General features: G+C 56.8%; 56 protein-coding genes (2 of these 56 cut by a window edge). 38 read left to right on the forward strand and 18 right to left on the reverse strand.

Annotation, left to right across the window (positions count from 1 at the left end):
* Window positions 1-960: the 3' portion of a DUF1615 domain-containing protein gene (locus AC2AXP_RS00575; protein ID WP_039991071.1), read on the forward strand. The gene continues 156 nt to the left of window position 1, outside the view; 960 of the gene's 1,116 nt are visible here — the last part of the coding sequence; its start codon lies off the left edge, out of view; it ends in the stop codon at window positions 958-960.
* A gap of 53 nt (window positions 961-1,013) precedes the next feature.
* Here the strand turns inward: AC2AXP_RS00575 and AC2AXP_RS00580 are convergent, their stop codons facing one another.
* Entirely contained in the window at window positions 1,014-2,693 is a 1,680-nt protein-coding gene (locus tag AC2AXP_RS00580) for an alpha-keto acid decarboxylase family protein (RefSeq protein WP_004954829.1), read from the reverse strand.
* On the opposite strand from AC2AXP_RS00580, the gene AC2AXP_RS00585 reads away from it, so the two are divergent.
* The 4 genes from AC2AXP_RS00585 (at window position 2,673) to AC2AXP_RS00600 (ending at window position 5,145) form a co-directional block, all read left to right on the forward strand.
* Window positions 2,673-2,969: a hypothetical protein gene (locus tag AC2AXP_RS00585; protein ID WP_127913642.1), complete on the forward strand. Its 297-nt coding sequence runs from the start codon at window positions 2,673-2,675 to the stop codon at window positions 2,967-2,969. The genes AC2AXP_RS00580 and AC2AXP_RS00585 overlap by 21 nt on opposite strands.
* Before the next feature lie 605 nt (window positions 2,970-3,574).
* Window positions 3,575-4,240, forward strand: coding sequence for a lipid IV(A) palmitoyltransferase PagP (pagP, locus tag AC2AXP_RS00590; RefSeq protein ID WP_004954828.1), 666 nt, complete (start codon window positions 3,575-3,577; stop codon window positions 4,238-4,240).
* 133 nt (window positions 4,241-4,373) lie between these two features.
* Window positions 4,374-4,856 carry a YjjA family protein gene (locus tag AC2AXP_RS00595; protein ID WP_004954825.1) on the forward strand — a complete coding sequence of 161 codons (483 nt, stop codon included), beginning with the start codon at window positions 4,374-4,376 and terminating at the stop codon, window positions 4,854-4,856.
* A 22-nt stretch (window positions 4,857-4,878) separates the two neighbouring features.
* Complete coding sequence (locus tag AC2AXP_RS00600) at window positions 4,879-5,145, forward strand: putative hemolysin (RefSeq protein WP_004954823.1); 267 nt, start codon at window positions 4,879-4,881, stop codon at window positions 5,143-5,145.
* A 13-nt stretch (window positions 5,146-5,158) separates the two neighbouring features.
* Here AC2AXP_RS00600 and AC2AXP_RS00605 read toward each other — a convergent pair whose 3' ends face one another.
* Entirely contained in the window at window positions 5,159-5,770 is a 612-nt protein-coding gene (locus AC2AXP_RS00605; protein ID WP_004954820.1) for a hypothetical protein, read from the reverse strand.
* A gap of 146 nt (window positions 5,771-5,916) precedes the next feature.
* On the opposite strand from AC2AXP_RS00605, the gene AC2AXP_RS00610 reads away from it, so the two are divergent.
* On the forward strand, window positions 5,917-6,057 hold the full coding sequence (locus tag AC2AXP_RS00610) for a hypothetical protein (protein WP_484381368.1): 141 nt from the start codon (window positions 5,917-5,919) through the stop codon (window positions 6,055-6,057).
* On the opposite strand, the gene AC2AXP_RS00615 is transcribed toward AC2AXP_RS00610, so the two are convergent.
* Window positions 6,058-6,966, reverse strand: coding sequence for a LysR family transcriptional regulator (locus AC2AXP_RS00615; protein WP_198773383.1), 909 nt, complete (start codon window positions 6,964-6,966; stop codon window positions 6,058-6,060).
* A gap of 124 nt (window positions 6,967-7,090) precedes the next feature.
* On the opposite strand from AC2AXP_RS00615, the gene AC2AXP_RS00620 reads away from it, so the two are divergent.
* From AC2AXP_RS00620 to AC2AXP_RS00635, 4 genes are all read left to right on the forward strand, one after another.
* On the forward strand, window positions 7,091-7,981 hold the full coding sequence (locus tag AC2AXP_RS00620; RefSeq protein ID WP_004954812.1) for a pirin family protein: 891 nt from the start codon (window positions 7,091-7,093) through the stop codon (window positions 7,979-7,981).
* A gap of 226 nt (window positions 7,982-8,207) precedes the next feature.
* Complete coding sequence (locus AC2AXP_RS00625; protein ID WP_004954808.1) at window positions 8,208-8,543, forward strand: hypothetical protein; 336 nt, start codon at window positions 8,208-8,210, stop codon at window positions 8,541-8,543.
* 77 nt (window positions 8,544-8,620) lie between these two features.
* Window positions 8,621-9,073 carry a thiol-disulfide oxidoreductase DCC family protein gene (locus AC2AXP_RS00630; protein WP_004954807.1) on the forward strand — a complete coding sequence of 151 codons (453 nt, stop codon included), beginning with the start codon at window positions 8,621-8,623 and terminating at the stop codon, window positions 9,071-9,073.
* Between the two features lie 85 nt (window positions 9,074-9,158).
* Window positions 9,159-9,416, forward strand: coding sequence for a hypothetical protein (locus AC2AXP_RS00635; RefSeq protein ID WP_004954805.1), 258 nt, complete (start codon window positions 9,159-9,161; stop codon window positions 9,414-9,416).
* A 242-nt stretch (window positions 9,417-9,658) separates the two neighbouring features.
* Here AC2AXP_RS00635 and AC2AXP_RS00640 read toward each other — a convergent pair whose 3' ends face one another.
* Together AC2AXP_RS00640 and AC2AXP_RS00645 are read right to left on the reverse strand one after the other, a co-directional pair.
* A complete protein-coding gene (locus AC2AXP_RS00640) occupies window positions 9,659-10,390 on the reverse strand; it encodes a DUF2076 domain-containing protein (RefSeq protein WP_484381369.1) in 732 nt (243 codons plus the stop codon).
* Between the two features lie 97 nt (window positions 10,391-10,487).
* Window positions 10,488-11,273: a helix-turn-helix transcriptional regulator gene (locus tag AC2AXP_RS00645; RefSeq protein ID WP_004954796.1), complete on the reverse strand. Its 786-nt coding sequence runs from the start codon at window positions 11,271-11,273 to the stop codon at window positions 10,488-10,490.
* 119 nt (window positions 11,274-11,392) lie between these two features.
* On the opposite strand from AC2AXP_RS00645, the gene AC2AXP_RS00650 reads away from it, so the two are divergent.
* Window positions 11,393-12,163 carry a class I SAM-dependent methyltransferase gene (locus AC2AXP_RS00650; protein ID WP_004954793.1) on the forward strand — a complete coding sequence of 257 codons (771 nt, stop codon included), beginning with the start codon at window positions 11,393-11,395 and terminating at the stop codon, window positions 12,161-12,163.
* A 58-nt stretch (window positions 12,164-12,221) separates the two neighbouring features.
* Here the strand turns inward: AC2AXP_RS00650 and aqpZ are convergent, their stop codons facing one another.
* A complete protein-coding gene (aqpZ, locus tag AC2AXP_RS00655; protein WP_039991068.1) occupies window positions 12,222-12,917 on the reverse strand; it encodes an aquaporin Z in 696 nt (231 codons plus the stop codon).
* Between the two features lie 444 nt (window positions 12,918-13,361).
* On the opposite strand from aqpZ, the gene AC2AXP_RS00660 reads away from it, so the two are divergent.
* A complete protein-coding gene (locus AC2AXP_RS00660) occupies window positions 13,362-14,723 on the forward strand; it encodes an esterase-like activity of phytase family protein (RefSeq protein WP_198773381.1) in 1,362 nt (453 codons plus the stop codon).
* Between the two features lie 62 nt (window positions 14,724-14,785).
* Here the strand turns inward: AC2AXP_RS00660 and AC2AXP_RS00665 are convergent, their stop codons facing one another.
* On the reverse strand, window positions 14,786-15,955 hold the full coding sequence (locus AC2AXP_RS00665) for a low temperature requirement protein A (RefSeq protein ID WP_484381370.1): 1,170 nt from the start codon (window positions 15,953-15,955) through the stop codon (window positions 14,786-14,788).
* Between the two features lie 303 nt (window positions 15,956-16,258).
* On the opposite strand from AC2AXP_RS00665, the gene AC2AXP_RS00670 reads away from it, so the two are divergent.
* On the forward strand, window positions 16,259-16,528 hold the full coding sequence (locus AC2AXP_RS00670) for a YdgH/BhsA/McbA-like domain containing protein (protein WP_004954782.1): 270 nt from the start codon (window positions 16,259-16,261) through the stop codon (window positions 16,526-16,528).
* A gap of 152 nt (window positions 16,529-16,680) precedes the next feature.
* Window positions 16,681-17,238: a class I SAM-dependent methyltransferase gene (locus AC2AXP_RS00675; RefSeq protein ID WP_004954779.1), complete on the forward strand. Its 558-nt coding sequence runs from the start codon at window positions 16,681-16,683 to the stop codon at window positions 17,236-17,238.
* On the opposite strand, the gene AC2AXP_RS00680 is transcribed toward AC2AXP_RS00675, so the two are convergent.
* Entirely contained in the window at window positions 17,235-17,696 is a 462-nt protein-coding gene (locus AC2AXP_RS00680) for a GNAT family N-acetyltransferase (protein ID WP_039991066.1), read from the reverse strand. The two genes, AC2AXP_RS00675 and AC2AXP_RS00680, sit on opposite strands and share 4 nt — an antisense overlap.
* A gap of 216 nt (window positions 17,697-17,912) precedes the next feature.
* Between AC2AXP_RS00680 and AC2AXP_RS00685 the strand changes: the two genes are divergently transcribed.
* From AC2AXP_RS00685 to aroL, 4 genes are all read left to right on the forward strand, one after another.
* On the forward strand, window positions 17,913-19,028 hold the full coding sequence (locus AC2AXP_RS00685) for an ABC transporter substrate-binding protein (RefSeq protein ID WP_039992408.1): 1,116 nt from the start codon (window positions 17,913-17,915) through the stop codon (window positions 19,026-19,028).
* Window positions 19,029-19,062: 34 nt separating this feature from the next.
* Window positions 19,063-21,171 (forward strand): TonB-dependent siderophore receptor, encoded by a 2,109-nt coding sequence (locus tag AC2AXP_RS00690; RefSeq protein WP_004954771.1) that lies wholly within the window; start codon window positions 19,063-19,065, stop codon window positions 21,169-21,171.
* Between the two features lie 86 nt (window positions 21,172-21,257).
* On the forward strand, window positions 21,258-21,773 hold the full coding sequence (locus tag AC2AXP_RS00695; protein ID WP_004954768.1) for a GNAT family N-acetyltransferase: 516 nt from the start codon (window positions 21,258-21,260) through the stop codon (window positions 21,771-21,773).
* 119 nt (window positions 21,774-21,892) lie between these two features.
* Window positions 21,893-22,417 (forward strand): shikimate kinase AroL, encoded by a 525-nt coding sequence (gene aroL, locus AC2AXP_RS00700; RefSeq protein ID WP_004954764.1) that lies wholly within the window; start codon window positions 21,893-21,895, stop codon window positions 22,415-22,417.
* Window positions 22,418-22,431: 14 nt separating this feature from the next.
* On the opposite strand, the gene AC2AXP_RS00705 is transcribed toward aroL, so the two are convergent.
* Window positions 22,432-23,154: an AraC family transcriptional regulator gene (locus AC2AXP_RS00705; protein WP_004954760.1), complete on the reverse strand. Its 723-nt coding sequence runs from the start codon at window positions 23,152-23,154 to the stop codon at window positions 22,432-22,434.
* 102 nt (window positions 23,155-23,256) lie between these two features.
* Between AC2AXP_RS00705 and AC2AXP_RS00710 the strand changes: the two genes are divergently transcribed.
* From AC2AXP_RS00710 to ppnP, 7 genes are all read left to right on the forward strand, one after another.
* The gene (locus AC2AXP_RS00710) at window positions 23,257-23,655 is read left to right on the forward strand and encodes a nuclear transport factor 2 family protein (protein WP_004954757.1); all 399 of its coding nucleotides are present in this window, start codon (window positions 23,257-23,259) and stop codon (window positions 23,653-23,655) included.
* A 59-nt stretch (window positions 23,656-23,714) separates the two neighbouring features.
* Window positions 23,715-23,909 carry a YaiA family protein gene (locus AC2AXP_RS00715; RefSeq protein ID WP_039991064.1) on the forward strand — a complete coding sequence of 65 codons (195 nt, stop codon included), beginning with the start codon at window positions 23,715-23,717 and terminating at the stop codon, window positions 23,907-23,909.
* 284 nt (window positions 23,910-24,193) lie between these two features.
* A complete protein-coding gene (locus AC2AXP_RS00720; RefSeq protein WP_198773376.1) occupies window positions 24,194-24,967 on the forward strand; it encodes an IclR family transcriptional regulator in 774 nt (257 codons plus the stop codon).
* Window positions 24,968-25,183: 216 nt separating this feature from the next.
* Window positions 25,184-26,752, forward strand: a complete 1,569-nt coding sequence (locus AC2AXP_RS00725; protein ID WP_484381371.1) for an OPT/YSL family transporter — start codon at window positions 25,184-25,186, stop codon at window positions 26,750-26,752.
* Between the two features lie 36 nt (window positions 26,753-26,788).
* On the forward strand, window positions 26,789-27,718 hold the full coding sequence (locus tag AC2AXP_RS00730; protein ID WP_004954747.1) for a DUF1177 domain-containing protein: 930 nt from the start codon (window positions 26,789-26,791) through the stop codon (window positions 27,716-27,718).
* Window positions 27,719-27,720: 2 nt separating this feature from the next.
* On the forward strand, window positions 27,721-28,398 hold the full coding sequence (locus AC2AXP_RS00735; protein ID WP_198773374.1) for an AroM family protein: 678 nt from the start codon (window positions 27,721-27,723) through the stop codon (window positions 28,396-28,398).
* 211 nt (window positions 28,399-28,609) lie between these two features.
* Entirely contained in the window at window positions 28,610-28,900 is a 291-nt protein-coding gene (gene ppnP, locus AC2AXP_RS00740; RefSeq protein ID WP_004954742.1) for a pyrimidine/purine nucleoside phosphorylase, read from the forward strand.
* Between the two features lie 64 nt (window positions 28,901-28,964).
* On the opposite strand, the gene rdgC is transcribed toward ppnP, so the two are convergent.
* Window positions 28,965-29,876 (reverse strand): recombination-associated protein RdgC, encoded by a 912-nt coding sequence (gene rdgC, locus AC2AXP_RS00745; RefSeq protein WP_004954739.1) that lies wholly within the window; start codon window positions 29,874-29,876, stop codon window positions 28,965-28,967.
* A 174-nt stretch (window positions 29,877-30,050) separates the two neighbouring features.
* Between rdgC and mak the strand changes: the two genes are divergently transcribed.
* Window positions 30,051-30,959: a fructokinase gene (gene mak / locus AC2AXP_RS00750; RefSeq protein ID WP_198773373.1), complete on the forward strand. Its 909-nt coding sequence runs from the start codon at window positions 30,051-30,053 to the stop codon at window positions 30,957-30,959.
* A 34-nt stretch (window positions 30,960-30,993) separates the two neighbouring features.
* Here the strand turns inward: mak and licT are convergent, their stop codons facing one another.
* The 3 genes from licT to sbcD form a co-directional block, all read right to left on the reverse strand.
* On the reverse strand, window positions 30,994-31,836 hold the full coding sequence (gene licT / locus AC2AXP_RS00755) for a BglG family transcription antiterminator LicT (protein ID WP_273868859.1): 843 nt from the start codon (window positions 31,834-31,836) through the stop codon (window positions 30,994-30,996).
* A 183-nt stretch (window positions 31,837-32,019) separates the two neighbouring features.
* Window positions 32,020-35,277 (reverse strand): exonuclease subunit SbcC, encoded by a 3,258-nt coding sequence (gene sbcC / locus AC2AXP_RS00760; RefSeq protein WP_484381372.1) that lies wholly within the window; start codon window positions 35,275-35,277, stop codon window positions 32,020-32,022.
* Window positions 35,274-36,500: an exonuclease subunit SbcD gene (sbcD, locus tag AC2AXP_RS00765; protein ID WP_004954729.1), complete on the reverse strand. Its 1,227-nt coding sequence runs from the start codon at window positions 36,498-36,500 to the stop codon at window positions 35,274-35,276. The genes sbcC and sbcD overlap by 4 nt, the downstream gene beginning before the upstream one ends.
* Before the next feature lie 211 nt (window positions 36,501-36,711).
* On the opposite strand from sbcD, the gene phoB reads away from it, so the two are divergent.
* From phoB to proY, 6 genes are all read left to right on the forward strand, one after another.
* Window positions 36,712-37,401 carry a phosphate response regulator transcription factor PhoB gene (gene phoB / locus AC2AXP_RS00770; RefSeq protein WP_004954725.1) on the forward strand — a complete coding sequence of 230 codons (690 nt, stop codon included), beginning with the start codon at window positions 36,712-36,714 and terminating at the stop codon, window positions 37,399-37,401.
* A 24-nt stretch (window positions 37,402-37,425) separates the two neighbouring features.
* Complete coding sequence (gene phoR / locus AC2AXP_RS00775) at window positions 37,426-38,742, forward strand: phosphate regulon sensor histidine kinase PhoR (protein ID WP_004954723.1); 1,317 nt, start codon at window positions 37,426-37,428, stop codon at window positions 38,740-38,742.
* A 16-nt stretch (window positions 38,743-38,758) separates the two neighbouring features.
* Window positions 38,759-39,694, forward strand: a complete 936-nt coding sequence (locus tag AC2AXP_RS00780; protein ID WP_004954720.1) for a PstS family phosphate ABC transporter substrate-binding protein — start codon at window positions 38,759-38,761, stop codon at window positions 39,692-39,694.
* 266 nt (window positions 39,695-39,960) lie between these two features.
* The gene (locus tag AC2AXP_RS00785; RefSeq protein ID WP_004954716.1) at window positions 39,961-41,067 is read left to right on the forward strand and encodes a cobalamin-independent methionine synthase II family protein; all 1,107 of its coding nucleotides are present in this window, start codon (window positions 39,961-39,963) and stop codon (window positions 41,065-41,067) included.
* Between the two features lie 448 nt (window positions 41,068-41,515).
* Window positions 41,516-42,835: a branched-chain amino acid transport system II carrier protein gene (brnQ, locus tag AC2AXP_RS00790; protein ID WP_039991061.1), complete on the forward strand. Its 1,320-nt coding sequence runs from the start codon at window positions 41,516-41,518 to the stop codon at window positions 42,833-42,835.
* Between the two features lie 70 nt (window positions 42,836-42,905).
* On the forward strand, window positions 42,906-44,306 hold the full coding sequence (proY, locus tag AC2AXP_RS00795) for a proline-specific permease ProY (RefSeq protein ID WP_039991060.1): 1,401 nt from the start codon (window positions 42,906-42,908) through the stop codon (window positions 44,304-44,306).
* Window positions 44,307-44,338: 32 nt separating this feature from the next.
* Here the strand turns inward: proY and AC2AXP_RS00800 are convergent, their stop codons facing one another.
* Together AC2AXP_RS00800 and AC2AXP_RS00805 are read right to left on the reverse strand one after the other, a co-directional pair.
* Complete coding sequence (locus AC2AXP_RS00800; protein WP_039991059.1) at window positions 44,339-44,608, reverse strand: hypothetical protein; 270 nt, start codon at window positions 44,606-44,608, stop codon at window positions 44,339-44,341.
* Window positions 44,609-44,740: 132 nt separating this feature from the next.
* Complete coding sequence (locus AC2AXP_RS00805; RefSeq protein WP_371902019.1) at window positions 44,741-46,006, reverse strand: mechanosensitive ion channel family protein; 1,266 nt, start codon at window positions 46,004-46,006, stop codon at window positions 44,741-44,743.
* Window positions 46,007-46,255: 249 nt separating this feature from the next.
* Between AC2AXP_RS00805 and malZ the strand changes: the two genes are divergently transcribed.
* The gene (gene malZ, locus AC2AXP_RS00810; protein WP_484381373.1) at window positions 46,256-48,076 is read left to right on the forward strand and encodes a maltodextrin glucosidase; all 1,821 of its coding nucleotides are present in this window, start codon (window positions 46,256-46,258) and stop codon (window positions 48,074-48,076) included.
* Between the two features lie 47 nt (window positions 48,077-48,123).
* Here the strand turns inward: malZ and ggt are convergent, their stop codons facing one another.
* The 3 genes from ggt to AC2AXP_RS00825 form a co-directional block, all read right to left on the reverse strand.
* Entirely contained in the window at window positions 48,124-49,887 is a 1,764-nt protein-coding gene (gene ggt / locus AC2AXP_RS00815) for a gamma-glutamyltransferase (RefSeq protein WP_004954702.1), read from the reverse strand.
* 256 nt (window positions 49,888-50,143) lie between these two features.
* On the reverse strand, window positions 50,144-50,746 hold the full coding sequence (locus AC2AXP_RS00820) for a peroxiredoxin C (protein WP_198773369.1): 603 nt from the start codon (window positions 50,744-50,746) through the stop codon (window positions 50,144-50,146).
* 246 nt (window positions 50,747-50,992) lie between these two features.
* On the reverse strand, window positions 50,993-51,574 hold the full coding sequence (locus AC2AXP_RS00825) for an ACP phosphodiesterase (RefSeq protein WP_004954697.1): 582 nt from the start codon (window positions 51,572-51,574) through the stop codon (window positions 50,993-50,995).
* A 104-nt stretch (window positions 51,575-51,678) separates the two neighbouring features.
* On the opposite strand from AC2AXP_RS00825, the gene queA reads away from it, so the two are divergent.
* From queA to secF, 5 genes are all read left to right on the forward strand, one after another.
* Window positions 51,679-52,749, forward strand: a complete 1,071-nt coding sequence (gene queA, locus AC2AXP_RS00830; RefSeq protein ID WP_484381374.1) for a tRNA preQ1(34) S-adenosylmethionine ribosyltransferase-isomerase QueA — start codon at window positions 51,679-51,681, stop codon at window positions 52,747-52,749.
* A gap of 174 nt (window positions 52,750-52,923) precedes the next feature.
* Window positions 52,924-54,048, forward strand: a complete 1,125-nt coding sequence (gene tgt / locus AC2AXP_RS00835) for a tRNA guanosine(34) transglycosylase Tgt (RefSeq protein WP_039991058.1) — start codon at window positions 52,924-52,926, stop codon at window positions 54,046-54,048.
* A gap of 33 nt (window positions 54,049-54,081) precedes the next feature.
* A complete protein-coding gene (gene yajC / locus AC2AXP_RS00840; protein WP_004949246.1) occupies window positions 54,082-54,414 on the forward strand; it encodes a preprotein translocase subunit YajC in 333 nt (110 codons plus the stop codon).
* Between the two features lie 25 nt (window positions 54,415-54,439).
* A complete protein-coding gene (secD, locus tag AC2AXP_RS00845) occupies window positions 54,440-56,287 on the forward strand; it encodes a protein translocase subunit SecD (protein WP_071586624.1) in 1,848 nt (615 codons plus the stop codon).
* A 10-nt stretch (window positions 56,288-56,297) separates the two neighbouring features.
* Window positions 56,298-56,535: the start of a protein translocase subunit SecF gene (gene secF, locus AC2AXP_RS00850; RefSeq protein WP_004954684.1), read on the forward strand. 731 nt of this gene lie beyond the right edge of the window; 238 of the gene's 969 nt are visible here — the first part of the coding sequence; its start codon is at window positions 56,298-56,300; the stop codon falls past the right edge of the window.

Raw genomic sequence — 56,535 nt, forward strand, 5'->3', positions numbered from 1 at the left:
CCCAGCGCCAAGGATCGCCAGGGTTGGGCAACGGATATCACCGCAGCGTTTGCCGCGCAAGGCCTTGACGCGAGCGACGAGAACATCTGTTCCGTACTGGCGGTTACCGAGCAGGAATCGACCTTCCAGGCCGATCCGCAGGTGCCCGGGCTGCCGAAGATCGCCTGGAAAGAGATCGATCGTCGCGCCGATCAACTGCATATTCCGCATTTCCTGGTGCGCACCGCGCTGATGATCACCTCGCCAAACGGCAAGAGTTACAGCGCACGACTGGACAAGGTGCGCAGTGAAAAGGAGCTGAGCGCCATCTTTGATGACTTTATCGATATGGTGCCGATGGGCCAACGGCTATTTGGCAATCTGAACCCGGTGCATACCGGTGGACCCATGCAGGTGAGCATCGCCTTTGCCGAGGCCAATGCCAAAGGGTATCCGTATCCGATTGAAGGTTCGATTCGTCGTGAAGTGTTCAGCCGGCGTGGCGGCATGTATTTCGGCATCATGCATCTGCTCGGCTATCCGGCCAATTACAGCCGTTCACTGTACCGTTTCGCCGATTTCAACGCCGGTTGGTACGCCAGCCGTAATGCGGCATTCCAGAGCGCGGTCAGCCGCGCGAGCGGCATTCCGCTGGCGCTGGACGGTGACTTGATCAACTACGGCACCGACAAGCCTGGCTCCACTGAACTGGCGGTGCGCGCGTTGGGCAAACGACTGGCTATCAGCAATTCCGCCATTCGGCGGGCGCTGGAGAAGGGCAACAGCCTCGATTTCGAGCATACCGACGTTTACCAACAGGTGTTTGCGCTGGCAGAAAAAACCGAAGGCAAAAAGTTGCCGCGTGAAGTGTTGCCGGGCATTACGCTTGAAAGCCCGAAAATTACCCGCAAGTTGACCACGGCCTGGTTTGCCAAACGGGTTGACGATCGCCGTCAACGTTGCCTGGCTCGCGCCAAATAAAAAACCTCATGGGTGAGGGAGGCGGAAGGGCCGTTTGTCCCTCACCCGACTGATTAGGCGCAGCGGCGCGGGTTGCGCAAGCCGAAGTTGAAGTTATTACAGCGGTTGCAGAACTCTTTCATCACCGGCGGTGTATCCATCATCGGCAATTTCACTTCAATAAACGCCAGCCGGTCCTGGCGAGATGCGTGTTCCAGCGCCAGTTCCAGCTGTTGGCCGGTTTCCACGGCGGCGCAGAATGGGCGAGCCTCGGTGTTGAGCACCGCTGGCAGTGCGGCATAATCCCAGCGGCCGATATCGTTGTACGATGATGCTTCGCCGAGGATATAACGTTCGATGGTGTAACCGTCATTGTTTATCAGGAAGATAATGGGTTTTTGCTCGTAACGCAGCAGCGTTGACACTTCCTGGGCAGTCAACTGGAACGAACCATCACCAATGAACAGTATTTGCCGGCGTTCCGGCGCGGCCATCAGCGTGCCGAGCAGCGCCGGTAAGGTATAACCGATGGAGCCCCAAATCGGCTGATTCACCACTTTCACCCCGTCTGGCATGCGCATACCACCGATGGCCGCTCCCGAGGTACCGTTTTCGACCACCAGCACGTCGTCTTCGGCAATAAATCGGCTCATACGCTGCCAAAAATAGGCCTGATCGAGCGGTGCGTCGCTGGGGGCGGCCAGTTTGTGGCGTGGGTTGGGCAGCGTGGCCATTGGCGTCGCCGCGTCGCCGGCGGCACCGTCCAGCAGTGCCTGCAACAGATCGGCGGCGGCCACTGCCGGATAGGCGACGTTGTCCAGTTTCACCGTGTATGGCTGAATGTCTATCTGTCCTGCGGTTGGGATCTGATGCGAAAAGTAACCGGTGGTCGAATCCACCAGCCGTGCGCCAAAGTTCAGCACGCAGTCAGAGTTCGCCATCAGTGCAAACAGTTCCGGTCTTGACAGATTACCGCTGTAGCCGCCCATCCAGCCGGCGGTGGTTTCGGCGATAATGCATTTTGCGGTTGGCATATTGGTCAGCGGAATGGCGAATTTATGGGCAACTTCAACCACCAGTTGCTGCAACTGATAACGATCGACCATCTGATCGATCAGCATCACCGGCCGCTGTGCCTGTTGCAAGCGTCGTAGCAAGGCGCTGGCAGCCAGCTGCAGGTTGTAGCGATCGCTGGCCGGCAGGCGCGGCGCCACCACGGCGCTTGTTACTTCGATCTCTACTTCGCAAATGTCTGACGGTAGCTGTAAATAGACCGGTTTCTTTTCGGTCCAGGCCACCGCCAGAACCCGTGGAATTTCCACCGCGGCATTTTCCGGCGTAATCAGCGCCTGTGCGACGGTAAACTGTTTAAAGCAATTCATTACATTGTCAAAATTGCCGTCGGCCAGTGAATGGTGCATTAACGCATGGCTTTTCATGGCATGCAGCGGCGGGGTGCCGGCCAGGCATATTACCGGTGAGGATTCAGCATAAGCGCCGGCAATGCCGGACAATGCCGCCAGATCGCCAACGCCATAAGTGGTAATCAACGCACCGGCGCCTTTCATGCGCGCATAGCCGTCAGCGGCGTAAGAGGCATTCAATTCATTGCAGTTGCCAATAAACTGTAGTTGGTTGTCATGCTCAATCAACTCCAGCAACGACAGATTATAATCGCCGGGCACGCCGTAAATATGGTCGATATTCAGTGCGCGCAGTTGTTGCAGAATAAATTGTCCGATGGTGACTTTCATCTCTTGCTCCGAATTTATTGTGTTGGTTTTATCAGGCAGAAATCAGCAATCAGCTTTGCCGGTGTTATTGCGTTAGCGAATGGCGCGAAAAGCGTATTACGCCTGCTGGTATTAACAGTTATGGAAAGCGCTGATTGCTTCAAGATCGGCAGGCCAGTGGCCGAACGGTATTTATGTACGCCGGGCTTTACGTTTAAAAATGCCATGGCACAGGGTAATGGTCGGCTTTGGCAGCCTGAGCGGGTATTTCTCTCGCCAGCAAAAAACCGTGCTTAATGCCATTTCTGGCGATAGACAGCGGGGGAGTAATCCCAATTAGATATTTTCGGTACTTTTACGATTACTAATAATCCTAGGCGTATCACCTGCCATAACGCGGCGGAGTCAGACCCGGCTCAGCCGCAATCGGCAATATGTGCTGGAGAAACCTCTGCGGAAATCAATAATTAACTTATGTAATAGTAATAATACTAGGTGGTGTTACTTTTAATTTACACCATAATAACAAGGTGGCAACCAGCAAGCGCTGTGATGGGGATAACACTGATGCCAGCAGGTCAGGCCAGATAATGCGCTGGCGATCACATCCGCTTTGGCGGCGGGGGTAAAGCTATGTTAACGGCCGGCGTGGCGATTCATTGTTTGACGTCGAAACGGAGTTTTCTGACAGATCGTCAGCGGGGGATGGCGTTAGCATGGCGTTTAAGGATGCCACGGTGCGTGGAGCGCTCTTGCAAGTCCATCGGACATAACAATGCCCAACGGCTAAACTTAATGAATCGACAACAAATATCGCTTAGCGCTGGGATTGGCAAAAGTCTGGGTTGATCTTGCAAGTACGATCGGTAAGAATCCCCGGCCGTAATTTATACAGGAGTTTTATGATGTTTTATAAATGGACACCGTTGGCATGCGGTATGGCGTTGATGTTTTCTGCACTACCTTCGCAGGCCGAGGTTGGTGCAGAAAACGCCACTGCCGTGCAGACGCAGGTGGCAGCAGAAAATGGCGCTGCCGCGCAGACGCAGGCGGAGGCACAAAACGCCACTGCCGTGCAGGCTGAACAGCCCGGCTTATGGCAGCGCTTTACCCATAATGTGGCTGAAACCTGGAACAACTCGCCGAACAAGGATATCTATCTGCCGGCGATCACCTGGCACAACCGCTGGACGTACGACGACGAACACATCGACAAGTACAACGAACGTCCATGGGGAGCAGGTTATGGTATTTCGCGCTTCGATCAGGACGGTGATTGGCACGGCATCTACCTGATGGCGTTCAAGGATTCCTTTAACAAATGGGAACCTATTGGCGGCTACGCCTATGAAAAGATCTGGCGCCCGCTGGACGATAAGGATTTCCGCCTTGGCCTGGGCTTTACAGCCAGCGTCACCGCGCGTGACAACTGGAACTATATCCCGATCCCGGCGCCATTGCCGTTGGCCTCCATTGGTTATAAAAGCCTGACGTTCCAGGCTACCTATATCCCCGGCACCTATAACAATGGCAACGTATTCTTTGCCTGGCTGCGCTGGCAGTTCTGACTCTTTCCCTCGTCCTGACTATTCCTAAAATTGCGTTTTCTGCCCGCCGGATGGAACTTGTTGGCGGGCATGACGTTCGAATCTGTGTCCGGCGGCTTGCCGCCTACCGAAGATAAAACAGGAGCTTAATCATATGAACAGCAAGCATCGTTTACTGCTGGCGTTAGCATTGACCACATCTATGGCCGGTACGGCAAACGCGGCTGGCCTAATGGATTCTATTAGCGATGCAGCCGGCGGTCTAAGCCAATCTGGCGGCGAAAGCGGCGGTATGTCACTGTCCAGCCTGACCGGACTGCTGAACGGCGGCGACAAGGCATTGAGTTCCAGCAGCATGACCAACGCGGCCGGCATTCTGCAGTATTGCGTGAAAAACAACGTGCTGTCGCAAAACGGCGTTGCCGGCGTGCAGACCAAACTGATGGATAAACTGGGCATTAGCAGCAGTGCCGACGCCAACAGCCAGGAGTATCAACAAGGGTTGGGTGGCTTGTTGCAGACCGGCGAAGGTAAAAGCCTGGATCTGAACAGCCTTGGCACCTCGCAGATCACCGAAAAAGTGAAGCAAAAGGCCTGCGATCTGGTACTGGAACAGGGTAAATCCTTCCTTTCCTGAACGGCGTGAGTAAAAGTTGAATATGAAAAAGAGCGTACTGTTTTCTCTGCTTGCCGGTGTGGCAATGCTGCAAGGATGTCAACAAGTGAAAACCCACGACGCACCGCCTCCGCCGCAGACTACTTCGATCGGTATGGCGAATCCGGCGGATGTCTACTGCAGCAAAATTGGCGGTACCCTAAACGCCAAACAGAATGCGCAGGGGCAGTATTCGACCTGTACCTTGCCAAGCGGTGAGGAACTGGAGAGTTGGGCGCTGTTCCGCCGCGATCATCCGGTGAAGAAATAACCCAGCGCCGGCATTAAAACTCGCTGGTGCTGATGGCCTGATACTCCACCTCGCCGTGGCCATGCAGGCTCAGCGGCAGACGCCAGTTATGTTCTACCGCCAGCGGAAACGGCTGCGAGCGAAAGCTGCAGCCGCTTTTTATGTCGCGGATCTTTAAAACGTACTTGCCAGCCGCCGAGACGTTGACGGCAAAACTGGCCGCAGCGGGAATGAACACTTCTGCCAACTGTTGCGGATGTTCCGGGGTTTCCAGCTTCACCACCACGGCAAAGTCATTGCGTTGATTTTCCAGCGTGATGCGCTGTAAACGGCTGCCGGCCGGCCGTTCGGGTTGGTGGAGGTAGCCCGCAGCGGCGGGCCATGGCTGGCCGTCGTTGTCATGCAACGGACCACCGCACTGTTCGCGAGCTTCACGCAGCGGCAAGCCGCGGTTGATGTCGTAATGGGCCGGCGCTGTGCTGGTCAGCTCCTCCTGCTGGTGCTGAGCGTGCAGATAGCGTTTGGTGCCAAATATCCCGACGGCGATCAACATAAAGAAAATAAATAGCGTCAGACGGCTGTTAAAAATGCGGCCAAACAGCCTGCCTGGTAATTGAAACAGCCAGCTTGCGATTCTCAATAGCATATGTTTTCCCTTAGCGCCCAAGCCGTTACGTCTGCGGTAACGTTGCCTCCCACAGTATAGCCAACAACCGTCGGCCAAAATCGTTTAACCCTAATTTTCTTATTTATTATCGTACGTTGGTAACCGATTAGCGCTACTTTAACGGCGTGGCGGGAGAGCAATATGTCAGTCAACGTCGTCCAGGGGGTGTATCACGTTTTATTCAACTGGACGAAGGGCCAACGCTGGAGGTGATGTGGTTGCCACATCTGCTGCCCGAAGGTAACGCCATCGAAATCACCACCTGATCAGCTTTCCTCCAGAGCGGCGAACTGCTGGCCGAGGAAGTCCAGCAGCAGGCGCACCGCCGGCAATAAACCACGGCGTGACGGGTACACCGCGTGTACCACGCCACCCTGTGGTCGCCAGTCAGGCAGCAAGGCCATCATATCGCCCCGCAGGATGTGATCGCGCATCATCATGCTCGGCAGTTGTACTACCCCGGCGCCGGCAATTGCCGCGGTACGCAACATTAGCATATCGTCGGTGACCAACCTTGGCAGGTGTTCCCAGTCAAAGCGGCGCGTATCCGGGCCGGTCAGTGTCCACTGGTGCTGGGGGCGCGCCGGACCAAGATCGAGCGTCGGGTAGCGTAGCAGATCTTCCGGCTGCCTGACGTCGCCGAGTGCCCGCACCAGCGCCGGGCTGGCCGCCACGCACCAGCTGCGCTGCGCCAGCACTTTCAACACCAGATCGCTGTCTTCCAGCGGCGGTGGCCGCACGCGTAACGCCAGATCCAGTCCTTCTCCCACCACGTCGACCCGGCGATTGGTCGCTTCCAGGTGCAGAGACACTTTGGGGTAATCGGCCATAAAGCGTGCCAGCATATCCCCGACGCGGGTATGCAACAGCGCGATCGGGCAAGACAGGCGCACGGTGCCGCAAGGCTCCGCGCGGGTCTGTTCGATTGCCTGCTGCGCGGCCTCGGCCTCCACCAACATTGCCTTGCAGTGCTGATAATAATTCTGCCCGACGTCGGTAATGGAAAACCGGCGCGTTGAGCGCTGGATCAAGCGCACGCCGAGCCGTTCCTCCAGCAGCGCCACCCGGCGGCTGAGTTTGGATTTTGGTATGCCGAGCGCTCGGCCTGCAGCGGCAAATCCCTGATGTTCCACCACGCTGGCGAAGAAAAACAGGTCGTTCAAATCGATCAACATTGCCGCTCCATTGTCCTACCAGTAGAACACTGAGTGTATATCTTGCCGACTACTGCGGCAATCACGGCGGGTTTACACTGTTGGCAACAAATAAAGGCCGAGAGGCCGGTAATGGGAGATCCTTATGAAAAAGATCCTAGGCGTCTATAACAGCCCTGAAGCACATTGGGTCGGCAACGGTTTTTTGGTCAATTCGCTATTTTCCTATAACGATCTGGGGGCGGAAATGAGCCCGTTCCTGTTACTGGATCATGCCGCGCCCACCAAATTCCGCGAAACTACCGGGCGACGCGGCGTTGGCCAGCACCCGCATCGGGGTTTCGAAACCGTAACCATCGTTTATCAGGGCGAAGTGGAGCACCGTGATTCCACCGGCAGCGGCGGTGTGATTGGCCCAGGTGATGTGCAATGGATGACTGCCGCCTCCGGTATTCTGCATGAAGAGTTCCATTCAACGGACTTCTCTCGCAAAGGTGGCACCATCGAAATGGTACAGCTGTGGGTTAACCTGCCGGCCAAGGATAAAATGGCTGCGCCGGGTTATCAGACGCTGCGCAATCAGGATATTCCGCAGGTAGCGCTGGCGGACGGTGCGGGACAGGTTCGGGTGATTGCCGGCGACTTCGCTGGCCATGCTGGCCCGGCACGCACCTTCAGCCCGCTGAATGTGTGGGATATGAAGATCAATGCCGGTCACACCACCACGCTAACGGTGCAGGAAGGCCATACGCTGGCGCTGGTGATGCTGCATGGCGCGATACTGGTCAACGGCGAGCAGATTGTTCGTGAAACCCAGATGGTGATGCTGGACCGCGTGGGTGATACCCTCACCATTGAAGCCAACAGCGACGTCAGTCTGTTGGTGCTGAGCGGTGAACCGATCGATGAGCCTATCGTCGGCTATGGTCCGTTTGTGATGAACAGCGACGCCGAGATACAGCAGGCGTTTGAGGATTTCAACAGCGGCAATTTTGGCACCATGCCGGCGGTTGAAACCGTTAGCGGCAGAGACTGAGCGATCACCTCCCTTCGGCTGGCCCGTTATCGCGGGCCGGCCTTCTGGTTTGCATGGGCGTTTGCGCCAGCTGGCCGCGCTGCTTTACCCGATCCTGCGTAATTCATCACGTTTATGCCGGGATGTAAGCAAATATCAAGCGGGTGAAAAGGCGGCGAAAAGCCGCTTTCATGCCCATCGGCGACGGGGTAGGTTAGGGCGGTTCCTGTTCAATGAGATCCTAACGATGAAGCAAACCCTGAAAGCCCTGACTCTGCCCTTTCTGACCGCTGCGGTATTATTCAGCACTGGCGCGCTTTCCGCGCCTGCGCCAGCCGACAAGCCATTACCGCCGCAGTGGCAGCAGGGTAACGTACGGCCACCTTTCCCTGGCCCCGACGGCCACCCAATGCCTAAACCCGGTTTTTGCCACGGCGGCGAACTGTTTTGCGCCACCTCTGCCAGCGATAACCCCACGGACACCATTAACAAACTGACGGCGGTGATCCCGACCAGCCAGGCCAAGCACTATGAAGTGCGCGTTTCGGTGGTTGCGTTGCCGGATAACCCGCCGCTGCGCTGACGATAACCCCAGCCGACGTTGGTCGGCTGGCCTTTCGCCGGGGAGCGCGCTAGTCTGGAGACAAACCAGGAGGCGCGATGAACCCTAGCGTAATTTCTTCCCCGCCGCTGCCTGTCGAACCGGTGCTGTTATTCGACGGCGAATGCAATTTATGCCACCGGCTGGTGCGTTTTTTGATGTGGGCAGACCGCCATGGACGCCTCCGTTTTGCCACCGTACAGTCAAGTACCGGGCAGGAGATGTTGCGTAGCCTGGCGATGCCAACCGACCGTTTTGACAGCGTGGTGTTGCTGGCGTCGGGCCGGCACTGGCTGCGTTCGGCGGCGTTTTTTCAGGCACTGCGCTGGCTCGATTGGCCTTTTTGCTGGTTATCTGTCGCCCGCTTTCTGCCGCGTCGGCTAGGTGACGCCCTCTATGACGGCGTTGCGCGTAACCGTTATCAGTGGTTTGGTCGCAACGATGGTCAGGACTTGCCGGGCAGTGAACAACCCTGGCGTTATCTGCCGGGGGGACGAGACAGGCCGCGCTGAACTTTACTTTTTTTTACCGGCTAACTGCTTGAAATAGCACCGGTGCGCCCTCATATAATGGTCTGTTCGATAATAAGGAGAGCCCATGGGAATCAGCGAAGAAGAAAATATCCGCCGACTCAGCCAAGAGAAGAACGCCATTGGCAATATGGCAAAATGGGTAGCGATTGTTTCTGCCTGCTATTTTGTCTTGATGGTGTTTTATGGCCATCCCGTCGGCGTATTGACCATGTCCGGCGCTATCTGTCTGGTGGCGACCACCACCTGGCTGAAAAAACGTCGCAAGGTAAAAACCTACCGCCGGACGCTGGCAAAGATCGCGTCTGACGACACACCGCAGTAACCTTCAGTCATCCTGGTCAACGTCTGCTGCTGGTCAGCATGCGGTCTGGGGTGAACCGCCAAACTTTCATCTTTTCCATCGTCGATGTGCTCAACGCGTCAGATGACGCCTGGTCGAGTTATCCCTGCATGCGCAAACCTCGCCGTTGTGTCGCGCTGGTGATGCAATAGCGCCGCAGTTGATGCGCTGCGGCGGTAGGGGATTTCAGGTAAGTGCCACGATATCGTGCTGACAGCGGGGGATTAAATGAAGGAATCGTCGTCGTTAAAGCCGTCATCGTCGGCGAAATCAGCGAAATCGTCGTTCTGATAATCGGCATCCTGCAGGCCGCTGTTGCCCTGATTAAGAAAACTGCCGTCACCGTTATTGAATGTATCAAGATTGTTGGCAGTATCAATATTATCCATCGCGTTATCTTGCGGGGGTTCATTGATTATGTTCACTATCTCTTCCGGCTGAGAGTGGCGGAACATACCGGTCAGCATATCGGCCAGCACCACGCCACCGGCCACGCCGGCCGCGGTTTGCAGCGCGCCACCGAGGAAACTGCCAGCGCGTGACGGCGCCTGCGGTTGGGCATATGGCTGCTGCGGCGCATAGCTACCCTGAGTCGGGCTGTTCCAGCCGTTATTGGCGGGCTGTTGAGTCTGGTACGCTTCGCGCGTGGTGGCGGCCAGTCGGTTACCGCCGCCAAACAGACCGGCTAGAAAACCGCCGCTGCTCTGCTGGCTCGGGGCGTTTTGCTGGCGTTGCGCGAGCTGGTTTTCCAACTCTTTCACCCGCTGATCCAGCTGTTTTAGCGCTGCTTCCTGAATGATCATCGCCTGCGCCATATAGTAAGGCGCGGAAGGCTGCTCGCGGATGTGCTGGTTAATTTGCTGCTCAGCCTGACTATCCCGTTGGCTCGTCTGAGTCTCGGCTTGCTTTAAGCGGCTGAACAGACCATCAATAAGGCGTTGTTCTTCAGATTGCATAGGATTCTCTCAATAGGGTTTTGCCCTACCACCCTAGCGCGATTGCCCAAGCCAATAAATACGCCATAGGTAAACCTGTCTGCGAATTTGTTACCAATTACGGCAACGGCAGCAGCATCACCAGTTTCAGCACGTTGTTCTCCGCAGGGTTAAAGGTAACTTGCTGATAATACAGGCGGCCTTGCTGGGGATGCTCAAACAGCCGTTCCCCGCCTTCACGCGCCATTACGTCATGCTGCTGCCACCAATGGTTGAAGTCGTCGCTGTTACGCGTCATGTTGCGCACGAAGGCGCGCATCGGATCGGTTGCCTGATGGTGGCTGGTTTCGGCACGGAATTCCGCTACCACCCGGCGCGCGCGATGGTGCCAATCACTGACCAGCGTTTTCGCCAACGGGTGGAAAAACATAAAGTGCAGCAGATTGGGGGTCTTGGCCTGGCCGAGCCAGCCGGAAAACAGCGCTTGCGCGGGTTGATTCCATGCCAGCACGTTCCAGGTGATATCCAGCAGATAGCAGGGGACATTGACCTGATGCACGCTGTGCAAGACGGCGTCGTTGACGCTGTCTTGCTGGCGTTCCTGTTCCGGGTCGGCCACCCGTGCCAGCGTAAACAGATAATGGCGTTCGGCGTAGCCGAGCTTCAGCGCCTTGGCGATGCGCGCCAGCGTAAACGGTGATATCGAGACGTCTCGCCCCTGCTCAATCCAGGTATACCAGGTAGCGCTGATACCGCTGACCTGCGCCAATTCTTCCCGCCGCAGGCCGCTGGTACGGCGACGCGGGCTGCTGGGCAGGCCAATCATCTCTGGCGTGACGCGCTCACGGTGGGCGCGCAAGAACGCGCCAAGGGCCTTCGGGCCGGACAAATCATCAGTTTGCATAGGCTGGTACCGGTTGATACTAGGATAACTGCACATATTGTACCCGTATATGGTGCTGATTATAGTTGCCGAAAGCCATCCGGCATAGGCGTGAGCCGCACAATAATCAAGGAGCAACCATGAGCAATCACAACAGTCATCAAAATGCCGTCGATCGCCAGTTTGGTGAACAGGCCAATGCCTATCTGACCAGCGCGGTACACGCGCAGGGCAAGGATTTACAGCGTCTGAGTGCGTTACTGGCCGAGCACCCGCACGCCCGACTGCTGGATCTGGGCTGCGGTGCCGGCCATGCCAGCTTTACCGCCGCGGCGCAGGTAGCGCAGGTGGTGGCTTATGATTTGTCGGCGCAAATGCTGGAGGTGGTCACTCGAGCCGCCGACGAAAAAGGGTTGCAAAACGTGCAGGTGCAGCAGGGTATGGCGGAGGCGCTGCCGTTTGCCGACGCCAGTTTTGAGCTGGTGATCAGCCGTTATTCGGCGCACCATTGGCACGATGTTGGTCAGGCGTTGCGTGAAGTGAAGCGGGTATTGAAACCGGGCGGCACGGCGATTTTCATGGACGTGGTCTCACCGGGACACCCACTGCTGGATATCTATCTGCAAACCGTGGAAGCACTGCGTGATACGTCGCACGTACACAATTACGCGCCGGGAGAGTGGCTGCGTTTATTGACCGAAGCCGGGCTGGTGATTGATGCGGCAACCAGCGATCGGCTGGCGTTGGCATTTGACAGCTGGGTAGCGCGTATGCGTACGCCGCAGCATTTTGTCACCGCCATTCGCGCCTACCAGCAAAGCGTTTCTGACGAGGTTAAACAGCATTTCGCCATTCAGCAGGATGGCACCTTTACCTGCGACATTATGATGCTGGTCGCCAGAAAAGCGTAATCGCTGCAAAACGCAGGGCAACCGCCAGGGTTGCCCTGCAATAACAATCGCCTGCCGGTTACTTTTTCTCTTCCAGCAGGCAACGGTAAATCAGGCCGCCAACCACGCCGCCGATCAACGGCACCAGCCAGAACACCCACAGCTGTTGCAATGCCCAGGTGCCCTGGAAGATGGCCACGCCGGTGCTGCGCGCCGGGTTGACCGAGGTATTGGTCACCGGAATACTGATCAGGTGGATCAGCGTCAGAGCCAGACCAATCGCCAGAGGCGCAAAGCCGGCAGGGGCGCGATTATCCGTGGCACCATGAATGACAATCAGGAAGAAGGCGGTCAGCACCAATTCAATCACGATGGCGGCCTGCAGAGAATAGCCGCCCGGTGAATGCTCACCGTAACCGTTGGAAGCAAAACCGCCGCCGGTCACATCAAAGCCGGCCTTGCCGCTGGCAACCAGATAAAGTACCGCGGCTGCGGCAATACCGCCAATGACCTGAGCAATAACATACGGAATAACGTCTTTCGCCGGGAAGCGGCCGCCGGCAAATAAACCGACGGTAACGGCCGGGTTAAAATGCCCGCCGGAAATATGCCCTACGGCATACGCCATGGTTACCACGGTAAGACCGAAAGCGAGAGCGACACCGGCAAAACCAATGCCCAACTCAGGAAAAGCCGCGGCTAATACTGCGCTGCCACAACCACCAAACACCAACCAAAATGTGCCAAAAAATTCGGCAAAAAGTCGCTTTGACATAGACTCCATCCTACTGGATAAACTAACGGGCGTTAGCACTAAAAACTATAGAACACCTTTTTTATTTATTGCAGGTATCTTGAGAACTTTCTTAGTGCACCTGTGATTAGGGCGGTTATTAAATCCCTGTCGCCTTATTTTGTCCATGTGAAATGCGTTATTTTCATAATCTGGCGACTCATTGCGGTATTTTTTGCCAATCGGATCGGAATATTGCGCACGCGGCGAATTTAAAATGAGCAGGTGAAAAACGCGAAGGGCAGAAGATTAAAAATGCCATATGATTTTACCGTTCGATATTTAGTGGTTAATTGCTTATTTCTATTTGCCATTGGTTTGTTTTCAGTTATTTCAGTAGATTAAGCAACGCTGTCATCAAAACGTCATTTCTGATAATTACCCTGACAGCCGGCCGATCCTTTCCCATTACCGAGCTTAACTATCATGAGAAGAAAAACGCTTTTCCTGTTGTTGTCTGCGCTGTTCCCGCTGGCTGCCGGCGCGACAGAGATCGAGGTTGCGCGTTACGCCGTCAGTTTTCCCGCTGGCGAGCGCGTCAGTTACGCAGGGGCATTTACCAGCAACTTTCCACAGGGGCTGCCGGTTGGCGTTGGCTCCGGGCTGGTATTCAACGGCAGGCAGGGGAATGTGCTGCAATTGACTACCGTCACCGATCGTGGTCCGAATGCCGATGCGCCGACGGTAGGCAAGCAGGAAGCGAAAATCTTTGCCGTGCCGCAGTTTACGCCATTACTGATGGATATCCGCATCAGCGACGGTCAGGCGGTGGCCGGCAATGCGCGGCCGTTGCATGACGGCCAGGGGCCGATCGTCGGATTGCCGTTGCCGGCGGGCCTTATCGGCTCAACCAATGAGGTGGCGTTGAACGACCGGCTACAGACGCTGCCGAGCGATAAGCGCGGGCTGGATACCGAAGGCATCACGCCGGATGGTCATGGCGGCTATTGGTTATGCGATGAATACGGTCCGTTCCTGATCCACGTCGACAATAAAGGCAAGATTTTGGCCAAGTACGGTCCGCAGCCGCAACAGGGCGAGCAGGCGATAGCCGCTGGACTGCCGAATATTCTTAAATGGCGTCAGCCGAACCGCGGCTTCGAGGGCATTACGCGTCTGCCGGACGGCCGAATTCTGGCGGCGGTGCAGAGCACCCTCGACGTCGACGGCAAAACCAAAAACACGGCGCAGTTTACCCGTCTGGTGAGCGTTGACCCGGCCAGTGGCAAGACCGCGCAATATGGCTATCCGATTGATATCGATAGCTATAAAAAAGCCAAAGACGCCAAAATTGGCGATATCGTGGCGCTAGATAACCAGCGTATTTTGCTTATCGAGCAAGGTAGCGACAAAAACAAGCAGATGATCAACAAGATATATCTGGTTGATTTACGTCAGGCCAGCGATTTGACGGCGTTCGATGGCCAGGGTAAAGCGCTGGAATATGATGATGCCAAAGCGTTGGCCAGGCGCGGCGTGCAGCTGGCACAGAAACGCGAAGTGGCCGATCTGCGCAAGCTGGGCTGGCAGCAGGAAAAAGTGGAAGGTCTGGCGCTGATCGACCCTCGCACGCTGGCGGTGATCAATGACAATGATTTCGGCTTGCAGGCCAGGCTGGTGGATGCACAACCGAAGGCCAACAAGGTAGGCGATTACCAACGGAATGCGCAGGGCGGTCTGATGCTGGACGGCAAGGTGGTGCCGACGCGTATTGAACTGTTGCCGCTGGAAAAACCGCAATCGTTGAGCGAGCTGTGGGTACTGACGTTACCACAGCCGTTGATCTAGTCGCTCGGCAGTAACCACAGGCTCCGAGTGGAGCCTGTGGTCATTTGCGACGCTGCAGGCGGTCAGGCGTGAGCAGCATGTGGCGTGCGTCGGCGAGAAATGCTTTCCCAGATGGCGACTGCGAGTATTATCAGCGTGGTTAATCCATTGACCATCAACAGATCGGTCAGGTAGGCCAGCGGCGTCAGCACGACTAACGCCAGGATGCCTACCAGGTGCGACAGCGGGAAACGCCGATACACCAGCCGTTTGTATAGCCCGTTAGCGAACAGATAGACTGCCGGCCCGAGCAGCAGAACGGCGGCGGTAACCGAGGTAATACCTCCGTCGGGATGGGCGATAACCAGCTCGTTGGCGACGGCGCAAATGATGATAGCCCCAACCAACGCCACATGCACATAGTGGAAGTAGGCGCCTAGTTGGCCAGGATTTTCCGACTGACTGATGGCATGACTGCCGGCTTTGCTGCTGGTATCGAAATACACCCACCACATTGCCAGACTGCCGATAAACGCTACCAGCGATGCAATCAGGGTTGGCGCACTCCAGATGTCCATTTCGCTCAGCGTGGAGCCGGTAATCAGAATGGTTTCACCCAACGCGACAATCACAAACAGCTGACAGCGTTCGGCCAGGTGGTGGCCTTCAATCGTCCATTCACTGCCGCTGTCCGAGCGGCCGAGCAGCGGCAGGCGGAAGCCAAACATCGGCGAGATGTATTCGCACAATACGGCGATGGCCCATAGCAGCAGACGGGTATTGCCTTCGCTGAATCCCCCGGCCAGCCAGAAAAGCGCCGAAATGATCAGCCAGCCGAGTATGCGCTGGAAGTTTTTGCGTAACGCGTGCTGTTTCAGCAGCGCCAGCACCGCCAGCGTACGGCCCACCTGCAGCGTGATGTAGCAACCGGCAAATATCAGCCCACGCTCGCCAAACGCTTGCGGCAATGCGGAGGCGACAAAAAGCCCCAGTAGCATGATGGTAAATAACAGCAGGCGGATCTGGCGAGTATCCGGATTGAACCAGTTGGTGACCCAGGCGGTGTATTGCCATGCCAGCCAGATGGCAAACCACAGCAACAGGGTTTGCAGCGCGCCTGTCAGCGTCAGGTGATGCAACAAGTAGTGAGAGAGTTGCGTTACGGCAAATACATAGATCAGATCGAACAGCAGTTCGGAAAATGAAACCGAAGCGCCCTGGCCATTTCGTTCGCGCAGCAGGTTGGGGGTCATAAGTATCCCTGTTAAATGATAACCGTCAAAACAAGACTAGCTCAGATTTTTTTGTCCGGAGAACAAACCTGTTGCGGCACAATAAACGGTATCGACAGACATCGTGCTGTTATTTAAATAAAATTCCCCTCGCTACTGATGTGAATCTTTGACGGTAATCACCAGGTCATAATCACACGTACTTTCTCCTTATTTTACTCACAAAGATTGATGTTCTTTACGTTGCATGACGTCCGCTTTCACTGCTTGGCCAATAATTAACAACGTGATGTTAACAATAACCAACAATATTCGGAGTCCGTCATGAAACTTTATCCTTACATCGCAGCCGCCGTTATGGCAACCGCTTCATTTTCTTCTCTGGCCGCCACGCAGGTGGGTCACGATCGGGCCGCCAACCTGCAGAGCATCGGCGTGGTCTCGGTTTCCGGCATTGCCGGCTCCCCGGACGATGCCGTCAGTGCGCTGAAATCAAAAGCCACCGAACAGGGCGCCTCGTATTACCGTATTATCGGTTTGGATAATCCTGGTGATTCCAGCAGTTGGCGCGGTAATGCCGTTATTTACCGTTAACAACATCGATAATAAAAACATGGTCGCCAAGAAGGCGGCCATTTTTTTGCCGTTGCATTTTATTACAACTGTGTCTGCCGCTTTCGGAATTATGTTAACGATCTCGTTGGCATTTATGCGCACATTGGGAATCCCTAACGCAGGAGTCTCCAATGATAAACGCGACACGGTTACAACTGAAAAATCACTTTGCCTATCTACAGCAGTTTGTGGCGTCCCCACGCACCGTTGGCACGCTGGCACCGTCTTCCCCCTGGCTTTGCCAGGCGATGCTGAACCAGATTGAATGGACCCGTGCGTTGACCATTGCAGAATTGGGCGCGGCTGATGGCGTGCTGACCAAACGAATTCTCGGGCGCATACGCGCCGATGCCGACGTGGATGCCTATGAAATTCAGCCCAACTTTGTGCACCAGCTGCGGCAGATCGATGCGCCGCGCCTGCGGGTGATGGCACAATCGGCAGAACGGCTGGAGCGCGATTATGACGTTATTTTTTCATGTCTGCCGCTGTTGTCGATGCCGCTTAAAATCAGCATGCGCATCTTGCAGCAGGCGCAGGAACGGCTGCGAACCCGCGATGGGACGCTGGTATTGTTCCAGTACAGCCATTTGTCGGAAAAATTGCTGTCGCGTTATTTTCATTGGAAAAAGCAGCGGGTGGTGCGTAACTTCCCTCCTGCGCTGGTCTATGTCTGCACCCCACGTTAGAGGCGCTTTTCCATTACCACCACCTGGTCGCCGTACTGTTGACGGCGTTCAATGGTGCGCCAGCCCCAGGCGGCGTACAACGCTTCGCATTTATCGGTGAGCAGGTGCAATAGCGGATGGCCCCCGCGCTGCGCCAACTCAAGCACCGCCTGCTCAAGCCGCCGGGCGATACCCTGTCGGCGGTGATCGGGATGAACGAACACCCCGGCCAGCCACGGCGTGAGATCGCGGCGGTGATGGTCGTCGCTTGGCCACAGGCTGGCCATGGCCAGCGGGCGCTGCTCATCTATCATCATTAGCGTGAAATGGTCTGCGCTGGACTGGCTGCACAGGGCGTAGCGCTGACGCGCGCCTTCCAGCGAGCCGCCGCGTTGACTGCCCCATTGGCCAAAAGCCCAGGCGGCGCAAACATCGGCATACTGTGGATAATCACTGAGAAATACGATTTGTTGGCTCATCTTTCCTCCAGAGTCACTTATCGCCATTTAGCCGTTTTTCAGCGCGCCGCGCGACCGATTTTTTTACTTTATAAAGCACATTTTTCCCGCGTTATCGCCGTTTTGCGGCTAAAACGGGGAAATTACGCTGTTTCACTGCGCAGAACCTTATTGTGATTGAATACGATAATGAGAGTGATTATCATGCGCAAACCTTTTGCCGTTTTGTTGCCCCCCATGCGTAAATTCCCCGCTTTGCTGGTACTTTCTCTGTTTTTCGTCGTGTTTTCGCTACAGGCGAAGACGGTCACCGACATGCTTGGCCGCACGGTGACGGTGCCGGACAACCCGCAGCGCATCGTGCTGGGGGAGAGCCGTATGCTGTATACGCTGGCGCTGCTGGAGCCAGGTAATCCGGCGCAGCGCATCGTCGGCTGGCCGCAGGATCTGGCGCGCTATGATGCGCAAAGCTGGCAGATTTACAGTCAGGCCTTTCCGCAAATCAAGACCATACCGGTCATCGGCGCGGGCAATTTCCGTCAGATAAATGCCGAAAACCTGATCCCGCTACGGCCGGATCTGGTGATTCTGGCGCGCTATGCCCGTGAAGACGGCGATCGGCAGTCGCTGGTCAATGCGTTAAGCAAGGCGGGGATCCCGGTCATTTATATCGATTTGCGTATCGACCTGTTGCACAACACGGTGCCAAGCGTGCGTCTGCTGGGTGAAGTGCTGAATCGACAACGGCGCGCCGCGGATTTCATCGCCTTTTATCAACAGCATATGGCGGTGGTGCGCGACCGGCTGGCGGCTTATTCCGGCACGAAACCCAAAGTGATGTTGCACCTGCACCTTGGCCGGCGTGAAACCTGCTGCACGACGGCCGCTCATGGCAACCTGGGGGATTTGGTCACCTTTGCCGGCGGCGACAATATTGCCAACGCCAGCATCAAGGGGGTTTATGGCGAACTGAACCCGGAAACCGCGCTGACCGCCAACCCTGACGTCTATATCGCCACCGGTATGGCTGGGGCGCAGGGCAAACGCTATTCCGACCTGCTGCTTGGGCCGCAGATGACTCAGCGGCAGGCCGATGACAGTTTTCGCCGGCTGATCGATCAACAGCCGCTGCTGGCCCAGCTCGGCGCGGTAAAAAACCTGCATGCCTGGAGCCTCTGGCACAATTTCTATCTCAGCCCCTACCATGTGGTGGCGGTTGAAATGCTCGCCAAAGCGTTTTATCCGGATCTGTTTGCCGACATCAACCCGCAACAGACCTTCCAACAGCTGTATCAGCAATTCTTGCCAATACCATTTTCAGGGACCTATTGGAGTCAGTTAACTCGTGAATAATAACAAATACATTCGCCGTATTAATACGAAGCGAATGATGTGGAGCGCCTGCGTGCTACCGCTAGCGGCTGGCGTCAGCGTTGCCCGTGCGGCCGAAACCACCGCCGACAAGCAGGAAAATATCGTGGTGGTCGGTACCCGTTCGGTTAACGGCGTTGAAAGCTATCAACCGCTGACCAGCGTGACTGGCACCCGCAGCGAAACCAGCCTGCTCAACGTGCCGCAGGCGGTGGACGTGGTGCCAAAGCAGGTGCTGGTCGATCAGGCGGTCGGCAGTCTGGATGAGGCGTTGTACAACGTCAGCGGCATTACCCAGACCAACACGCTGGGCGGCACCCAGGACGCGGTGATGAAGCGCGGCTTCGGCGATAACCGCGACGGCTCGATCTTGCGCGACGGTGTGCGATCGATCCAGGCACGCAACTTCACGCCGACCACCGAACGGGTCGAAGTGCTCAAGGGGCCGGCGTCGATGCTGTACGGCATGGGCGAACCCGGCGGGATGATCAACATGATCGGCAAAAAGCCGCAGTTGCAGCAACATACTCACGTTGAGGGCTGGGGCAGCAGCTTCAATGGCGGCGGCGGGCAACTGGACGTGACCGGGCCGCTCGGCACCTCCGGCTTTGCCTACCGGATGATTGTCGATCACGACGAAACGGACTACTGGCGCAACTTTGGCCGCAATCGCCAGACGGTGATTGCGCCATCGTTGATGTGGTACGGCGAAAACACCACCGTGCGGTTGGCGTATGAGCATATGGAATACCTGACGCCGTTCGATCGGGGCACCATTATCGATTCGCGCACCGGTAAACCGGTAAACACCCCGCGTGATCGTCGCTTTGATGAAAGCTACAACGCCACGCGCGGCGATCAGGACAGCGTCACCCTGCAAATCGAGCAGGTGCTGAACGAGCGCTGGAAAAGCGCCTTCACGTATGCCTATAACCGCAACAGCTACAGCGATAATCAGGCGCGCGCCACCGCGCTGAACCCGGAAACCGGCGCGTTGACGCGTCAGGCCGACGCTACCGCCGATGCGGTCAGCCATGCCAATGCGCTGCAATTGACCCTGAACGGCGACGTTGACTGGGGCCACGTCAACCATCAACTGCTGTTCGGCTTTGATTTTGAAGACAGTCGCACCTACCGTGGCGATATGATTCGCGGCAGCAAGAACAGCGATTTCAATATTTATAATCCGGTTTATGGCCAAATGCCGGCGTCCACCGCCGTCAGCGCCAAGGACAGCGATCAACGCGAGAATATCACCAGTTACGGCTGGTTCATGCAGGATTCCATCCAACTGACCGACAAATGGTTGGTGATGGGCGGACTGCGTTACGACAGCTTCGACGTCTTCGCCGGCAAAGGGCGGCCGTTTGTTACCAATACCGACAGTTCGGACAGCAAGCTGGTACCGCGCGGCGGCGTGGTCTACAAAGTGACGCCGTACCTATCGCTATACGGCAGCTACACCGAGTCGTTCAAACCCAACTCCTCTATCGCTACGCAGATTGGCTCTTTGCCGCCGGAGCAGGGCAAAGCCTGGGAAGTGGGCAGCAAGGTCGAGTTACCCAATGGCATTACCGGAACGCTGGCGCTGTTCGACATCACCAAACGCAACGTGATGGTCAGCCAACTGGTGGACGGTGAAACCGTTACCCGCACCGCCGGGCGCGTGCGCTCGCAGGGCGTGGAGCTGGACGTAGCCGGCAATATCAGCGAAAACCTCAGCGTGATCGGTTCATATGCCTATACCGATGCGCGGGTGGTGGACGATCCGGACAACAAAGGCAAGGAAATGACCAATGTGGCACGCCATACCGCCTCACTGTTCCTGACGCAGAACCTGGGCTCTCCGGGGTTGTACAGCGGCGATCAGATGCGTATCGGCGCTGGCGCGCGCTACGTTGGCCGTCGGCCAGGCGATGCTGCCAACAGCTTCTATCTGGATCATTACACGGTGGCTGATGCGTTTGCCGCCTATACCATGCCGGTGAACGGTTATCGGGTGAAATGGCAACTCAACGTCAAGAACCTGTTCGATAAAACCTATTATCCTTCCAGCGGTGGCGACCTGCGCATCGCCGTGGGGGAGCCACGCGAAGTGGTACTGCGCGCCAGCGTCGACTTTTAACCCCGGCCACTGGCCGCTGCGGCGGCCGGTTTCTGCCGCGGGATAAATCTGGTTAAATAGCCGGCCGCAGCGTTAAAGGAGCCACCATGAGCCTGAACATCCGACTCGCGCAGTCGTCAGATATCGCGCAACTGATCGCCGTTGAACGCTCGGCGGCCACGCTGTTTCGCCAATTGCCGCAGTGGGCATTTATTGCCGACGCCGAAGGCATGCCGGCGGAGCGACACGCCGAGTTTATTGCTCGCCAGCATCAATGGTTGGCGCAAGACGGTGCGCAGATCGTGGGATTTGTCGCCGTCCAGCCGCATGACGCCAACTGGCATATCGCCGAGTTGTCGGTGGCCGCGGCACATCAGCGGCGCGGGATAGGACGTCAGTTGCTGGCCCATCTGATCGACCAGGCGCGGCTGGCCGGGGTGACCCAGCTGACGCTGACCACGTTCCGCACCGTGCCGTGGAACGCGCCGTATTACCGTTCGCTAGGTTTCGAGATCCTGGCGACGCATGAGCTATCCGAGGCATTGCGCAGTCAGATGGCGGGTGAAGCCGAGCACGGTTTGCCGCTGGGCAGCCGTTGTGCCATGAAATTTACACTATCGTAAAGATTGAAATACATGACGTTGGCGGTATGATGCAGCAACAACGCCTTCGTGAACATGACGCGCCATAGCCTGCGCGCGTAACAGATACAATCAACGTCACCGGACAAGGGACACCCATAATGACACAAACCATTTTCATGGTAGGCGCTCGTGGAGCCGGTAAAACCACCGTTGGGCGGGCACTGGCGCAGGCGCTGGGCTTTGGCTTTATCGATACCGATCTGTTTATGCAACAGGCTGCGCAGATGAGCGTGGCGGAAATGGTCGAGCAGGAGGGTTGGCTGGGCTTTCGCCGCCGTGAAACCATCGCGCTGCAGGATGTTACTCAGCCGTCAACCATTGTTGCCACCGGTGGCGGTGCGATCCTGGCGGAGGAGAACCGCCGCTTTATGCAGCAGCATGGCACGGTGATCTATCTGCGCTCCCCGGCCAGGGTATTGGCACAGCGGCTGGAGGGATCCCCCGACGATACCCAGCGACCGACTTTGACCGGTCGGCCGATTGCCGAAGAAATGTTGGAGGTGCTGGCGGCGCGTGAAGCGCTTTACCAGGATGCGGCACATCACGTGCTCGACGGTACTGGCGATCCGCAACAGGTGGTAGCGCAAATTCTCGGCGTACTGCAACGGGAAACGGTTAAGTAACCGCGCTGGGTGTCTCAACGAAAGTACATGCCCGGCGTCACGCCAAAGCGTTGGCGAAACGCCGCGATATAGGCGCTGACATTGTCATAGCCGACATCGGCGGCCACCGCAGCGATCGGTTCGCCGCGCGACAGGGCTTCCAGCGAACGAATCACCCGCGCCTGCTGTCGCCAGCGGGCAAAGCCAATGCCGGTCTGCGTGACAAACAGACGACTCAGGTTACGCACGCTCAGCCCGGCCCAACTGGCCCATTCATCCTGTCGGCGCGCATTGGCCGGATCGTCAAGCAGCGCCCGGGCGATTTTCAGCAGCCGGGCATCCTGCGGTAACGGCAGTTGCAGCGCTTGCTGCTGCTCCCCCTGCATTTCATCGAACAGTACCTGCAACATGCGCCGCTGTGCGCCGGTCAGCGTAGCGACCGGGAAACCGGCGATGCGCTCCACCAGCGCCTGTACCAGCGCACTGGCCTGTATCAGCTGTGGCCGTGGTGGCAATTTGCCGCACAGCGCCAGCGGTAGGTAAAGACTCCAGCCCGCCACGTTGCCGCAGGCTTGCGCCTGATGTCGGCACTGTGGTGGCAGCCAGCCGATGCTGCCGCTGGTCATCGCCCATTGCTGACGTTCGGTTTCCATCGCCATCATACCTTGGGTCAGCAGGTAAATTTGCCCGTGCGGATGCTGATGCCACGGCGTCAGGTGTTGCTTGGGATGCAGTAAACGTTCGCTGTGTAATTGCATTTTTTTGGCCGTTTAACGTTAGATTTGGTCCTGCTGTGGTTATTATGCCAGCCGCCGTCGGGGGTATGATTGGTGGCTTAACCCAGTCTAACGGAGTATGCCATGAATACCTCTACCCCTTCAGAAATCGTGGTTCGCGCTTTGCAGCAGGTGGTTGCCAGCCCGGAACATCACCCTGCGGTTATTGCCGACTTTTTCAGCCAGGACTACCAGCAGCAGGTGGATGGCCATACCTTGGATTATGCGCAGTTCGTGCAGCATATGGCGTTGCTGAAGCAGCAGACGCGCAGTATGCGGCTAAACGTGTTGGCGCTGGCGGAACAGGGCGAAACGGTGCTGACCCACCACCGGGTGGTGGTGGAGAAATGCGATGGCCGCCGCTGCGAGGTGCAGGTGTTGGCCCATTTTACGCTCCGTGCCGGACGCATCGTGCGCTGCGATGAGCTGACACATTTGCTGTCGGGCGATAGCGCCGATCGCGACTTGGGGGGGCGCCACTGACTGACGCAACGCGGTGATTGTCTATACTTAACGACAGGTTAATCACACAGGAGAGCGATATGCCACAGAAACCTCCCTATCCGAGACAAGCTCGTATCGTTGCGATCGACAAGGGCGAGCAGGGCAGTCAGGTTCGCTGGTATGAATTGCGTGCGGATTTTCCAAAGCCCGATACGCTGATCAGTGAGCATGAGACGGAACAGGAAGCCAAAGATGCCAAACGGCGTTACGAGGATAAAGCATTAGGCGAATAAGTCGCCTGCTGTTTTGCAGAACCGGCATTTGCCGGTTCATTTTATTGCTTGGCTAACGCAATAAATCAGTACGATCCTCTGCTTATATCGCTTATCAGCGCATATCCCCAGCTATCCAGTCGCAATATTTGCGCGATCTTTGATGAATTTTATTTTCAGCAGCATCATTCGCTATAAATCAACTGCGCGGAAAATAACAAACTGCTTGACGATAAACTGTGCGAGTTTTAGTTTTCTAATTATCGAACAGGAACCAGGTTCCATATAGTGGAACAGGAAGCGCAATGACGACGTTAGAAAATGCCGCAGCGGTACTAAAACTGTTTTCTCGACAGCACATGACGCATGGCCAGCCGGGTATTTCTTTCAGCGACGTCGTCCAACAGCTGGCATTACCAAAAAGTACCGTTTCTCGGCTGCTGCAAACCATGGAAAACCAGGGGATGCTTGAGCGTGATGCGCAAAACCGCATGTATAAAATCGGCCGGCTGTTACTGACGGTAAGCAGTCATTACCTGTCGACGCCGATGGTCGACAACGCTGCGGCTGGTATGGTGCAGCTCAGTGGCTTGACCAGCTGTACCGGCTATATTTCGATGCTGGACGGCAGCGAAATCGTCGTGATGCGCGTATTTCCCGGGCGGCACTTTTTGCAGGTGGTGACGCCGGTCGGCAGCCGCTCGCCGGCGGCGGAAACCTCGGTTGGCCGGGCGCTGCTGGCGCGTGAAGACGACGATCAGGTGGCCGAGCGCTTTGCCGCCGGCTATCGGGTGGCGTCGCCCAATGCGCCACAAACGCTGGCGGCACTGCTGCAAAAATTAGCGCAGATCCGCCAGCAAGGCTGGTCGTTGGCGCGTAATGAAACCTTGCAGGGCATTAGCTCGCTGGCGACCACGGTGACCAACAAGCATCGCAGCGAAACCGTCGGGCTGTGTTTGTCTTTCCCGACCCAGAGCGTCGAACAGCCATTCGCCGCCGAGGTATTATTAGAATTAATGACCGTTTCACGGCAATTGGCAGAAAAGCTCGGTGATGATTATTGGCGTCAGATCCCATAGCGCGTCGAGTAGGCCTTTTTCCGTTACCCTAAATCATTGGCGCCAATACCAGGGAATTTGCCAACGATTTAATGATTAAAATAATACGTATATTTGTTGGGCCGGTAATAACGGAATTAAATCGCTCGCAGTTCCATATATTGGAACTGCGACGGTGCCTTATTGCCATAAATATCTCTTTTCGCTGTTGCAGGGTTATTCAGGGGAAATGACGTAATGAAGCCAAATACCACAATCAATCCGTTGCGGGATATCGGCACGCTGTTGGTGATGGTGGCGCTGTCGGTGATTGGCGCAATTATCGGCGTGCAGCTTATTACCACGCTCGGCGTGACGCCGAATACCTCGATTATCGGCGCGCTGCTGGCCATGCTGCTGGCGCGTCTTCCGTTGCAATTCCTCCAGCGCTATCGTTCGGTGCATACGCAGAATCTGGCACAGACGGTGATCTCTTCCGCCACTTTCGGCGCGGCTAACAGCTTGCTGATGCCGATTGCCGTGCCCTATGTCATGGGGCAACCGCAGCTGATTCTGCCAATGTTCTGCGGCGTGGCGGCCGCGATGCTGCTGGACGCCTATCTGTTATACCGCCTGTTCGATACCAAAGTGTTCCCGGCCGCCAATGCCTGGCCGCCGGGCGTGGCGGCGGCGGAAGCCATCAAGGCCGGTGACCGGGGCGGCAAACAGGCTTGGTTGCTGGTGGTCGGCGTAGCGATCGGCATTGCCGGCTCGATGCTGAAGATCCCGATGGCGGCGTTTGGCACCGCGTTTATCGGCAATATCTGGGCGCTGAGCATGTTCGGTGTGGGTCTATTGCTGCGCGCCTATGCCGAACCGGTGGCCGGCGTTGATATCAATGCGCTGTATATTCCGCACGGCGTGATGGTAGGCGCCGGGCTGGTGGCGTTGATCCAGGTGATCCAGGTGATTCGCAACAAGCGTCTCGACGCCGGCTCCAGCCACACGCAGCCGGATAGCGAGGTGCGCAAGGCGCTGGGCCTCGGCGCGGTGGGCTACGTGGCGATCGCCGCGCTGCTGGCGCTGGCGGGTGGATTGTACAGCGAAATGTCACTGACCCTGCTGGTGCTGTTTGTGATTTATGCCGCCTTTGCCGCCTTTGTGCATGAATTGATTGTCGGCATTGCGGCGATGCACTCCGGCTGGTTCCCGGCGTTTGCCGTGGCGCTGATAACCCTGATTATCGGCATTTTGATCGGTTTCCCGCCGTTGGCGCTGTGTATTCTGACCGGCTTCACCGCCGCAACCGGGCCGGCGTTTGCGGATATGGGCTTCGATCTCAAGGCCGGTTTTATCCTGCGCGGGCATGGCAAAGACCTGCAGCAGGAGCTGTTGGGGCGGCGTATTCAATTGGGCGCGGCGTTGATTGCCTTTGTGGTGGCCATTCCGGTGGTGTACTTCTCCTACAGCAGCTATTTCTTGCAGGATCTGGTGCCGCCGGTGGCGCGGGTGTATGCCAAAACCATCGAGGCCGGTGCCCAGCCAGGGATCGCCTGGAGCCTGCTGGTATGGGCGATTCCGGGCGCCATCGTACAGTGGATCGGCGGGCCGAAGCGCCAGCTTGGCGTACTGTTGGCCACCGGCTTGCTGATCAACAACGCATTGGCCGGCTGGGCGGTGATCGTCGGGATCGCGCTGCGCATCCTGATTATCAAGCGCTGGGGAGACAAAGGCCGTACGCCGATGGAAATCATGGCCGCCGGTTTTATTGCCGGCGACGCCCTGTACAGCTTCTTTAACTCGCTGTTTTCCAGCAAGGGTAAATAACTCGCCCGTTACATCACTAGGTGAAAGGTTGACATTATGAGCTTGCAACAAACCCTACAGGTTTTTGAATTAATTGATAATGCTTTCGTCAGCGGCCAGGACGTGGTCGATCTGTTTGCCGGCTATCCCGGCGTTACGGCTACCACCCGACGCGCCAGCGGGCCGAAAGGCTCGACCGACTTCGTACGTATCGACATCCCCGGCAGCGCCGGCAAGAGCCAGGGAGGCGATGCGCCAACCCTGGGTATTGTCGGGCGTTTGGGGGGCATTGGCGCCCGGCCGACGCGCATTGGGCTGGTTTCCGACGGCGACGGCGCGATTGCCGCCATCAGCAGCGCGTTGAAGCTGGCCGAGATGCAGCGCAAGGGCGATGTGCTGGCGGGCGACGTGGTGGTTACCACCCATATTTGTCCGAATGCACCGACCCGGCCGCACGATCCGGTGGATTTTATGGATTCGCCGATCGATGACGTCACGATGAACGACAATGAAGTGGTGGCGCAAGCCGATGCGATCCTGTCGATCGATACCACCAAGGGCAACCGTATTATCAATCACAAGGGCTATGCGTTGTCGCCAACGGTGAAAGAGGGCTATATCCTGCGGGTTGCGGAAGATCTGCTGCGTATTATGGAAATGACCAGCGGTCGCCCGGCGGTGACCTTCCCGATCACCACGCAGGACATTACGCCATACGGCAACGGCGTACACCATCTCAACAGCATTCTGCAACCGTCGACCGCCACTGGCGCACCGGTGGTCGGCGTGGCGATTTGCAGCGAATCGGTGGTGCCTGGCTGCGGTACCGGCGCCAGCCATGAAGTGGACATTGCGTTGACCGTCAAGTTTGCGGTGGAGGTGGCGAAGGAATTTGGCCGCGGAACCTGCCGTTTTTATGACGTCGATGAATATGCCCGGCTACTGTCGCTGTACGGTAGCCTGAGCCACCTGCAAACAAGGAAATAATCATGAGCGCTTCGTTTGCCACCCTGACTATCGGCCAGGCGCCGCGCAGTGACATCATGCCGCTGCTTTCTGCCTACCTGCCCGAATCCTCGACGACGCACATTGGGCTGTTGGATGGCCTGACTGCGGATCAGGTGGCGGCGCGTTATGCTCCGCAGCCGGGAGAGAAACGGCTGGTGACGCGCTTGCTGGACGGTTCACAGGTCACACTGGCAGCAGCGCGTGTGGAGCAGGGGCTGCAGCAGAAGATCCGCGAGCTGGAACAACGGGGGTGTGAGGTGATCCTGCTGCTGTGCACCGGCGAGTTTGGCCATTTGCAGGCCGAACAGGCGCTATTGCTGGAGCCGGATCGCATCATCCCCCCGCTGATCGCCGCGATTGTCAGCCAACATCGGGTGGGCATTGTGGTTCCGGTGGCGGAGCAAATCAACGAACAGGCCGGAAAATGGCAGCAGTTGGCGACGCCGCCGTGCTTTGCCGTTGCCAGCCCCTATCTGGCCGACGAGGCGCGGCTGGAACAGGCGGCCAACGCCTTGCAGCAGCAGGGGGCCGAGGTGGTGGTGCTGGATTGTATTGGCTATCACCAGCGGCACCGGGACTTTCTGCAGGCCCGGCTGGATATTCCGGTATTGCTGTCCAACGTACTGGTCGCCAAGCTGGCGGCAGAGCTAATTGACTGATTCAAAAAATAATAAAATCGCATTCTATCATCCGTCCGGGGCCGTCAGGCCCCGTTTTTTCATCTCGGGCCACAGGCTTTGTCGAGCGGTTTGCCAATCACAGCATTTTCCTCTGCGCAGCGATCGCATTTCACGTTGAAAACCAGTGACAGCATAGGCGCGATGCCCCAATATGGTTGTTCCACAAAGATAATTACGCGGGTGCAAGTCTATGCTGAATGTGAATGAGTATTTTGCCGGAAAAGTAAAATCAATCGGTTTCGACAGTAGCAGCATCGGTCGTACCAGCGTCGGAGTGATGGAAGAAGGGGAATATACCTTTGGCACCGCCCAGCCGGAAGAAATGACGGTGATTACCGGTGCGCTGAAGGTGCTGTTGCCGGGGGCGCCGGACTGGCAGGTGTTTATGCCTGGCGAGAAGTTTTTTGTGCCGGGGCACAGTGAGTTCAACGTGCAGGTTGCCGACGCGACGGCCTATCTGTGCCGTTACTTGAGTAAATAAACCCGCAATCAATGGCAAGGGGCTCGCGATGCAGAGCCCCTGAGTGCCGTTCCTTCAGGTCGGATTAACGCTGCGCTTCACCGCCCAGTGCTTCAATGGTGTTCTGAATCAACGCCGCCAGCTCGCTGGTCATCAAAATAAAATCGGCGTCGAAGCGTTGAGCGAAGTCATCGCGATCGATATCGTCGTTCTGCTCACGCAGCGCGTCGGCGAACTTCAGGCGTTTTAGCGAACCGTCGTCAGCAATCACCAACTGAATACGCTCTTGCCAGTCCACGGCCAGCTTGGTGACCAGTTTACCGGCTTCGATATGCACCGCGATTTCATCGCTGATCAGGTTCTGCTTCTTGCAACGGATCACTCCGCCGTCTTCCAGAATGGCTTTTAACTCGGCTTCATCCTGAATGATAAACCCGGCTGGCAGTTCACCAGAGCGCACCCACTCGGTCAGCGTCAGCTCAATCGGACTTTCCATGGTCAGCGGTACCACCGGCAGAGAACCCAGGCTCTTGCGCAGCAGCGCCAGAGTATCTTCGGCACGTTTGGCGCTGGCGGCATCAACCATGATCAGACCGTTGACGGTATCGATCCACATATAGGTCTGATTGAAGCGGCTGAATGCGCGCGGCAACAGGCTGTGCAGCACTTCGTCCTTCAGCGCGTCTTTTTCTGTTTTCTTCAGCTTGCGGTGCTGTTCGCCTTCCAGTTTGTCGATTTTTGCCTGCAATTCCTGCTTGATAACCGGCGAAGGCAGAATTTTTTCTTCCTTGCGGGCACAGATCACGATCTGGCCGTTGATCGCATGCGTCAATGCATCACTGTGTGAGCCCATTGGGGAGACCCAGCCGGTTTTCGCCATATCCTGGCTGCCGCACGGCGTAAAGGAAAACGCGCCAAGCTGTTTTTCCATTTCATCCGCGTTTAGCGCAACCTCGCGGCTTAAACGGTAAACCATCAAATTCTTAAACCACAGCATAAAGTTATCCCTGGCTGGGCGTGCTTTCCGCACGCTGATTCATCAAAAGCAGGGCGGCATGATACCCAATTGACGCTGAAAAATCGCCTCATTCCTCTGATTTGCGTGCGCGCAGCTATTGCGGCACACTCGGCGCAATACGATAAATGTCAGCAGCGCATTGAGGAGAAAATCGTGCGGATTGGTATCGATTTGGGTGGAACAAAAGTTGAAGTGATTGCTTTGGCGAACGACGGGCGCGAGCTGTTTCGTCACCGTATCGCCACGCCGCGAGATGATTATCAACAAACGTTGCGGGCGATAACCGGGCTGGTCAAAATGGCCGAAGACCACACCGGCGAACAGGGTTCGGTGGGCGTTGGCATTCCCGGAACGCTGTCGCCGTTTACCGGGCTGGTGAAAAACTCCAACTCGACCTGGCTCAACGGTACGCGATTGGATAAAGATCTGTCTGCGATGTTGCAGCGTGACGTCAGGCTGGCCAATGACGCCAACTGTCTGGCGGTTTCCGAGGCCACCGACGGCGCCGGCGCCGGCCAGAAAGTGGTGTTTGCGGTGATTGTCGGTACCGGCTGCGGGGCTGGCGTGGCGATTAACGGCCAGGTGCATGCTGGCGGTAACGGTATTTCCGGCGAGTGGGGGCATAACCCGCTGCCGTGGCTGGATGATGATGAACTGCGCTATCGCGCTGAAGTGCCGTGTTATTGCGGTAAGCAGGGCTGCATCGAAACCTTTATATCGGGAACCGGCTTCGCCACCGACTATGCGCGTCTGAGTGGGCAGTCGCTGACGGGGCAGCAAATCATGGCGCTGGCCGAGCAGCAGGATGCGTTGGCGGAACGGGCGATCGCCCGCTATGAAATGCGTCTGGCCAAGTCGCTGGCACAGGCGATCAACCTGTTCGACCCGGACGCTATCGTCCTGGGGGGCGGCATGAGCAACGTGGAACGGCTGTATCAAACCGTACCGCAGTTGGTAAAACCCTGGGTATTCGGCGGCGAATGTGAAACGCCGATCCGCAAGGCGATGCATGGCGATTCCAGCGGCGTGCGCGGCGCAGCCTGGCTGTGGCCGCAACGGTAATCGGGCGTTGGGGGAAGGGCCAGCCCTTTGCCGGTTATGTGCCGCTGATTTCGCTGCGTACCCGTTCAATATGAATGGTCAGAAACATCATCTCTTCACCGGTCAACTGATGCTGATAATTGGCTGCAATATGCTGATTGATTTTCCCGGCACAGGCAAATGACTCGCGGTATTTGGCTTTGACCAGCTGATACAGCGAGTCGTCCTCGCTGTCGACGTAGTTGCTGCCGAGCAGGCGTTGAGCGAAGAATTTCAAATGCGTCACAAACCGGTGGTAACTGAGCGCATCCTCATTGTAATCAAAGCGGAAATGGTATTTGACGATATTCAGTATTTCCTGCATTACGCGGGTGATATGCAAGGTGTTTTTCATTTCGTCGTTAAGCTGCGCATTCACCAGATGTAGGGCGATAAAGCCGGCTTCGTCCTCTGGTAGCTCGGCGTTTAACCTTTGCGCGATCAGCGCCAGCGCCTCTAGCCCGACGGCAAACTCGGCAGGGTAGAGTTTTTTGATTTCCCACAGCAGGACGTTGCGAATGTCCAGCCCCTGCGCATGGCGTTGCAGCGCGAAATGAATGTGATCGGTCAGCGTGATATAAACGATGTTGTGCAGTTTGCCCTGCAGGCGCTGGCGGGCCAGGCTGATGATCTTGTCGGCAGTCGTGATGCAGGTCAGCGGAATTTCAGCCAACAGCGCCTGGTAACGTTCGGTCATCGCGCTGCCGTTGGGGGTGAACACTTTTTCGATCAGGCTTTCATCCAGCCTGTCGCCGATGTTCTTTTTAAAGCCGATCCCTCGCCCCATCACCACCGTTTCTTGTTGGCGATCGTCGAGCGTAATAACGACGTTGTTATTGAGTATTTTCTCTATTTTCATGCATTTTCCGCCGTTACAGACCGTTAAAAAACAAAAAACCTGACGTCCAAGAGCATCCTGGAGGTCAGGTTTTGCCTGCATGCGCAGTAACAATCCTACTGCCAGTCATGATAAACGTTCTTACTGGCGGCTCAACGTATTTCCGCGTGGACTGCCGCCGCGATCACATTTCCATCCGGCCTGTCAGGGATGTTCCACCTGGTATTGCGCCTCGAGGCGGCTTACTCCCAGCCCGTTGACTTTCTTTACCTTGATCTGCACTGGAATACGTTCTTTCATCGCCTCGACGTGGCTGATCACGCCGATGGTTTTGCCGGAGGCGTTCAGGCTGTCGAGTGCATCCAGCGCGGTATCCAGCGTTTCTGCGTCCAGCGTGCCGAAACCTTCGTCCAGGAACAGAGAATCGATGCTGGTTTTATGGCTGACCAGATCGGACAACGCCAGCGCCAGCGCCAGGCTGACCAGGAAGCTTTCGCCGCCGGACAGGGTGCGAGTATCGCGCAACGCGTCGGCCTGCCAGGTATCCACCACCAGCAATTCCAGCGCGTCGCTGGTTTTGCGTTGCAGCAGGTAGCGGCCATGCAGCCGGCCAAGCTGATTATTGGCCAGATACACCAGATGATCGAGCGTTAGCCCTTGCGCAAACTTGCGGAACTTGTCGCCTTCTTTTGATCCAATCAACTGATTGAGCAGGCTCCAGTCATCGTACTGTTGCTGGCTTTGGGCGATCTGCGCCAGTAGTGCCTGCTGGTCGTTGCGGCGTTGGGCATCGCTTACCAACTGATGGCGCAGTTCGCCCTGGCGGAACTGCAACGTCTTCAGTTGTTGCAGTAATGCCTGATGCTGAGCGGCGAGCGCTTCGCCGTCGCTCCGCGGGTCGGCAAGCGCGTTCGGCTGCTGCTGTTGATGCTGTTCCAGCGTTAGTATCGCCTGTGCCAGCAGCGCGTCAGCCTCGACGCGGCGTTGCTGCAAGTGCTCCTTGTGCTGTTGCAGGCGTTGGCGTTCGGCCTCGTCCAGCAAGGCGGCACTAAAGGCCGTTACATCGCTGAATTCGCTGGCGGCCAATGCCTGTTGCCAGCGCGTCTGCGCATGTTGCAGGCGTTCGGCCAACTGCGCCAGCTGCTGCTGCAACCCGGCCAACTGGCCGGTCAGGCGATCGCGTTGTTCCTGTGCCTGCTGCAAGCGCTCGCTGGCCTGGCTGCTGCTCTGCTCGTCGGCGGCTTGCCGTACCCGCAGGTTTTCGCGCACCTGCGCGACCTGCTGCTCGCCGAACAGCGTCAGCCGTTGCGCACGCAGCGTCGCGTGTTGCTCCTGCGCCTGCTGCCATTGCTGTTGCAACCGTTGTTGCTGGCGTTGTGTTTCAGCGAGGTTTTTTTCCAGCAGGTTGCAACGTTCGTTGAGCAAAGCGCTCTGCTGCTCGGCCTGTTGCTGTTGCGTTTGCAGCGTGACCAACGCGTCCTTGGCCTGCTGTACCGCCAACGCCGCCTGTTCATGCTGGGTCAGCAGTTGGCCGCCTTCACGCTCTTGGTTTTCACATTGCTCCAGCCAGTCGTGCAGACGTTGGCTATCCTGCAAACCGAAACTGAACGCCAGCGTGGCGGTCAATTGCTGCCAGCGCTGCTGATGCGCCGCCAACTGCTGTTCATCCAGGGTGATGGCTTGCTGTTGGCGCTGTAGCTGTTGCCTGAGGCTGTCATGGCGAGCACGCAGCTCAACGCCCTGCTTATAAATGACCTCGGTCTGCGTCTTGATGCCGTCCAGCCGTTGGGCGGTTTCCGACGGTTGCAGCGTTTCATAATGGCCGATCGACGGATGTTTGGTCGAGCCACACAGCGGACAGGGCTCGCCGGGTTGCAGACGACGGCGCTCGGCTTCCAGACTGACGATCTGCTGCTCCAGCCGCAGCGTTTTTTCCACTTCCTGCTCAAGCGATTTTTGCTGTTGATAGAGCAGACGGGCCTGCTCCAGCTGTGGCTCCAACTGGCTCAGTTGCTGCTGACCGTCGTTGAACTCCTGTCGCTGCTGTTGCAGCCGTTGGTTAATCTGTTGGCTCAGCGTCGAGAGGCTATAGAGCTGTTGGCGCGTCGGCCGCAGTTCGCCGAGCTGGCTTAAGCGCTGACGCAGCGTTGCCAGCGGTGTTTGCGCCTCCAGCGCCTGTTGCCGTTGCTGCTGCGCTGCCAGCGCCTGGTTCAGACTAACCGATGTGCCTTGATGCTGTTCCGCCTGCGCCGCCAACTGGCTGCGTTCGGCGTTGATCGTTGCCAGCGTGCGTTGCTGCTGCGCGCACTGCCGTTCGGCATCGTCGAGCGTTTGGCGCAGTTCGTGGCGATTTTTTTCTAGTTGAGCAATCTGGTGATCGAGCGGCACCACCTGCTCATCGATCAGTTGCTGTTGCTGCTGGCGCAGTAACGTCTGTTTTTGTTGCTCGGCTCGCGCTTGCTCCAGCGCCTGCTGCAATGGCACCAAGGTGGCGTTGTGCTGCTGCCGTTGTTGCTCGAGTTGGGCAATCTGTTGTTGCAGCGTCTGATGCTCGCTGTGACAGCGCTGGTGTTCGTTGAACAGCGGTCGCAGTTTCTCTGCCGGTTCGCTGCGCGCCAGCGCTTGCAGCTGTGGTTCAGCCTGGCGCTGTTGTTGCTGCACCTCGCTCAGCCGTTGCTGATATTCCTGCTGTTTGTTCTGCGCCTGCTGCCACTGTTGCAGCCAGTTCAGCGCCTGTTGAACCTGCAGCGCCTGTTGGTTCAGCGCGGCTTCTTCGCTGCGTAATGCGTTGAGCTGGGTTTCCAGCTGTTGGCGTTGTTCATCGTCCAGCAGTGCTATGCCGCTGGCGCGTTGTTGCAGGGCGTCGAGATCCAGCCGTGCCTGTTTATGCTGTTCAAATACCCGTTCTGACAGCTGGCCGTAAATCTCGGTGCCGGTCAGTTCCTCCAGCAGTTCGGCGCGATCGTTGGCATCGGCGTTGAGAAATGCGGCAAACTGCCCTTGCGACAGCATCATTGACTTGGTAAAACGGCCAAAATCCAATCCGGTGATGGCGGCAATCAGCTCCAGCTTGTCGCGCACCTTGTCGGCGACGATCTTGCCGTCGGCCAGCAGTGCCAGCTCCACTTTGGGTGCCTGCAGGTTGCCGTTCGGATCGTTTTTGGCCCGTCGCTGGCTCCAAAAAGCGCGATAGCCGATGCCCTTCACTTCGAATTCCACTTCGGCCAGCGATTCGGCGGTGTGGCGCGTCATCAGTTCGTTTTGGCTGGGGGAAACCTGCAGTCGCGGTGTTTGGTGATACAGCGCCAGGCACACCGCGTCGAGCAGGGTGGTTTTCCCAGCACCGGTCGGGCCGGTAATGGCGAACAGGCCATTGCTGGCAAAGGGTTCGCTGCTGAAATCTATTTTCCATTCACCCTGCAGCGAGTTGAGGTTTTTTAGCCGTAGGCTCAAGATTTTCATGCCGAAGGCTCCTGTTGCTGCACCGCGTCCACCGATTGGCGGAACATTTCACGCATTCGCTCGCGGCGGGGGGCGGCCAACTCGGTTTCCAGCGCTAACCGTCGCTCAAAGACCTCGTTGACGCTCAGTTCGTTCAGCGTCTCTTTGTCCTGGCGGTCAATCACCTGACGGCGCTGTTCTTTGCTGCGTCGCAGCAGCACCACCTCTACCGGCAGTTCATCCGTCAGATGTTGGATGCGCCGCTGGATGTCGCTCAGGTAATCCTGTGTTGCTACCTCGATATCCAGCCATACCGGCAACTCGCCATGATAATCGGCGAACTGCTGCAACTGGCGCTCTATTTGCGGTAAATCTCCCTTGATCAACTGCATCGGCTGAACGCAGGGGATTTCCAGCGGCGTAATTTTACGCAACGCGCCGTCGGCAAAATCCACCATAAACACGCTTTTGGCGTTACCCAACTCGTCGAAACTGAGCGGGATAGGCGAACCGCTGTAGCGGATGTGTTCGCTCTTCGCCACCATTTGCGCGCGGTGAATATGGCCAAGTGCGATATAATCCGCAGGTGGGAAGGCCTGCGCCGGAAAGGCGTCGAGCGTGCCGATATAAATATCGCGCACCGAATCGGAGCTGGTCACGCCAACGGTAGTCAGGTGGCCGGTGGCGACGATCGGCAATGCGCCACCGAGCGCATCACGGCGCGTACAGGCGGCCTGATACAGCGTTTGATAATGCTCGGCAATCGCTTCTTGCAACGCCGCCTGTTTCTGGCTGCCGGATTCACCGGCCCGGCTGAGCAGCAGATCGCGTGGGCGTAAAAAGGGAATCGCGCACAGCACCGCGCCGGGGCGGCCGTCACGTTGATTCAGTATCACGATCTGCCGGTCGAGTTCGCTCTGTGCATTGGCGATCACGGTGGTATTCAAGCAGGATAATAATTCACGCGATTCGTTCAGCGTCGCCACGGAATCATGATTGCCACCCAGCACCACCAATTGGCAGCCGGTGCGCTGCAGTTCCACCACGAAACGGTTATACAGCTCGCGCGCGTAGCTCGGCGGTGAACCGGTATCGAACAGGTCGCCGGCAACGATCAGCGCGTCTACCTGCTGTTGGTCGATCTGTTCAATCAGCCAGCGCAAAAATGCCTGATGTTCGGCGGCGCGGCTTTTGGTGAAGAAGTGTTGGCCAAGATGCCAGTCGGAGGTGTGTATCAGGCGCATGTTTCTACCGTAGCGTAAAAAATGTTGCGATGATTATAAGGGCAGGGAAACAAAAAAGGGTTTTTCTGCACGCTCGAATTTGTCGCTATGCTTAATGGCATTCATAAAGTGACTTTTGCAACGCGGTTTATTTCATAAATCTGTCACAAAACTGACGCATAATGGCGCCCGCAATCAAATTGTGATCGCTAACACATTGGCAGGATTGACGATGGCAAGACGCATACTGGTGGTGGAAGATGAAGCGCCGATCCGTGAGATGGTGTGCTTTGTGTTGGAACAGAATGGTTACCAACCGTTGGAAGCCGAGGATTATGACAGCGCCGTGACGCGCCTGTCTGAGCCGTTCCCTGATTTGGTGTTACTCGACTGGATGCTGCCTGGCGGCTCCGGCATTCAATTTATCAAGCATATGAAGCGCGAAGCGCTGACCCGTGACATTCCGGTAATGATGCTGACCGCGCGCGGCGAAGAAGAAGATCGGGTGCGCGGCCTGGAAGTGGGGGCTGATGACTACATTACCAAACCGTTTTCCCCCAAGGAGCTGGTGGCGCGTATCAAGGCGGTCATGCGTCGCATATCGCCGATGGCGGTAGAAGAGGTGATCGAAATGCAGGGCCTGAGCCTGGATCCTTCTTCACACCGGGTGATGGCCAACGAACTGGCTCTGGATATGGGGCCCACCGAGTTCAAGCTGCTGCATTTCTTTATGACCCATCCAGAGCGTGTTTATAGCCGCGAGCAGTTGCTTAATCACGTCTGGGGCACTAACGTTTATGTGGAAGATCGTACCGTTGACGTGCATATCCGCCGGCTGCGAAAGGCGCTGGAGACCAGTGGTCATGACAAGATGGTTCAAACCGTTCGGGGCACCGGTTACCGGTTCTCAACGCGCTATTAAACGCGCCGTGCTGGAGAACATAACGTGCTAGAACGCCTTTCCTGGAAGAGGCTGGCTTTGGAGCTGGCCCTTTTCTGTTTGCCCGCGCTGTTGCTGGGCCTGATTTTCGGGTATCTGTCCTGGTGGCTGCTGACGGCGGTACTGGCCGCGCTGATGTGGAACTTCTATAACCAGCTCAAGCTTTCGCACTGGCTATGGGTGGATCGCAGCATGACGCCGCCGCCCGGACGTTGGAGCTGGGAGCCGCTGTTCTATGGCCTTTACCAGATGCAGCAACGCAACCGTCGGCGTCGGCGTGAACTGGCCTTGCTGATCAAGCGTTTTCGCAGCGGTGCTGAGTCGTTGCCCGACGCGGTAGTCATGACCACCGAAGAGGGGAATATCTTCTGGTGCAACGGACTGGCTCAGCATTTGCTGGGCTTCCGCTGGCCGGAAGACAATGGCCAGCATATTCTCAACCTGCTGCGTTATCCTGAATTCAGCAGCTATTTGCAACAGCAGGAATTCTCGCGCCCGCTGACGCTGCAACTCAATAATGAACATTACGTTGAGTTTCGCGTCATGCCCTATTCGGAAGGGCAGCTGTTAATGGTTGCCCGCGATGTTACCCAGATGCGTCAGCTCGAAGGCGCCCGACGCAACTTCTTTGCCAACGTCAGCCACGAATTGCGCACGCCGTTAACCGTGCTGCAAGGCTATCTGGAAATGATGAGCGACCAGGAAATGGACGGCTCGCTGCGCAGCAAGGCGCTGAGTACCATGCAGGAGCAGACCCGGCGCATGGACGGGCTGGTGAAACAGTTGCTGACGCTTTCGCGCATCGAGGCGGCGCCGATCGTTGATATGAACGAAAAGGTCGACGTGCCGTTGATGCTGCGGGTGTTGCAGCGCGAGGCCCAGTCGCTGAGCGGAGGTAATCACCAGATTACCTTCCGGGTGAATGACGGATTGAAGGTGTTTGGCAACGAGGATCAACTGCGAAGCGCGGTATCCAACCTGGTGTACAACGCGGTAAATCACACGCCGACCGGCACCCATATCGAAGTCAGCTGGCAACAGACGCCGCATGGCGCGCAGTTCCAGGTCAGCGATAACGGGCCGGGGATTGCCGCCGAGCACATCCCGCGGCTGACCGAACGTTTCTATCGCGTCGACAAGGCGCGTTCCCGCCAGACCGGCGGCAGCGGGTTGGGGCTGGCGATCGTCAAACACGCGCTGGGTCACCACGATGCGCGGCTGGAAGTGCTCAGTGAACCGGGTCTCGGCACACGTTTCATTTTTACCTTGCCTAACCGGTTGATTGTTCCTGCGGCTTTGTCAGAGAATGCGCTGAAACATTAACGCGTGAGGCGAAGTGATGCGATTGTCCCGAGGAGTGTGGCTCTGCCTGGCGCTACTGTTTAGCCAGGGCGTGTCGGCGCAGCCGGGCGGCATGCTGGCGGGCAACCTGTCCAGCGTCGGCTCAGATACGCTGGCCAATCTGATGGCGCTGTGGGGGCAGGATTTCAGTCAACACTATCCCAACGTTAATCTGCAGATACAGGCGGCCGGGTCTTCGACCGCGCCGACGGCGTTGGCTGCCGGGGCCGCGCAGCTGGGGCCGATGAGTCGGCCGATGAAGGCAGCCGAGCTGGCAGCCTTCGAACATCGTTACGGCTACGCGCCACTGGCGGTGCCGGTAGCGGTGGATGCGCTGGTGGTCCTGGTGCATCAGGACAACCCGCTACGCGGCCTTAACCTGCGCCAACTCGATCAGATTTTCTCCGCTACCCGTCGCTGTGGTGAAGCTCAGCCGTTGCAACGCTGGGGTCAGCTTGGCCTGAGCGGTGATTGGGCACAGCGCAGCATGCAGCGCTTTGGTCGCAACTCTGCGTCCGGCACTTACGGTTACTTCAAGCTGCGCGCCCTGTGCGGCGGCGATTTTATGGCGCGGGTGAATGAATTGCCCGGCTCCGCATCGGTGGTGCAGGCGGTGGCCGGATCGCTTAACAGCGTGGGGTATGCCAGTATTGGTTTCCGTGCCAGTGGCGTGCGTTTGCTGCCTTTGGCCACCCGCGGCGAGGATTACATTGCGCCGACCGAAGACAACGTGCGCAACGGCAGTTATCCGCTGGCCCGTTATCTCTATATTTACATCAATAAAGCACCTAACCAGCCGCTGGAACCGCTCACCGCCGCGTTTCTCGATCGGGTATTGTCCGAGCAGGGGCAAAACCTGGTGAACCATGACGGCTACCTGCCGTTACCGCCAACCACGTTGCATAAAACGCGTAGCCTGCTGGGGCTGGAATAAGCCTCGATCCGCCGGCGACGATCGTTACGGCGGCGGGCTAGCAATAAACGACGATTCCTCTGCCAATCTCCGATGCGACAAATCAAAGTGAATTTTCTTCAATGCCGATGAAAATTTTTCCGTTGCCGTTCTACTTGGTACGTGACAGGATTAATTCGGAAGTTTAGACGTCTGGATGTCTGTTTGTAACCCGGCGTAATAATTCAATCTGTAAATCATTAAAGCGAGCGGTTGTAAGCGCTTGTCTGTCACTGGGAGTCAAAATCATGTGCGAATGTCACCACGCTTTTCACGCCGACGTCGTCGGTAGCCTGTTGCGCCCTGCGGCGCTAAAAACCGCGCGCCAGCAGTATCAGCGTGGCGAAATCGATGCCGCCGCGCTGCGTACGGTGGAAGACGAGCAGATTCGTCTGGCAGTTGATGCACAGCGGGCACTTGGTTTGGCGGTGGTTACCGACGGTGAGTTTCGCCGGGCATGGTGGCATTTTGATTTTCTGGAAGGTCTGAACGGCGTAGAAGGCTACGATGCCAACCAGGGCATCCAGTTCAACGGAGTGCAAACCAAAGCGCGCAGTATCAAAGTGGTGGGTAAACTGGGCTTTAACCCACAGCACCCGATGTTGGCAGATTTTCGTTATTTGCAGACGATTGCCGGTGACGCAGTACCGAAGATGACCATTCCCAGCCCGAGCGTGCTGCATTTTCGCGGCGGCCGTCAGGCGATCGACAGCCAGGTCTACCCGCAGCTGGATGCGTATTTTGCCGATTTGGCGCAAACCTATCGTGACGCCATCGCGGCATTTTATGCAGCCGGCTGCCGTTATTTGCAGTTGGATGACACGGTGTGGGCGTATTTATGCTCCGAGGATCAACGGCGCCAGATCCGCGAACGTGGCGAAGATCCGGATCAATTGGCGCGGATTTATGCCGATGTGCTGAATGCGGCGATCGCCGACAAGCCGCAGGATCTGACCATTGGTCTGCACGTGTGTCGTGGCAACTTCCGCTCAACCTGGATTTCAGAGGGCGGTTACGAGCCGGTGGCGGAGATCCTGTTCGGCCAGGTGAATATCGATGCCTTCTTCCTGGAATATGACAATCAACGTTCCGGCGGGTTCGAACCGCTACGCTTTATCAAGCCGGGCCGCCAGCAGGTGGTATTGGGGCTTATCACTACCAAAAACGGTGAACTGGAGAACCCTGAGCAGGTGAAGCAACGGCTGGAGGAGGCCGCGCAGTTTGTCGACCGCCGTCAACTGTGCCTCAGCACACAATGCGGCTTTGCCTCGACGGAAGAGGGCAATAGTCTGAGCGAACAGCAGCAGTGGGACAAGCTGCGTAGCGTGGTTAACATTGCCGGGCAGGTTTGGTAAGCGCGGAAAGATGCGTTAACACCGCGCGAAAAACCGTCATTAAATGGCATTTGCGCGCGGCGAGACGGTATTTGTTTCACGTTTTGTGAGTCGGTTGATTAAAAATGATACAAATCATGTAGGGCATATTTCCATATGACCGACATGATCGACTGGCGGTGAAAGATTGTCTGGTCAATAGCTCTGCTTTTTATCGTACGTATTGCCTTTTGGCGCTATAAACGATTTACTTACCCTCCGTTGTTGGATGAATCCTCCATTTTATAACTTCTAAAACTCGCCAAACATCAACAGTGGTTACTTCTGCATTAAGGATGAAACGCCGGGAGTTGTGCGTTTTTCGACCTTGTTGCGCTGTGATGTCATGGCATGCCGACAACCGGATGGGGGCGCTACGCCGCCATGCTAGCGAACTTTTTTTTCATTTGAACAGGCAACACGACATCGTATGAGTCATCGTTTAACGTCAAGAGATATTCTGGCATTGGGGTTTATGACCTTTGCCTTATTCGTCGGCGCCGGGAATATCATTTTCCCGCCGATGGTAGGTTTGCAGTCTGGTGAACACGTCTGGACCGCGGCACTCGGCTTCCTGATTACCGCCGTGGGCCTACCGGTGATGACGGTGATCGCGCTGGCGCGAGTTGGCGGCGGTATTGACGCCCTCAGTTCGCCAATCGGTCGCAAAGCCGGTTTACTGTTGGCCACCGTCTGCTATCTGGCCGTCGGCCCGCTATTCGCCATTCCGCGTACCGCAACCGTTTCTTTCGAAGTGGGCATCGCACCGTTGACCGGTGACGGCGCTACGCCGCTGTTTATCTATAGCGTGGTCTATTTTGCGCTGGTGGTGGCCATCTCTCTCTATCCCGGGCGACTGCTTGATACCGTGGGCCATATTCTGGCGCCGCTGAAGATCGTCGCACTGGGCGCGCTGGGCGTTGCTGCACTGCTGTGGCCGGCAGGCTCGCCGGTTCCCGCTATCGACATCTATCAAAACGTGCCGTTCTCCTCGGGCTTCGTCAATGGCTATCTGACCATGGATACCCTGGGTGCGATGGTCTTCGGTATCGTGATAGTCAACGCCGCGCGTTCGCGTGGGGTGAAGGACGCCGGACTGCTTACCCGTTACACCATTTTCGCCGGTCTGATCGCCGGTATCGGCCTGACGCTGGTTTACCTGAGCCTGTTCAAACTGGGCTCCGGCAGTGGGGTGCTGGTACCTGACGCCACCAACGGCGCGGTGATCCTGCACGCTTACGTGCAAAATACCTTCGGTAGTCTGGGCAGTTTCTTCCTGGCGGCGCTGATTTTCATTGCCTGTATGGTTACCGCGGTGGGCCTGACCTGCGCCTGTGCGGAATTCTTTGCGCAATATCTGCCGTTTTCCTACAAGACGCTGGTGTTCATTTTGGGTCTGTTCTCGATGCTGGTGTCCAATCTCGGTTTGAGCCATCTGATCCAGATTTCCATTCCGGTGCTGACGGCCATCTATCCGCCGTGCATTGTACTGGTGGTATTGAGCTTCACGCTGCGGATGTGGCACAGTGCACCGCGTATTGTCGCGCCGGTGATGCTCATCAGCCTGTTGTTTGGTATCCTTGACGCCGTGAAGGCATCCAGCTTCCAGCACCTGCTGCCGGCGTGGAGCACGCATCTGCCGCTGGCCGAACAGGGACTGGCCTGGTTGCCGCCGTCGATGTTGATGCTGGTCTTGGCCGCCATTTACGATCGGGTATGTACGCGCGCTGAAGTTACCGTGCATCAATAACCGAGCGGTCAGAATTTTGGGCCACGGACTTGTCCGTGGCTTTTTTGCGTATAAGAAGACAGGTCTTTAAATGCAACAGGAAACACCCTCTACCCCACCGGCCAATAAGCTCAAGCGTGGCCTCAGTACGCGTCACATTCGTTTTATGGCGCTCGGCTCGGCGATTGGCACCGGGCTGTTTTACGGCTCGGCGGACGCTATCCGCATGGCTGGCCCCAGCGTACTGCTGGCGTATCTGATCGGCGGTATTGTCGCGTTCATCATCATGCGCGCGCTGGGCGAGATGTCGGTCAACAATCCGCAGGCCAGTTCGTTTTCGCGCTATGCGCAGGATTATCTTGGCCCGATGGCCGGTTATATCACCGGCTGGACCTACTGTTTTGAAATTCTGATTGTCGCCATTGCCGACGTTACCGCGTTCGGCATTTATATGGGCGTCTGGTTCCCGGAGGTGCAGCACTGGATTTGGGTATTGAGCGTGGTGCTGATCATTGGCGCCATCAACCTGATGAGCGTCAAGGTGTTCGGTGAACTGGAGTTCTGGTTCTCGTTCTTTAAAGTTGCCACCATTATCATCATGATTGCAGCCGGTATCGGCATCATCGTCTGGGGTATCGGCAACGGAGGGCAGGCCACCGGCATCCACAACCTGTGGAGCAATGGCGGCTTCTTCAGCAACGGCTTTATCGGCATGATCCTGTCGCTGCAACTGGTGATGTTTGCCTATGGCGGCATTGAAATTATCGGTATTACCGCCGGGGAAGCCAAGGATCCGAAGAAGTCGATCCCGAAAGCCATCAACTCGGTACCGTGGCGTATTCTGGTGTTCTACGTTGGTACGCTGTTCGTGATCATGTCGATTTACCCGTGGAACCAGGTGGGAACCAACGGCAGCCCGTTCGTGCTGACCTTCCAGCACATGGGGATCACCGTCGCTGCCGGCATCCTCAATTTTGTGGTGATCACCGCCTCGCTGTCGGCGATTAACAGCGATGTGTTTGGCGTGGGCCGCATGCTGCACGGCATGGCCGAACAGGGCCATGCGCCGAAAATGTTCAGCAAGGTGTCCAAACGCGGCATTCCGTGGGTCACGGTGGTGGTGATGATGGCGGCGCTGCTGATTGCGGTCTATCTCAACTACATCATGCCGGAAAGCGTATTCCTGGTAATTGCATCGCTGGCCACCTTTGCCACCGTCTGGGTCTGGATCATGATCCTGTGTTCGCAGATCGCTTTTCGTCGCAGTTTGAGCAAAGAGCAGGTCAAGAAGCTGGAGTTTCCGCTGCGTGGTGGGGTGTTCACCGCGGTGATCGCCATCGTGTTCCTGGTGTTCATCATTGGTCTGATCGGCTACTTCCCAACCACCCGCGTGTCGCTGTACGCCGGCCTGGTGTGGGTGGCGTTGCTATTGGCTGGCTACTACTTCAAGGTCAACCGCCAGAAAAAGCGCGCGCAGTTGGCGCAGGACTAACTCTCAAACACCGGCCTTGTGCCGGTGTTTTTTTAGCGCTGCCGTTCTGCCTCGTCGTCACTGCCAGAGATGCGTGCTTCGGTCGCCAGTGCGCCATCATACAGGCTGCTTTCTTCTTCGTCGTCGCGCGCACAGCGCGACAACGCTTCGCGGATATCCTGCATATTGCTGCTTAACGCGCTCAGCGCCGGCTGCAAGGCGCTGCTCATACGGGCTTCGTCCAGCCTGGCGCTGTGCAGACAGCCGACAAACAGCAGGGTTGACAGCATGATCAATAAACGGTGTTTAAGGCGTTTCAGCATTGGCGTATCTCCTGCAATGGGCTTGCCTGCCCGCATTAACGCCGTTTTAATCGTAGATGGGAAGAGGTGGGAGATATTTACTGGCAATCAGAGCAGAATAATTACCAGTGGAAATTATTTCGTCAGTTGAGGTCAGGAAACGTCGCTGCCTGTATGCCGTGGATTCAGCATGCTGCGCATATCGTTGCCGGTCGGCGTTTGGTGAATGCGCAGATCAAACTCACCGATCACCGCCAGAATATGGTCAAAGATATCCGCCTGAATACTTTCGTATTTTGCCCAGACCGTGGTGTTGGTAAACGCGTAAATCTCCAGTGGCAAACCTTCCGGGGTCGGTGCCAGTTGGCGAACCATCAGCGTCATTTCCTGGTGAATATCCGGATGGGCGCGTAAATAGGCTTCCAGATAGGCGCGCAGCGTGCCGAGGTTGGTCAAGCGGCGGCCGTTAAGCGGCGAGCTGAGATCCCACTGTTTTTGCCGATTGTATTCATTCAGTTCCTGCGCCTTGCCGTTCAGGTACTGTAGCAGCAGCGGGTTGCGGTTAAGCCGTTGCTGCTCCTGTTCAGACAGGAAATGTACGCTGGTGGTGTCGATATTAATGCTGCGCTTGATGCGGCGCCCGCCGGACTCAGACATCGAGCGCCAGTTTTTGAACGAATCCGAAATCAGTGCGTAGGTGGGGATGGTGGTGATGGTATTGTCCCAGTTGCGCACTTTCACCGTGGTCAGACCGATGTCGATGACCGCGCCGTCGGCGCCGTATTTAGGCATCTCCAGCCAGTCACCGATCTTCAGCATATCGTTGGCAGACAGTTGAATGCCCGCCACCAGACCGAGGATCGGATCCTTGAACACCAACATCAGTACGGCGGTCATCGCACCCAGGCCGCTTAACAGTAACAGCGGCGATTTGCCCATCAGCAGTGACACAATCGCGATGCCGATCAGGATAGCCGCAACCAGTTTGATCCCTTGGAAAATCCCGCGCAACGGCAGTTGATTGGCAACTGGGCTCTGGCGCAGCATCGCCAGCAGGGTATCGAGCAGCGAAAACAGCGTCAGCAGCACAAAAGCCAGTATCCATACCTGGGCGGCGGTAACGATGAACGCCTGCGTCTGGCTACCGTTATGCAGCCACAAAATAGCCTGCAGGTTGATGATCACCCCTTGCAGCAACAGCGCCGCACGCTGAAACAGTTTGTGCTGCGTTAGCGCCTGTTGCCAGACTCGCTGCGACTGCTGGCCGCGGCGTTGAATGGCCGCCAGCACCACCCGGTGCAGCACCAGATGAATAACTACCGAGATCAGGACGATCAGCCCCAGTACCATAACCAATGACATTACATCGGTGAACTCGATGCCAAATTTCCCCAGCCATTGGGCAATCCGCTGTTGCATTCCCGCTCCTTAAAACATGTCCGAAAAAAATCCAATACACTTATAAGACGTTAGCCTAAGGGCCATCAGAACCAATGTGTAGCTGTTTACCTTTTTTTACATTGGGTTAGGTTAACACAACTCGGGCTCCACCCCCCGGCTCCACCCTGATTTTAGGCTGAAAAGAGGAGGGGGAATTGCACTCAACGTGGCATTGTTCGCGCCAGTGGACAATGTCGTCGATTTCGTTTGGTACAGTAGGAGAACAGTATGCTTGACGCCTGGCATCAACCGGTTCCACCTTTTGTGGTCAAAAAGGGACAACGCCTGGATATTACCCTGTGGTTACAGGGTGACGATCTGCCTAAACAGGTGTTTCTGCGGGCCGAACCTGACAATGAAGAATGGCTGCTGGAGATGAAAGCGCGTGCGGTGGATGGCCGGCAGCGCTATCAGGCCAGCCTGCCGCTGAACGAGGGGGAGGCGACGCGCCGTTATTGCTTCAAATTGCTGTGGCAGGATCGCCAGCGGTGGTTTGGACCACTTGGCTGGTCGCTGATGCCGATCGGTCAGTTGACGCAATTCGCGCTGGAGGAACCGGACAGCGGCGCAGGCTGGGTGGCCGATCAGCTGTTTTATCAGATTTTCCCCGATCGGTTTGCCAGCAGCGGCGCCGCGTATAACCTGCAGAGCGGCAGTTATTACCATCATGCGGCGGGTACCGAGGTCATTCGCCGTGACTGGCAGCATCCGCTAGAAGCACAGCATGATGCGTCAACCTTTTACGGCGGCGATCTGGACGGTATCGTTCAGCGGTTGCCCTACCTGAAACGCCTGGGGGTTACCGCGCTGTACCTTAACCCGATTTTCAAGGCGCCGAGTGTGCACAAGTACGACACCGAAGACTATTATCAGGTTGATCCCCATTTCGGCGGCAATGCCGCGTTTCGCCGCCTGCGAGTAAGCACTCACAAGGTGGGAATGAAACTGCTCCTGGATGGGGTGTTTAATCACACCGGCGACTCGCATCCGTGGTTCGATCGCCATCAGCAAACGGAGCAGGGAGCCTGCCATCACCCTGACTCTCCCTACCGTAACTGGTTTAACTTTTACCCGGACGGTACCGCGTTGACCTGGAAAGGTAACGCCAGTCTGCCGAAGCTGAACTATGCCGAACCTGCGGTGGCACGCGCAATTTATGGCGATGAAGACAGCGTGGTACGCCATTGGCTGAAACCGCCGTACCGCATTGACGGCTGGCGTTTGGACGTGGTGCACATGCTGGGGGAAAACGGCGGTGCCTGCGGTAATCTGCAGCACCTGGCTGGCATCCATCGGGCCGCTCGCGAGGTGAACCCTCATGCCTACATCATGGGCGAGCATTTTGGTGACGCTCGCCGCTGGCTGCATGCCGGGGTGGAAGATGCGGCGATGAACTACATGGGCTTTGCGTTACCACTGCGCGGATTTCTCGCGGGTCTGGACGTCGCATTGCAGCCACTGAAGCTGGACGCGGCTGAAACCGCCCACTGGATGGATAGCTACCGTGCCGGCCTGCCGCATAATCGCCAGTTGATTATGTTTAACCAGCTAGACAGTCACGATACGCCGCGTTTCCTGACCCTGTTGGGCGGTAATCTGCCACGTATGCAGATGGCGGCGGTCTGGCTGATGAGCTGGATAGGGGTGCCTTGCCTGTATTACGGCGACGAAATTGGTTTGGACGGTGATAATGACCCATTCTGCCGTAAACCGTTCCCGTGGGATGAGAGCCAGTGGAACCACACACTGCTGAATCTGTTCCAGCGGATGGCGGCATTGCGTAAAAAGAGCAAGGCGCTGCGTCGTGGAGGTTGTCAGGTGCTGTTCGCGCACGGCGAAACGCTGGTGTTTGTACGTACTTACCAGCATGAACGGGTATTGGTGGCGCTGCAGCGCGACGCCAGCAACCATGAAATAGCGCTGCCCTACAGTCCGCTGTTGCCGCCGGGAGATTGGCAGCGGCAGGAAGGACTGGGGGATATGCAGTCTTGCGACGACGGCGTGGTGCTGCGATTGGCTGAGCAGTCGGTGACGCTGTGGACCTTATAGCATCAGGCGCTGCGTCAGGGGCCGTTTGACCGGCCCCATCATGGTGCTCAGTAGCCTACGGCGGAGCCGGCCGGGCGGCGAACGTCGTTGGCACCGTACAGGTAGCCTTCGCGTACTTTGCCTGACACCGCCGAGTCGTTGCCGGAGTTGGCCGGCGTCACGCCCGCAGCTCCCGGCAAGCCTACCAGAATCAGCTCGGCGGCGCCCCACGGCGTTTGTTCCACCATTTTATAGCCCATGTCGTGCAAGATGTTCAGCGTATCGGCCGATACGCCGCGCTGTTCGTAATACACTTCGTCTGGCAGCCACTGGTGGTGAATGCGCGCGGCGTCGACTGCTTCTTGTGGCGCCATGCCGTGGTCTATCACGTTCAACGCGGTTTGTAGCGTGATAGTGATGATGCGCGAACCGCCCGGCGAGCCGAGAACCATAAATATTTTATTGTCCTTGGTCACCAGCGTCGGGCTCATTGACGATAGTGGGCGCTTACCGGGGGCGATGGAGTTGGCGGTGCCCTGTACCAGGCCGTACAGGTTTTTCTCGCCGACCTTAACGGTGAAGTCGTCCATTTCATCGTTCAGGAAGAAACCGGTGCCCGGCGCGATCACCACTGCACCAAAGCGGCCATTGACGGTATAGGTGGTGGACACCGCGTTGCCCTGATGATCGACAATCGAGTAATGGGTAGTTTCCGGTTTTTCATGCGGTTCCATGCCTGGCTGCACGTTTTCAGACGGCGTTGCCTTGCCGGCGACGATTTTCTTGCGGATCTGTTCGGCGTAACTTTTGCTGACCAGCCGGTCGATAGGATTCTTGATAAATTCCGGATCGCCGAGATAGGTGTTGCGATCCATATAGGCATGACGCATGGCTTCGGTCATGGTATGGATCGCGGCGGCTGAATTGAAGCCCATGCTTTTCAGATCGTAGCCTTCCAGCACGTTGAGCGTCTCACACAGCGTCACCCCGCCAGAGCTGGGCGGCGGTGATGAAACGAACTTATAGCCGCGGTAGCTGCAAACGATCGGCGGCGTTTCGGTCACTTTATAGTTGGCAAAATCGGCAGCGGTCAAAATACCGCCACCCTGTTTTGCCGCTGCCTCAACCGCCTGCGGAATTTTACCGTGGTAGAACGCATCCGGCCCGTTTTTGGCAATGGCCTCCAGCGTATTGGCCAGATCGCTTTGCACCAGACGATCGCCCGGTTGCAGCGCAGATCCGTCCTTGCGCAGGAAAATCCTGGCCGCCTCCGCATCCTGCTTGAAGCGGGCTACGGTGGTATCAAGAATATCGGTATCGGCGCGGGTCAGTACGAAGCCCTCGCGCGCCAGTTTGATTGCCGGCGCCATCACCTGTTCACGGCTCAGCTTGCCGTATTTTTTACGGGCGGTTTCCATTCCGAGTACCGTGCCCGGCACGCCGGCCGCCAGGTAGCCATACAGGCTGGCGTCTTTCCTGACCTTGCCGTCGGCGTCCAGATACATGTTGGCGCTGGCCGCCGCCGGGGCGGTTTCACGGAAGTTGATAAAGGTGTCGCTGCCGTCGGCTAAATGAATGGTCATAAAACCGCCGCCGCCGATATTGCCGCAGCAGGGGTTGACCACCGCCTGAGCGTAGCCGACCGCGACGGCCGCATCTACGGCGTTACCGCCCATCTTGAGAATATCCACGCCAATCTGCGAGGCGAGATGCTGTGATGTGACCACCATACCATTCCGGGCTTCTACCGCCGGGTTTGACGCGGCGTACAGGCTGCCGCTGACCAGCAGCGCCGCCACGGTCAGGGGCTTACTCCATTTTTGCAAACGCATAGTTCTTCCTACCCTGTCAGTTTTTATTGTGATGCCCCCGTCATGGTGCGGGGGTACTGTGATGCTCTGCAAACAGCAGGCCAGCGATTACAGCGTAGCGCTACAGTCGCGTCCGTGCTGAAAATAGAGGGGGGAATGTGAGCGGAAACAAGGAATTATTAGGTTGGCAGGCTCGAAAAAAGGGCAGCGTGCACGATAAAAGGGCAAAAAAAAACCGGCCAGCGAGGCTGACCGGTTGTCTGCTTGGCTGTGGAAATTACAGCTTGGCAGCGTTTTCAGACAGGTATTTGGCCACGCCGTCTGGTGATGCGCCCATACCCGCTTTGCCTTTTTCCCACTGAGCCGGGCACACTTCGCCGTGCTCTTCGTGGAATTGCAGCGCGTCAACGGTACGGATCATTTCGTCGATGTTACGGCCGATTGGCAGGTCGTTAACGACCTGTGCACGCACGATGCCGTCTTTGTCGATCAGGAAAGAGCCGCGCAGCGCAACGCCGGCTTCTGGGTGCTCGATGCCGTAAGCTTTTTGGATTTCACGCTTCACGTCAGCAACCATTGCGTATTTCACTTCGCCGATGCCGCCTTTGTCGACAGGGGTTTTACGCCATGCGTTGTGGACGAATTCTGAATCGAAGGAAACGCCAACAACTTCAACGCCACGCTTCTGGAATTCTTCATAACGGTGATCGAAAGCGATCAGTTCTGAAGGACAGACGAAGGTGAAGTCCATCGGCCAGAAGAACAGTACGGCAGGCTTGCCGTTCAGGTGCTTCTTCAGGTTGAAGTTTTCAACGATTTCGCCATTGCCGAGTACGGCAGCAGCAGTGAAGTCAGGGGCTTGACGAGTTACCAGGACCATGATTACTCCTGTAATAGTTGTTAAGGGTTGATGTATACCCATCGGCGTGTAAACCACCAGCCGTTGGGTAAAAACTTGAGCCAGTATAGGGGCCTTGGTGCGGTGAATAAAGGGCAAACTACCAATCAATGAGATAGCTTTCGCCTATTAAATTCATCGTTTAAATTTAGCAAGCTTTAAAAATAACCTTTTCGCAAAAAAGGGCAAGCGCTAAAAACATTTTCTTGTCGTAGCGATACGTGGCGGTCATAGCGTTTTGGCTTTTGCCTGCTGCATCATCTGCGGGTAAAACTGCCAGAACTGTGTTTCAAGTTGATGATAATGGCGTTCAACGTCGTCAAACGAGCCCGCCAGCGCCGCCAATCGCGGGCGGCGGTTGGCCATGCCCTGCAATACCGTGGCGATGAACGGCAGTTCGGCATAGCGTTCCAGCCAGCGTTCCGGCCACAGGTAGTTATTCAGGTTCTGAAAACGCGCCGGGGTCAGCGGCAGATGCGGCACAATCTGGCTGCGCGCTTCCTGAGTGAAACGTTCCAGGCTGCGCGACGGCTCTATCTGTTGCCAATGGCGTGCCAGAAAGTGATCCCACACCACATCGAGCGTAATCGGCGCGACGCGGCGGTGCCGATCGCTGAAAAAATCGCGACAGGCCTTGACCTGCGGCAACGAGTCGGTGAGCACGTCGATGCGCCGGTGCAGCATGATGCCGGCCACCACCTCGGGTGCATAGTCGGCTGCGGGGTTGCCGCGTACGAAGTCGGCCAACAGGTTGCCCAGCAGCGAGCTGTCCGCCAACTGGGCCAAATGGAGATGAGCGAGAAAATTCATCCGTCAACTATACCCGAACTGCGGCGAATCCTCCTTATTTCTTGCTGCCGGCGGCCGGCGGCTTTAGACTAGGCCGCCTGTTTTTTTAGCTGAAGTGATTATCCATGCGCGTCGCCGATTTTTCTTTTGATCTTCCCGAGTCGTTAATTGCACGTTATCCACAACCTCAACGCAGCGGTTGCCGCTTGTTGCAACTGGATGGACCGACGGGGAAGTTGACGCACGGCGTATTCACCGATCTGCTGGATCAACTGGAGGCCGGCGATCTGCTGGTGTTCAACAATACCCGGGTGATCCCGGCGCGTATCTTTGGCCGCAAGGCCAGTGGCGGGAAAATCGAAGTGCTGGTCGAGCGGGTGCTCGACGATCATCGGGTGTTGGCGCATGTCCGCGCATCCAAGGCGCCAAAACCGGGCGCTGCGCTGTTGCTGGGTGACGACGACAGCATTCCTGCCACCATGGTGGCGCGTCACGATACGCTGTTTGAACTGCGCTTTGACGATCCGCGCGACGTGTTTACCATTCTCAATGCGGTGGGGCATATGCCGCTGCCGCCGTATATCGATCGGCCGGACGAAGACGCCGATCGCGAACTGTATCAGACCGTTTACAGCCAGAAGCCGGGCGCGGTTGCGGCGCCAACCGCCGGGCTGCACTTTGACGAGCCGCTGCTGGCGGCGCTGCGTGAGAAGGGCGTCGAAATGGCGTTCGTTACCCTGCACGTCGGCGCAGGCACCTTCCAGCCGGTGCGGGTCGAAACCATCGAAGAACATGTGATGCACGCCGAATACGCCGAAGTGCCGCAAGAGGTGGTTGATGCGGTATTGGCCTGCAAGGCGCGCGGCAAGCGCGTGGTCGCCGTCGGCACCACCTCGGTGCGCTCACTGGAAAGCGCCGCCAAGGCCAGCCAGGATGCACCGATCGCGCCATTCTTCGGCGATACCTGTATTTTCATCTATCCGGGATATCACTATCAGGTCATTGATGCGCTGATCACCAATTTCCACCTGCCGGAATCGACGCTGATCATGCTGGTTTCGGCCTTTGCCGGCTATCAGAACACCATGAATGCCTATCGACAGGCGGTGGCCGAGCAATACCGTTTCTTCAGTTATGGTGATGCGATGTTTATCAGTCGTAATCCGCAGGCGGAAAACGAGTCCGTCGGCAAATAAATTTTCGAGGTATACCCAAAATAATTGAAACGGCGTCAAGGCAGTATGTGAGCGACCCCCGACGGACTTGCGAGAGTCAATGATTCGGGTGAGTGAACGCCGCCAATACAGAGGCCGTTTCAAGCATGACAGGTATTTATGACGTCAGACTGTTTCTCTGACGCTGGAGGCATTGTGAAGTACGAATTACAGACAACCGATGGTCGCGCTCGCCGTGGCCGCCTGGTATTTGAACGCGGTGTGGTAGAAACACCGGCCTTTATGCCGGTCGGCACTTACGGCACGGTAAAAGGCATGACGCCGGAAGAAGTCAAAGAGACCGGTGCACAGATTTTGCTGGGCAATACCTTCCACCTGTGGCTGCGTCCGGGGCAGGAAATCATGAAGCTGCACGGCGATCTGCATGACTTTATGCAATGGCACGGGCCGATTCTGACCGATTCCGGTGGTTTTCAGGTGTTTAGCCTCGGTGCGATGCGCAAGATCAAAGAGGAAGGCGTATACTTCCGCAATCCGATCAACGGCGACAAAGTGTTCCTCAGTCCGGAAAAGTCGATGGAAATCCAGTATGACCTGGGTTCCGATATCGTGATGATCTTTGATGAATGCACGCCGTACCCGGCCGATTGGGATTATGCCAAACGGTCGATGGAAATGTCCCTGCGCTGGGCGCAGCGCAGTCGCGCACGGTTTGACGAGCTGAATAACAAAAATGCGCTGTTTGGCATTATTCAGGGCGGCGTTTACGAAGATTTACGTGATGTTTCAGTAAAAGGGCTGGTGGAGATCGGCTTTGATGGTTACGCTGTGGGCGGCCTGGCGGTTGGTGAGCCGAAAGAAGACATGCATCGCATTCTCGAACATGTTTGTCCGCAAATTCCGGAAGATAAGCCACGCTATCTGATGGGGGTGGGTAAACCGGAAGATCTGGTGGAAGGCGTGCGTCGCGGTATCGATATGTTCGATTGCGTGATGCCGACGCGTAACGCCCGTAACGGCCATCTGTTCGTGACCGACGGTGTGGTAAAAATCCGTAATGCCAAGCACAAGGATGATACTTCTCCGCTGGATAACGAGTGTGATTGCTACACATGTCGCAATTACAGTCGCGCCTACTTGCATCATCTCGACCGTTGCAACGAAATACTCGGTGCCCGTTTGAATACGATTCATAACCTGCGCTACTACCAGCGTGTGATGGCGGGTTTACGCCAGGCTATTGAAGAGGGTAAATTAGAGACGTTTGTTGCGGACTTCTATGGTCGGATCGGCAAGCCGGTTCCACCTTTAACTGTTTGAATTAATAATTGATAACTTAATGAGGGAATTTCAATGAGCTTTTTCATTTCTGACGCCGTCGCATCCGCAGGGGCTCCGGCTCAGGGAAGCCCGTACTCTCTGATCATTATGCTGGTGGTGTTTGGTCTGATCTTCTATTTCATGATCCTGCGCCCACAGCAGAAACGCGCCAAAGAGCATAAGAAGCTGATGGACTCCATCGGCAAGGGCGATGAAGTGCTGACCACCGGCGGTCTGATCGGTCGCGTCACCAAAGTGGCCGACACCGGCATTATCGCTATTGCGCTGAACGACACCACGGAAGTGATGATCAAGCGTGACTTCGTGGCGGCCGTTCTGCCGAAAGGTACCATGAAGGCCCTGTAATTTTGTTTTCCCGAAGGGAATTGCCGTGCTAAACCGTTATCCTTTGTGGAAGTATCTGATGCTGATCGTGGTGATCATCGTCGGTCTGCTTTATGCGCTTCCCAACCTTTATGGTGAGGATCCGGCTGTACAAATCACTGGCGCGCGCGGTGTCGCCGCCAGTGAAGCTACGCTGGACCAAGTCCGTACCGTATTAGAAAAAGACCAGATCGCGAGCAAGTCGATTGCACTGGAAGAAGGCGCAATCCTGGCTCGCTTTTCCGATCCCGACGTTCAGCTGCGTGCCCGCGAAGCCCTGATGGCCGCGATGGGCGACAAATACGTCGTTGCGCTGAACCTGGCTCCGGCTACGCCGCGCTGGCTGACCATGCTGGGCGCCGAGCCGATGAAATTGGGCCTCGATTTACGTGGTGGCGTGCACTTCCTGATGGAAGTCGACATGGATACCGCGCTTGGCAAGTTGCAAGAGCAGACCATGGATACCCTGCGCAGCGATCTGCGTGAAAAGGGCATTGCTTATGCGTCAATCCGTAAACTGGACAAATATGGCGTTGAGGTCCGTTTCCGTGACAATGCCGCGCGCGATCAGGCCATCAGCTATCTGACGCCGCGTCAACGCGATCTGGTGCTGTCGTCCAATGGCAACAACACGCTGAAGGCTACCCTGACCGATGCGCGTTTGAGTGAAGCGCGTGAATATGCCGTTCAGCAGAACATCACTATTCTGCGTAACCGTGTTAACCAGCTCGGCGTAGCCGAACCGCTGGTGCAGCGCCAGGGTTCTGACCGTATCGTGGTCGAACTGCCAGGGATTCAGGATACTGCGCGCGCGAAAGAGATCCTTGGCGCGACCGCAACGCTGGAGTTCCGCCTGGTGAACACCAACGTGGATGCCACGGCGGCAGCGAACGGCCGCGTGCCGGGCGACTCCGAAGTGAAAGACACCCGTGAAGGCCAGCCGATTGTGCTGTACAAGCGGGTGATCCTGACCGGCGATCATATCACCGACTCGACCTCGACCATGGACGAGTACAACCAGCCGCAGGTTAACATCTCGCTGGACAGCGCTGGCGGCAACGCCATGTCCAACTTCACCAAGGACAACATCGGCAAACCGATGGCGACCCTGTTCGTGGAGTACAAGGACAGCGGCAAGAAAGACGCCAACGGCCGCTCGGTACTGGTTAAGCAGGAAGAAGTCATCAACGTTGCCAACATTCAATCGCGTCTGGGCAACAGCTTCCGTATTACCGGCATCGGTAATCCGAATGAAGCACGTCAACTGTCGCTGCTGCTGCGCGCCGGTGCGCTGATTGCACCAATCCAGATCGTGGAAGAGCGTACCATCGGTCCAACCCTGGGGATGCAAAACATCACTCAAGGTCTGGAAGCCTGTCTGTGGGGCCTGGTCGCGTCGATCGTGTTCATGGTGGTCTGGTACCGTAAATTCGGTGTGATTGCGACCAGCGCGCTGGTCGCCAACCTGGTGCTGATTGTCGGCGTCATGTCGCTGTTGCCAGGGGCAACGCTGACCATGCCGGGCATTGCCGGTATCGTGCTGACGCTGGCGGTGGCGGTTGATGCCAACGTGCTGATCAACGAACGTATCAAGGAAGAGCTGAAGAACGGACGCTCCGTTCAGCAAGCGATCCATGAGGGCTATAAGGGCGCGTTCTCCAGTATCATCGATGCCAACATCACCACGCTTATCACCGCGATTATTCTGTACGCAGTGGGCACCGGTTCGATTAAAGGCTTTGCGATTACCACCGCGATCGGTGTGGCGACGTCCATGTTCACCGCGATCGTCGGTACCCGTGCCATCGTCAACCTGCTTTACGGCGGCAAACGCATTAACAAGCTGTCTATCTGAGGAGTGCGTTGTGGCACAGGATTATACTGTTGAACAACTCAACTACGGCCGTAAAGTGTATGACTTTATGCGCTGGGATTACGTGGCCTTCGGCATCTCATTGCTGCTGTTGATCGCGTCGATTACCGTAATGTCGGTTCGTGGCTTTAACTGGGGTCTGGATTTCACCGGCGGTACGGTGATTGAAATCAACCTGGAACAGCCGGCGAACCTGGATCTGATGCGCGATACGCTGGAAAAGGCCGGGT

Source organism: Serratia sp. Sp408, from assembly GCF_057180665.1.

Bases quoted from the DNA above. Each gene is read 5' to 3' on its own strand.
- AC2AXP_RS00580 (WP_004954829.1), bottom strand. From the start codon at position 2,693: ATGAAAGTCACCATCGGACAATTTATTCTGCAACAACTGCGCGCACTG.
- pagP (WP_004954828.1), top strand. From the start codon at position 3,575: ATGATGTTTTATAAATGGACACCGTTGGCATGCGGTATGGCGTTGATG.
- AC2AXP_RS00595 (WP_004954825.1), top strand. From the start codon at position 4,374: ATGAACAGCAAGCATCGTTTACTGCTGGCGTTAGCATTGACCACATCT.
- AC2AXP_RS00600 (WP_004954823.1), top strand. From the start codon at position 4,879: ATGAAAAAGAGCGTACTGTTTTCTCTGCTTGCCGGTGTGGCAATGCTG.
- AC2AXP_RS00605 (WP_004954820.1), bottom strand. From the start codon at position 5,770: ATGCTATTGAGAATCGCAAGCTGGCTGTTTCAATTACCAGGCAGGCTG.
- AC2AXP_RS00615 (WP_198773383.1), bottom strand. From the start codon at position 6,966: ATGTTGATCGATTTGAACGACCTGTTTTTCTTCGCCAGCGTGGTGGAA.
- AC2AXP_RS00620 (WP_004954812.1), top strand. From the start codon at position 7,091: ATGAAAAAGATCCTAGGCGTCTATAACAGCCCTGAAGCACATTGGGTC.
- AC2AXP_RS00625 (WP_004954808.1), top strand. From the start codon at position 8,208: ATGAAGCAAACCCTGAAAGCCCTGACTCTGCCCTTTCTGACCGCTGCG.
- AC2AXP_RS00630 (WP_004954807.1), top strand. From the start codon at position 8,621: ATGAACCCTAGCGTAATTTCTTCCCCGCCGCTGCCTGTCGAACCGGTG.
- AC2AXP_RS00635 (WP_004954805.1), top strand. From the start codon at position 9,159: ATGGGAATCAGCGAAGAAGAAAATATCCGCCGACTCAGCCAAGAGAAG.
- AC2AXP_RS00640 (WP_484381369.1), bottom strand. From the start codon at position 10,390: ATGCAATCTGAAGAACAACGCCTTATTGATGGTCTGTTCAGCCGCTTA.
- AC2AXP_RS00645 (WP_004954796.1), bottom strand. From the start codon at position 11,273: ATGCAAACTGATGATTTGTCCGGCCCGAAGGCCCTTGGCGCGTTCTTG.
- AC2AXP_RS00650 (WP_004954793.1), top strand. From the start codon at position 11,393: ATGAGCAATCACAACAGTCATCAAAATGCCGTCGATCGCCAGTTTGGT.
- aqpZ (WP_039991068.1), bottom strand. From the start codon at position 12,917: ATGTCAAAGCGACTTTTTGCCGAATTTTTTGGCACATTTTGGTTGGTG.
- AC2AXP_RS00660 (WP_198773381.1), top strand. From the start codon at position 13,362: ATGAGAAGAAAAACGCTTTTCCTGTTGTTGTCTGCGCTGTTCCCGCTG.
- AC2AXP_RS00665 (WP_484381370.1), bottom strand. From the start codon at position 15,955: ATGACCCCCAACCTGCTGCGCGAACGAAATGGCCAGGGCGCTTCGGTT.
- AC2AXP_RS00670 (WP_004954782.1), top strand. From the start codon at position 16,259: ATGAAACTTTATCCTTACATCGCAGCCGCCGTTATGGCAACCGCTTCA.
- AC2AXP_RS00675 (WP_004954779.1), top strand. From the start codon at position 16,681: ATGATAAACGCGACACGGTTACAACTGAAAAATCACTTTGCCTATCTA.
- AC2AXP_RS00680 (WP_039991066.1), bottom strand. From the start codon at position 17,696: ATGAGCCAACAAATCGTATTTCTCAGTGATTATCCACAGTATGCCGAT.
- AC2AXP_RS00685 (WP_039992408.1), top strand. From the start codon at position 17,913: ATGCGTAAATTCCCCGCTTTGCTGGTACTTTCTCTGTTTTTCGTCGTG.
- AC2AXP_RS00690 (WP_004954771.1), top strand. From the start codon at position 19,063: ATGATGTGGAGCGCCTGCGTGCTACCGCTAGCGGCTGGCGTCAGCGTT.
- AC2AXP_RS00695 (WP_004954768.1), top strand. From the start codon at position 21,258: ATGAGCCTGAACATCCGACTCGCGCAGTCGTCAGATATCGCGCAACTG.
- aroL (WP_004954764.1), top strand. From the start codon at position 21,893: ATGACACAAACCATTTTCATGGTAGGCGCTCGTGGAGCCGGTAAAACC.
- AC2AXP_RS00705 (WP_004954760.1), bottom strand. From the start codon at position 23,154: ATGCAATTACACAGCGAACGTTTACTGCATCCCAAGCAACACCTGACG.
- AC2AXP_RS00710 (WP_004954757.1), top strand. From the start codon at position 23,257: ATGAATACCTCTACCCCTTCAGAAATCGTGGTTCGCGCTTTGCAGCAG.
- AC2AXP_RS00715 (WP_039991064.1), top strand. From the start codon at position 23,715: ATGCCACAGAAACCTCCCTATCCGAGACAAGCTCGTATCGTTGCGATC.
- AC2AXP_RS00720 (WP_198773376.1), top strand. From the start codon at position 24,194: ATGACGACGTTAGAAAATGCCGCAGCGGTACTAAAACTGTTTTCTCGA.
- AC2AXP_RS00725 (WP_484381371.1), top strand. From the start codon at position 25,184: ATGAAGCCAAATACCACAATCAATCCGTTGCGGGATATCGGCACGCTG.
- AC2AXP_RS00730 (WP_004954747.1), top strand. From the start codon at position 26,789: ATGAGCTTGCAACAAACCCTACAGGTTTTTGAATTAATTGATAATGCT.
- AC2AXP_RS00735 (WP_198773374.1), top strand. From the start codon at position 27,721: ATGAGCGCTTCGTTTGCCACCCTGACTATCGGCCAGGCGCCGCGCAGT.
- ppnP (WP_004954742.1), top strand. From the start codon at position 28,610: ATGCTGAATGTGAATGAGTATTTTGCCGGAAAAGTAAAATCAATCGGT.
- rdgC (WP_004954739.1), bottom strand. From the start codon at position 29,876: ATGCTGTGGTTTAAGAATTTGATGGTTTACCGTTTAAGCCGCGAGGTT.
- licT (WP_273868859.1), bottom strand. From the start codon at position 31,836: ATGAAAATAGAGAAAATACTCAATAACAACGTCGTTATTACGCTCGAC.
- sbcC (WP_484381372.1), bottom strand. From the start codon at position 35,277: ATGAAAATCTTGAGCCTACGGCTAAAAAACCTCAACTCGCTGCAGGGT.
- sbcD (WP_004954729.1), bottom strand. From the start codon at position 36,500: ATGCGCCTGATACACACCTCCGACTGGCATCTTGGCCAACACTTCTTC.
- phoB (WP_004954725.1), top strand. From the start codon at position 36,712: ATGGCAAGACGCATACTGGTGGTGGAAGATGAAGCGCCGATCCGTGAG.
- AC2AXP_RS00780 (WP_004954720.1), top strand. From the start codon at position 38,759: ATGCGATTGTCCCGAGGAGTGTGGCTCTGCCTGGCGCTACTGTTTAGC.
- AC2AXP_RS00785 (WP_004954716.1), top strand. From the start codon at position 39,961: ATGTGCGAATGTCACCACGCTTTTCACGCCGACGTCGTCGGTAGCCTG.
- brnQ (WP_039991061.1), top strand. From the start codon at position 41,516: ATGAGTCATCGTTTAACGTCAAGAGATATTCTGGCATTGGGGTTTATG.
- proY (WP_039991060.1), top strand. From the start codon at position 42,906: ATGCAACAGGAAACACCCTCTACCCCACCGGCCAATAAGCTCAAGCGT.
- AC2AXP_RS00800 (WP_039991059.1), bottom strand. From the start codon at position 44,608: ATGCTGAAACGCCTTAAACACCGTTTATTGATCATGCTGTCAACCCTG.
- AC2AXP_RS00805 (WP_371902019.1), bottom strand. From the start codon at position 46,006: ATGCAACAGCGGATTGCCCAATGGCTGGGGAAATTTGGCATCGAGTTC.
- malZ (WP_484381373.1), top strand. From the start codon at position 46,256: ATGCTTGACGCCTGGCATCAACCGGTTCCACCTTTTGTGGTCAAAAAG.
- ggt (WP_004954702.1), bottom strand. From the start codon at position 49,887: ATGCGTTTGCAAAAATGGAGTAAGCCCCTGACCGTGGCGGCGCTGCTG.
- AC2AXP_RS00820 (WP_198773369.1), bottom strand. From the start codon at position 50,746: ATGGTCCTGGTAACTCGTCAAGCCCCTGACTTCACTGCTGCTGCCGTA.
- AC2AXP_RS00825 (WP_004954697.1), bottom strand. From the start codon at position 51,574: ATGAATTTTCTCGCTCATCTCCATTTGGCCCAGTTGGCGGACAGCTCG.
- queA (WP_484381374.1), top strand. From the start codon at position 51,679: ATGCGCGTCGCCGATTTTTCTTTTGATCTTCCCGAGTCGTTAATTGCA.
- yajC (WP_004949246.1), top strand. From the start codon at position 54,082: ATGAGCTTTTTCATTTCTGACGCCGTCGCATCCGCAGGGGCTCCGGCT.